The 56,685-nt window shown below is 53.0% G+C and carries 57 protein-coding genes, 1 other RNA gene and 1 pseudogene (2 of these 59 only partly in view); 24 read left to right on the top strand and 35 right to left on the bottom strand.

The features are described 5' to 3' along the window. The 3 genes in view from AC3RPL_RS25300 to uxaC are tightly spaced (at most 53 nt apart) and all read right to left on the bottom strand, a layout consistent with a single transcriptional unit that may run on beyond the window. On the bottom strand, positions 1-575 hold the start of the coding sequence (locus AC3RPL_RS25300) for a UxaA family hydrolase (protein ID WP_490741989.1). It extends 916 nt beyond the left edge of the window; only the first 575 of its 1,491 coding nucleotides appear in the window; it begins with the start codon at positions 573-575; its stop codon lies off the left edge, out of view. A gap of 10 nt (positions 576-585) precedes the next feature. Next, on the bottom strand, positions 586-2,034 hold the full coding sequence (locus AC3RPL_RS25295) for a tagaturonate reductase (RefSeq protein WP_490741988.1): 1,449 nt from the start codon (positions 2,032-2,034) through the stop codon (positions 586-588). Between the two features lie 53 nt (positions 2,035-2,087). Continuing rightward, positions 2,088-3,497: a glucuronate isomerase gene (gene uxaC / locus AC3RPL_RS25290; RefSeq protein WP_490741987.1), complete on the bottom strand. Its 1,410-nt coding sequence runs from the start codon at positions 3,495-3,497 to the stop codon at positions 2,088-2,090. A gap of 367 nt (positions 3,498-3,864) precedes the next feature. On the opposite strand from uxaC, the gene AC3RPL_RS25285 reads away from it, so the two are divergent. The 9 genes from AC3RPL_RS25285 (at position 3,865) to AC3RPL_RS25245 (ending at position 9,578) form a co-directional block, all read left to right on the top strand. Next, positions 3,865-5,169 (top strand): MFS transporter, encoded by a 1,305-nt coding sequence (locus AC3RPL_RS25285; protein ID WP_490741986.1) that lies wholly within the window; start codon positions 3,865-3,867, stop codon positions 5,167-5,169. Between the two features lie 70 nt (positions 5,170-5,239). After that, positions 5,240-6,013, top strand: a complete 774-nt coding sequence (gene exuR / locus AC3RPL_RS25280; RefSeq protein ID WP_490741985.1) for a transcriptional regulator ExuR — start codon at positions 5,240-5,242, stop codon at positions 6,011-6,013. 323 nt (positions 6,014-6,336) lie between these two features. Then, entirely contained in the window at positions 6,337-6,999 is a 663-nt protein-coding gene (locus tag AC3RPL_RS25275) for a DedA family protein (RefSeq protein ID WP_367168109.1), read from the top strand. A 2-nt stretch (positions 7,000-7,001) separates the two neighbouring features. Further along, on the top strand, positions 7,002-7,379 hold the full coding sequence (gene mzrA / locus AC3RPL_RS25270; protein ID WP_490741984.1) for an EnvZ/OmpR regulon moderator MzrA: 378 nt from the start codon (positions 7,002-7,004) through the stop codon (positions 7,377-7,379). A 172-nt stretch (positions 7,380-7,551) separates the two neighbouring features. Further along, on the top strand, positions 7,552-7,926 hold the full coding sequence (locus AC3RPL_RS25265) for a DUF1090 domain-containing protein (RefSeq protein ID WP_490741983.1): 375 nt from the start codon (positions 7,552-7,554) through the stop codon (positions 7,924-7,926). Positions 7,927-7,967: 41 nt separating this feature from the next. After that, positions 7,968-8,273: an ElaB/YgaM/YqjD family protein gene (locus AC3RPL_RS25260; protein ID WP_490741982.1), complete on the top strand. Its 306-nt coding sequence runs from the start codon at positions 7,968-7,970 to the stop codon at positions 8,271-8,273. A 2-nt stretch (positions 8,274-8,275) separates the two neighbouring features. Continuing rightward, entirely contained in the window at positions 8,276-8,668 is a 393-nt protein-coding gene (locus tag AC3RPL_RS25255; protein ID WP_034939790.1) for a phage holin family protein, read from the top strand. Then, a complete protein-coding gene (locus AC3RPL_RS25250) occupies positions 8,668-8,949 on the top strand; it encodes a YqjK-like family protein (RefSeq protein ID WP_034939792.1) in 282 nt (93 codons plus the stop codon). The genes AC3RPL_RS25255 and AC3RPL_RS25250 overlap by 1 nt, the downstream gene beginning before the upstream one ends. 236 nt (positions 8,950-9,185) lie before the next feature. Next, complete coding sequence (locus AC3RPL_RS25245) at positions 9,186-9,578, top strand: DoxX family protein (protein WP_490741981.1); 393 nt, start codon at positions 9,186-9,188, stop codon at positions 9,576-9,578. Positions 9,579-10,511: 933 nt separating this feature from the next. On the opposite strand, the gene AC3RPL_RS25240 is transcribed toward AC3RPL_RS25245, so the two are convergent. Further along, on the bottom strand, positions 10,512-10,781 hold the full coding sequence (locus AC3RPL_RS25240) for a hypothetical protein (RefSeq protein WP_490741980.1): 270 nt from the start codon (positions 10,779-10,781) through the stop codon (positions 10,512-10,514). Positions 10,782-11,100: 319 nt separating this feature from the next. On the opposite strand from AC3RPL_RS25240, the gene AC3RPL_RS25235 reads away from it, so the two are divergent. Beyond that, entirely contained in the window at positions 11,101-12,087 is a 987-nt protein-coding gene (locus AC3RPL_RS25235; RefSeq protein ID WP_490741979.1) for a glutathione S-transferase family protein, read from the top strand. A gap of 39 nt (positions 12,088-12,126) precedes the next feature. On the opposite strand, the gene AC3RPL_RS25230 is transcribed toward AC3RPL_RS25235, so the two are convergent. Beyond that, positions 12,127-13,029, bottom strand: coding sequence for a LysR family transcriptional regulator (locus tag AC3RPL_RS25230; RefSeq protein ID WP_034939798.1), 903 nt, complete (start codon positions 13,027-13,029; stop codon positions 12,127-12,129). Between the two features lie 123 nt (positions 13,030-13,152). On the opposite strand from AC3RPL_RS25230, the gene AC3RPL_RS25225 reads away from it, so the two are divergent. Continuing rightward, a complete protein-coding gene (locus AC3RPL_RS25225) occupies positions 13,153-13,857 on the top strand; it encodes a pirin family protein (RefSeq protein ID WP_490741978.1) in 705 nt (234 codons plus the stop codon). A gap of 53 nt (positions 13,858-13,910) precedes the next feature. Here AC3RPL_RS25225 and AC3RPL_RS25220 read toward each other — a convergent pair whose 3' ends face one another. Together AC3RPL_RS25220 and AC3RPL_RS25215 are read right to left on the bottom strand one after the other, a co-directional pair. Continuing rightward, positions 13,911-14,486: a UPF0149 family protein gene (locus tag AC3RPL_RS25220; protein WP_490741977.1), complete on the bottom strand. Its 576-nt coding sequence runs from the start codon at positions 14,484-14,486 to the stop codon at positions 13,911-13,913. 187 nt (positions 14,487-14,673) lie between these two features. Further along, positions 14,674-15,882: an aldose 1-epimerase family protein gene (locus AC3RPL_RS25215; RefSeq protein ID WP_034939803.1), complete on the bottom strand. Its 1,209-nt coding sequence runs from the start codon at positions 15,880-15,882 to the stop codon at positions 14,674-14,676. Between the two features lie 197 nt (positions 15,883-16,079). Here AC3RPL_RS25215 and AC3RPL_RS25210 point away from each other — a divergent pair, with 197 nt between their 5' ends. Next, a complete protein-coding gene (locus AC3RPL_RS25210; protein WP_490741976.1) occupies positions 16,080-16,334 on the top strand; it encodes a hypothetical protein in 255 nt (84 codons plus the stop codon). A 39-nt stretch (positions 16,335-16,373) separates the two neighbouring features. On the opposite strand, the gene rnpB is transcribed toward AC3RPL_RS25210, so the two are convergent. Beyond that, positions 16,374-16,751: RNase P RNA component class A (gene rnpB / locus AC3RPL_RS25205), an RNA gene on the bottom strand. A gap of 32 nt (positions 16,752-16,783) precedes the next feature. After that, positions 16,784-17,642: pseudogene (gene rsmI, locus AC3RPL_RS25200) on the bottom strand (16S rRNA (cytidine(1402)-2'-O)-methyltransferase). Positions 17,643-17,704: 62 nt separating this feature from the next. On the opposite strand from rsmI, the gene AC3RPL_RS25195 reads away from it, so the two are divergent. From AC3RPL_RS25195 to dolP, 4 genes are read left to right on the top strand one after another with little or no spacing between them, the layout of a single operon-like run. Continuing rightward, complete coding sequence (locus AC3RPL_RS25195; RefSeq protein ID WP_490741975.1) at positions 17,705-19,777, top strand: penicillin-binding protein activator; 2,073 nt, start codon at positions 17,705-17,707, stop codon at positions 19,775-19,777. Further along, a complete protein-coding gene (locus AC3RPL_RS25190; RefSeq protein WP_490741974.1) occupies positions 19,735-20,127 on the top strand; it encodes a YraN family protein in 393 nt (130 codons plus the stop codon). The genes AC3RPL_RS25195 and AC3RPL_RS25190 overlap by 43 nt, the downstream gene beginning before the upstream one ends. Before the next feature lie 32 nt (positions 20,128-20,159). Continuing rightward, positions 20,160-20,750: a DnaA initiator-associating protein DiaA gene (gene diaA, locus AC3RPL_RS25185; protein ID WP_490741973.1), complete on the top strand. Its 591-nt coding sequence runs from the start codon at positions 20,160-20,162 to the stop codon at positions 20,748-20,750. 9 nt (positions 20,751-20,759) lie between these two features. Next, positions 20,760-21,332 carry a division/outer membrane stress-associated lipid-binding lipoprotein gene (gene dolP / locus AC3RPL_RS25180; protein WP_379892972.1) on the top strand — a complete coding sequence of 191 codons (573 nt, stop codon included), beginning with the start codon at positions 20,760-20,762 and terminating at the stop codon, positions 21,330-21,332. A gap of 62 nt (positions 21,333-21,394) precedes the next feature. Here dolP and AC3RPL_RS25175 read toward each other — a convergent pair whose 3' ends face one another. The 12 genes from AC3RPL_RS25175 to pmbA form a co-directional block, all read right to left on the bottom strand. After that, the gene (locus AC3RPL_RS25175; protein ID WP_490741972.1) at positions 21,395-23,305 is read right to left on the bottom strand and encodes a BglG family transcription antiterminator; all 1,911 of its coding nucleotides are present in this window, start codon (positions 23,303-23,305) and stop codon (positions 21,395-21,397) included. 67 nt (positions 23,306-23,372) lie between these two features. After that, positions 23,373-24,518 carry a lactonase family protein gene (locus AC3RPL_RS25170; RefSeq protein ID WP_490741971.1) on the bottom strand — a complete coding sequence of 382 codons (1,146 nt, stop codon included), beginning with the start codon at positions 24,516-24,518 and terminating at the stop codon, positions 23,373-23,375. Between the two features lie 151 nt (positions 24,519-24,669). After that, positions 24,670-25,410, bottom strand: coding sequence for a 2-dehydro-3-deoxy-phosphogluconate aldolase (gene dagF / locus AC3RPL_RS25165; protein WP_490741970.1), 741 nt, complete (start codon positions 25,408-25,410; stop codon positions 24,670-24,672). Next, the gene (locus AC3RPL_RS25160) at positions 25,407-26,528 is read right to left on the bottom strand and encodes a DgaE family pyridoxal phosphate-dependent ammonia lyase (protein ID WP_490741969.1); all 1,122 of its coding nucleotides are present in this window, start codon (positions 26,526-26,528) and stop codon (positions 25,407-25,409) included. The genes dagF and AC3RPL_RS25160 overlap by 4 nt, the downstream gene beginning before the upstream one ends. Then, positions 26,512-27,645: an amidohydrolase/deacetylase family metallohydrolase gene (locus AC3RPL_RS25155; protein ID WP_490741968.1), complete on the bottom strand. Its 1,134-nt coding sequence runs from the start codon at positions 27,643-27,645 to the stop codon at positions 26,512-26,514. Before AC3RPL_RS25155 ends, AC3RPL_RS25160 begins: the two co-directional genes overlap by 17 nt. 59 nt (positions 27,646-27,704) lie before the next feature. Beyond that, positions 27,705-28,349 (bottom strand): DUF4310 family protein, encoded by a 645-nt coding sequence (locus tag AC3RPL_RS25150; RefSeq protein WP_490741967.1) that lies wholly within the window; start codon positions 28,347-28,349, stop codon positions 27,705-27,707. Positions 28,350-28,362: 13 nt separating this feature from the next. Continuing rightward, positions 28,363-29,139, bottom strand: coding sequence for a DUF4311 domain-containing protein (locus tag AC3RPL_RS25145; protein WP_490741966.1), 777 nt, complete (start codon positions 29,137-29,139; stop codon positions 28,363-28,365). Positions 29,140-29,208: 69 nt separating this feature from the next. Beyond that, the gene (locus AC3RPL_RS25140) at positions 29,209-29,505 is read right to left on the bottom strand and encodes a DUF4312 family protein (protein WP_490741965.1); all 297 of its coding nucleotides are present in this window, start codon (positions 29,503-29,505) and stop codon (positions 29,209-29,211) included. 3 nt (positions 29,506-29,508) lie between these two features. Beyond that, positions 29,509-29,871 carry an SFCGS family glycine-rich protein gene (locus tag AC3RPL_RS25135; RefSeq protein ID WP_034939835.1) on the bottom strand — a complete coding sequence of 121 codons (363 nt, stop codon included), beginning with the start codon at positions 29,869-29,871 and terminating at the stop codon, positions 29,509-29,511. A gap of 22 nt (positions 29,872-29,893) precedes the next feature. Continuing rightward, positions 29,894-30,241 carry a glycine dehydrogenase gene (locus tag AC3RPL_RS25130; RefSeq protein ID WP_490741964.1) on the bottom strand — a complete coding sequence of 116 codons (348 nt, stop codon included), beginning with the start codon at positions 30,239-30,241 and terminating at the stop codon, positions 29,894-29,896. A 393-nt stretch (positions 30,242-30,634) separates the two neighbouring features. Further along, a complete protein-coding gene (gene cybC, locus AC3RPL_RS25125; RefSeq protein WP_490741963.1) occupies positions 30,635-31,018 on the bottom strand; it encodes a cytochrome b562 in 384 nt (127 codons plus the stop codon). 89 nt (positions 31,019-31,107) lie between these two features. After that, the gene (gene pmbA / locus AC3RPL_RS25120) at positions 31,108-32,448 is read right to left on the bottom strand and encodes a metalloprotease PmbA (protein ID WP_261642452.1); all 1,341 of its coding nucleotides are present in this window, start codon (positions 32,446-32,448) and stop codon (positions 31,108-31,110) included. Positions 32,449-32,614: 166 nt separating this feature from the next. Here pmbA and yjgA point away from each other — a divergent pair, with 166 nt between their 5' ends. After that, complete coding sequence (yjgA, locus tag AC3RPL_RS25115) at positions 32,615-33,157, top strand: ribosome biogenesis factor YjgA (protein ID WP_034939842.1); 543 nt, start codon at positions 32,615-32,617, stop codon at positions 33,155-33,157. A 62-nt stretch (positions 33,158-33,219) separates the two neighbouring features. On the opposite strand, the gene mpl is transcribed toward yjgA, so the two are convergent. Further along, a complete protein-coding gene (gene mpl / locus AC3RPL_RS25110) occupies positions 33,220-34,575 on the bottom strand; it encodes a UDP-N-acetylmuramate:L-alanyl-gamma-D-glutamyl-meso-diaminopimelate ligase (protein WP_490741962.1) in 1,356 nt (451 codons plus the stop codon). A gap of 168 nt (positions 34,576-34,743) precedes the next feature. Here mpl and fbp point away from each other — a divergent pair, with 168 nt between their 5' ends. Beyond that, positions 34,744-35,742, top strand: a complete 999-nt coding sequence (gene fbp, locus AC3RPL_RS25105) for a class 1 fructose-bisphosphatase (protein ID WP_034939845.1) — start codon at positions 34,744-34,746, stop codon at positions 35,740-35,742. 98 nt (positions 35,743-35,840) lie between these two features. Here the strand turns inward: fbp and AC3RPL_RS25100 are convergent, their stop codons facing one another. Next, positions 35,841-37,403: a methyl-accepting chemotaxis protein gene (locus AC3RPL_RS25100; RefSeq protein WP_490741961.1), complete on the bottom strand. Its 1,563-nt coding sequence runs from the start codon at positions 37,401-37,403 to the stop codon at positions 35,841-35,843. A gap of 468 nt (positions 37,404-37,871) precedes the next feature. Here AC3RPL_RS25100 and ppa point away from each other — a divergent pair, with 468 nt between their 5' ends. Next, a complete protein-coding gene (ppa, locus tag AC3RPL_RS25095) occupies positions 37,872-38,402 on the top strand; it encodes an inorganic diphosphatase (protein WP_034939848.1) in 531 nt (176 codons plus the stop codon). A 68-nt stretch (positions 38,403-38,470) separates the two neighbouring features. Here the strand turns inward: ppa and AC3RPL_RS25090 are convergent, their stop codons facing one another. From AC3RPL_RS25090 to tamA, 3 genes are read right to left on the bottom strand one after another with little or no spacing between them, the layout of a single operon-like run. Further along, positions 38,471-38,815 (bottom strand): gamma-glutamylcyclotransferase family protein, encoded by a 345-nt coding sequence (locus tag AC3RPL_RS25090; protein ID WP_261642443.1) that lies wholly within the window; start codon positions 38,813-38,815, stop codon positions 38,471-38,473. A gap of 2 nt (positions 38,816-38,817) precedes the next feature. Further along, a complete protein-coding gene (gene tamB, locus AC3RPL_RS25085) occupies positions 38,818-42,591 on the bottom strand; it encodes an autotransporter assembly complex protein TamB (RefSeq protein ID WP_490741960.1) in 3,774 nt (1,257 codons plus the stop codon). Next, positions 42,588-44,327 (bottom strand): autotransporter assembly complex protein TamA, encoded by a 1,740-nt coding sequence (gene tamA, locus AC3RPL_RS25080; protein WP_490741959.1) that lies wholly within the window; start codon positions 44,325-44,327, stop codon positions 42,588-42,590. Before tamA ends, tamB begins: the two co-directional genes overlap by 4 nt. A 524-nt stretch (positions 44,328-44,851) precedes the next feature. Between tamA and paeA the strand changes: the two genes are divergently transcribed. Beyond that, the gene (gene paeA / locus AC3RPL_RS25075; protein WP_034939857.1) at positions 44,852-46,183 is read left to right on the top strand and encodes a polyamine export protein PaeA; all 1,332 of its coding nucleotides are present in this window, start codon (positions 44,852-44,854) and stop codon (positions 46,181-46,183) included. A gap of 104 nt (positions 46,184-46,287) precedes the next feature. On the opposite strand, the gene AC3RPL_RS25070 is transcribed toward paeA, so the two are convergent. Next, a complete protein-coding gene (locus AC3RPL_RS25070; RefSeq protein ID WP_034939858.1) occupies positions 46,288-46,494 on the bottom strand; it encodes a DUF1107 domain-containing protein in 207 nt (68 codons plus the stop codon). Between the two features lie 310 nt (positions 46,495-46,804). Between AC3RPL_RS25070 and AC3RPL_RS25065 the strand changes: the two genes are divergently transcribed. Continuing rightward, positions 46,805-47,359, top strand: a complete 555-nt coding sequence (locus AC3RPL_RS25065) for a YtfJ family protein (RefSeq protein WP_490741958.1) — start codon at positions 46,805-46,807, stop codon at positions 47,357-47,359. Positions 47,360-47,450: 91 nt separating this feature from the next. Here the strand turns inward: AC3RPL_RS25065 and cysQ are convergent, their stop codons facing one another. Beyond that, positions 47,451-48,191 (bottom strand): 3'(2'),5'-bisphosphate nucleotidase CysQ, encoded by a 741-nt coding sequence (gene cysQ, locus AC3RPL_RS25060; RefSeq protein ID WP_490741957.1) that lies wholly within the window; start codon positions 48,189-48,191, stop codon positions 47,451-47,453. Between the two features lie 248 nt (positions 48,192-48,439). On the opposite strand from cysQ, the gene AC3RPL_RS25055 reads away from it, so the two are divergent. After that, positions 48,440-50,380 (top strand): bifunctional 2',3'-cyclic-nucleotide 2'-phosphodiesterase/3'-nucleotidase, encoded by a 1,941-nt coding sequence (locus tag AC3RPL_RS25055; protein WP_490741956.1) that lies wholly within the window; start codon positions 48,440-48,442, stop codon positions 50,378-50,380. A gap of 159 nt (positions 50,381-50,539) precedes the next feature. Here AC3RPL_RS25055 and AC3RPL_RS25050 read toward each other — a convergent pair whose 3' ends face one another. Together AC3RPL_RS25050 and bamJ are read right to left on the bottom strand one after the other, a co-directional pair. Beyond that, positions 50,540-50,830: a hypothetical protein gene (locus AC3RPL_RS25050; protein ID WP_490741955.1), complete on the bottom strand. Its 291-nt coding sequence runs from the start codon at positions 50,828-50,830 to the stop codon at positions 50,540-50,542. A gap of 580 nt (positions 50,831-51,410) precedes the next feature. Beyond that, positions 51,411-52,031, bottom strand: a complete 621-nt coding sequence (gene bamJ / locus AC3RPL_RS25045) for a BamJ family beta-barrel-assembly machinery protein (protein ID WP_490741954.1) — start codon at positions 52,029-52,031, stop codon at positions 51,411-51,413. A gap of 363 nt (positions 52,032-52,394) precedes the next feature. Here bamJ and AC3RPL_RS25040 point away from each other — a divergent pair, with 363 nt between their 5' ends. Then, complete coding sequence (locus AC3RPL_RS25040) at positions 52,395-52,892, top strand: LysM-like peptidoglycan-binding domain-containing protein (protein ID WP_490742134.1); 498 nt, start codon at positions 52,395-52,397, stop codon at positions 52,890-52,892. A gap of 178 nt (positions 52,893-53,070) precedes the next feature. Here AC3RPL_RS25040 and rplI read toward each other — a convergent pair whose 3' ends face one another. From rplI to yjfP, 5 genes are all read right to left on the bottom strand, one after another. Then, a complete protein-coding gene (rplI, locus tag AC3RPL_RS25035) occupies positions 53,071-53,523 on the bottom strand; it encodes a 50S ribosomal protein L9 (RefSeq protein ID WP_034939869.1) in 453 nt (150 codons plus the stop codon). A 39-nt stretch (positions 53,524-53,562) separates the two neighbouring features. Beyond that, positions 53,563-53,790, bottom strand: a complete 228-nt coding sequence (rpsR, locus tag AC3RPL_RS25030; protein WP_000135199.1) for a 30S ribosomal protein S18 — start codon at positions 53,788-53,790, stop codon at positions 53,563-53,565. A 4-nt stretch (positions 53,791-53,794) separates the two neighbouring features. Beyond that, the gene (priB, locus tag AC3RPL_RS25025; RefSeq protein ID WP_490741953.1) at positions 53,795-54,112 is read right to left on the bottom strand and encodes a primosomal replication protein N; all 318 of its coding nucleotides are present in this window, start codon (positions 54,110-54,112) and stop codon (positions 53,795-53,797) included. 6 nt (positions 54,113-54,118) lie between these two features. Continuing rightward, positions 54,119-54,511 (bottom strand): 30S ribosomal protein S6, encoded by a 393-nt coding sequence (gene rpsF, locus AC3RPL_RS25020; RefSeq protein ID WP_034939877.1) that lies wholly within the window; start codon positions 54,509-54,511, stop codon positions 54,119-54,121. Positions 54,512-54,734: 223 nt separating this feature from the next. Then, positions 54,735-55,475, bottom strand: coding sequence for an esterase (gene yjfP / locus AC3RPL_RS25015; protein WP_490741952.1), 741 nt, complete (start codon positions 55,473-55,475; stop codon positions 54,735-54,737). 157 nt (positions 55,476-55,632) lie between these two features. On the opposite strand from yjfP, the gene AC3RPL_RS25010 reads away from it, so the two are divergent. Beyond that, positions 55,633-56,685, top strand: the 5' portion of a protein-coding gene (locus tag AC3RPL_RS25010; RefSeq protein ID WP_490741951.1) for a methyl-accepting chemotaxis protein. Its footprint extends 882 nt past the window's final position; the window shows 1,053 of its 1,935 coding nt (coding positions 1-1,053); the start codon lies at positions 55,633-55,635; its stop codon lies off the right edge, out of view.

The raw sequence follows: 56,685 nt of genomic DNA, 5'->3' as shown, positions 1-56,685 counted from the left end.
GCGCCGGCATTTGGGTGGTGGACCATATTTTGCAGCATGGTGCGGGTGTTAACGTGATCCTGCCCCAGCTGCGAGCAGCCAAACGGGTGGGTAAAGAGGTGAACGCCATCAATATCGGCGGCATCCTCACTCTCTTTCAGAAAGCGGCTGAGGATTTGTTTCGCGATGCCGTTCACGCAGCCGACGGTCGGCAGGATCCACAGCTCATTACGGATGCCCACATCCCCGTTGCGACGACGGTAAATCTCTATCTCACGGTCAGCCGCCTGCGCGGGTAGCCTGGCGAAATCGGGCTGATAACGATAGTCATCCACGTCATTCAGATTAGTGCGGGCGTTGTGTGAATGAATAACCTCACCGGCGATAACAGAGCGGGTGGCGTGAGCAATCGGCAGGCCGTATTTCACCACCCGTTCGCCATCGGCCAGTGGTCGGAGAGCGAATTTGTGCCCGCGATCCACCGGCTGTTGCAGGTGAACAGGCAGGCCATCCACCGTCAGCGTTTCACCTTCCTCCAGCGCGCTGAGCGCCACGGCAACGTTGTCTTCAGGATGAATTTTAATAAAACGCGACATAGCCTGCTCCTCAGTTAACGTGGGCCAGCGCCTCACGCATACCTTTATCAACAATTCGCTGCACATTTGCCGTCACGCTGGCGGCTAACTCAGGCACATCATTCAGATTCACTCCCCAGTGCGCCTCATCGCACAGCACCTGCTCCACCAGTTGCCGTGCGGTCAGCTGGTGCTGGTCGTACTGCTGCCACAAGGTACTGAAAAGCTGTAACCAGCGCGGATCGTCCTGAAGCGGATAGTCGCCGCTGTCGCGCTGACCGCGACAGAACACCAGCAGCGCCGCCAGCGCGAAAGTCAGTCTGGCCGGTAGTTTTTGTTGCTGTTGCTGGCTGACCAGCAATTGCGGCAGCAACCGTGTGCGAAATTTGGTCATGCCATTCAGGGCAATGGCCTGAAGTTGATGGTGAATAAACGGATTACGAAAGCGGTTGAGCACCGCATCGGCAAACAGATTAAGCTCAGGCGCGGGCAGGGACAGCGTCGGAATGATCTCCTGACGCAGCAGGGCTTCGACAAAATCCGCTATCTGCGCATCGGCCATTGCCTCACCCACCGTGTCCAGTCCCGCCAGAAAGGCCACCGGCACCAGCGCCGTGTGTGCGCCATTCAGAATCGCCACCTTCTGTTGTTTAAAGGGCCTGATATCGTCAACCAGCCTGACATTCAGCGGGTAATCATTCAGCCGCAATGCCTCAGCCAGCCAGTCCGGCCCCTGAATCACCAGCAGGTAGTAGACCTCTCCCGCGACCAGATACTCATCGCGATAGCCCAGCTGCTGCTCAATCTCTGCCGCATCCAGGGGATAGCCGGTGACAATACGGTCAACCAGCGTGGAACAGAACAGGTTATCCTGCGCCACCCACTGACTGAACGCCGCCGGAAGCTGCCATTCCGCAGCATACTGCAACACCAACGCTTTTAACGCCGCACCGTTATCATCAATCAGCTCAAAAGGCATAATCACCCAGCCTTTATCACTGGCCCCGGCAAAATGGTGCCAGCGCTCCAGCAGCAGACGGGTCAGTTTGGCCGGAAAAGAGGCGGGCGGCGTGTCGGTCACCTTTTCCCCTGCGGCATACTGAATCCCGGCTTCGGTGGTATTGGAGAAGACAAAGCGAATAGCCTCGTCACGCGCCAGTGCAAGAAAGGCGTCGAACTGTTGATAAGGATGTATTTCGCGGTTAACCGAACGGATTAACCGTGACTCACTGACCACATCACCCGCCGAATCAATGCCACGGATGAGCGTGGTGTACAGACCTTGCTGGCTGTTCAGCGTGCGCGATACCTCGCCGTTACGCGGACGCACTACCACCACACCGGCATCAAGGTGGGTGTGTTCGTTCAGCAGGTCTATTTGCCAGTCGATAAACGCGCGAAGGAAATTCCCTTCACCAAACTGAATAATACGATCGGGATGGTTCCGGCCTGGAAAGTGCTGGCGGTTCAGGCTGAGCATAACATCTTCCTGTAAGGTCTCGGGACAACAGGGCAGCACGCTGCCCATGCCGGTTAAATGCCAACGTCAAAGTAACGACGGGCATTGTTAAAACAGATGTTCTGTACCATTTTGCCCAACAGATTGATGTCGGCAGGGGCTTCGCCGTTATCCACCCAGCGGCCGATCATCTGGCACAGCAGACGGCGGAAATATTCATGGCGGGTATAGGAGAGGAAGCTGCGGCTGTCGGTGAGCATCCCGATAAAACGGCTGAGCAGCCCCATTTGCGCAAGCTGCGTCATCTGGCGGGTCATACCATCAAGCTGATCGTTAAACCACCAGGCGGAACCAAACTGGATTTTGCCCGGCTGCCCTTCTGCCTGGAAATTGCCCGCCAGCGTCGCCAGCACTTCGTTATCACGCGGATTGAGGCAGTAAAGAATGGTTTTAGGCAGTTGCTTATCGCGGTTTTGCGCATCCAGCAGTCGCGTCAGTGGCACCGCCACCGGACTGTCATTGATCGAATCATAGCCCACATCAGGCCCTGACAGCCTGAACTGGCGGCTGTTGGCGTTGCGCAATGCACCAATATGATACTGCTGAACCCAGCCGCGTCGGGCATATTCCCTGCCCAACCACAGCAGCACCGCCGTTCTGAACTGCGCAATTTCCAGCGCGTCAGGGGTGACTCCAGCCAGTCGCCGGGCGAGGATGCCGTCCAGCGTGGCATCTTCTGCCTCAGCAAACACCACCACATCCAGCGCATGATCCGCCACCTTACAGCCGTGAGCGGCGAAATGATCCAGGCGCAGGTTCAGCGCCCGCCGCAGATCGTCAAACCGGACAATATCAATATCCGCCACCGCAGCGAGTTTTTGCAGATAATCCGTAAAGCCCGCCGCCTCGATATTAAAGGCTTTATCCGGACGCCAGCTGGGCAGAACAGCAATATCAAAGCTGGGGTCTTCCGCCAGCTGACGGTGATAACGTAAATCGTCGATGGGATCGTCAGTAGTACCCACCATTCTGACGTTCATCTGTTGCATGATGCCACGCGCACTGAAACGTTCTTCTGCCAGCAGTTCGTTGCACTGCTGCCAGACAGCATCGGCTGTATGTTCAGACAATAAAGTGTGAGTGATGCCAAAAGGCCGACGAAGTTCCAGATGCGTCCAGTGATAAAGCGGGTTACCAATGGTGTCAGGCACCGTTCTGGCCCAGGCATCGTATTTTTCGCGGTCGCTGGCATCGCCGGTGATCAATGCTTCCGCTACGCCATTGGCGCGCATCGCTCGCCATTTGTAGTGGTCACCCTTCAGCCAGATGTCCCACAGATTAGTAAAACGATAATTTTCAGCAATTTGCTGCGGTGGCAGGTGGCAGTGGTAATCAAAAATGGGCTGGTCGGCAGCAAAATCATGGTACAACCGGCGGGCAAACTCGCCTGACAATAGAAAGTCTTCACTCAAAAAACCGGACATAACCTTCCCCTGTTTGGTCATCATGCAATAAAGTTATCATACCAATAAGCCTTTATGCTGGGGATTTTCTGCCACAGCGATCACAAAATCATCGATTTTTATCCCGACAAATCCATGCTATATAAAAAATATATTAAAAATCAGAATATTAAATTAAATACAAATTAACCATCCGAAAAATAGCAGTATTTGTGATGGTACTCACCTTTATAATTTGTATGACAGGTTATCGTCTCGACGTTCCGATACTGGCTGGATAAGTTTCCGAATAGTCATCGTGCGGGTGCCATTAGCGCTAAGCCGTCCCGCTCCGGACAGAACAGCCGCGAAAATATCGTGGTCTTAAAACAGAATCTGGAGAGTAACAATGCGTAAAATCAGGGGATTGCGTTGGTATATGATCGGGCTGGTGACCCTGGGAACCGTTTTAGGTTATCTGACGCGCAACACCATTGCCGTTGCCGCACCGGCGCTGGAATCACAGTTACATATCACCACCCAGCAGTACTCTTACATCGTTGCCGCCTACTCCGCCTGTTATACCATTATGCAACCCGTGGCAGGCTATATTCTGGATCTGCTGGGCACCCGCGCAGCCTATGCCATGTTCGCTATTTTGTGGGCGATATTTTGTGCTTCCACCGCGCTGGCTAACAGCTGGGGCGGGCTGGCCATTGCGCGTGCCGCCGTGGGTGCCGCAGAGGCCGCAATGATCCCTGCCGGGCTGAAAGCCAGTAGTGAGTGGTTTCCGGCCAGGGAACGCTCGGTTGCCGTAGGCTACTTCAATGTCGGCTCGTCCATTGGCGCAATGCTGGCACCGCCGTTGGTGGTCTGGGCAATTATGGCGCACAGCTGGGAGATGGCATTTATTGTCACCGGTATCCTCAGTGGCATCTGGGCATTGTGCTGGCTGTTCTTCTATAAGCATCCGAAAGACCACAAAAAATTACAGAATGATGAACGTGACTATATTCTCGCCGGTCAGGAAGCTCAGCATCAGTCCACCCATGCCAGAAAGATGTCAGCCTGGCAAATTATCCGCAACCGCCAGTTCTGGGGGATAGCGCTGCCGCGTTTTCTGGCTGAGCCAGCCTGGGGGACGTTTAATGCCTGGATCCCCCTGTTTATGTTCAAAGTTTACGGATTTAACCTGAAGGAAATTGCGCTCTTTGCCTGGTTACCGATGCTGTTCGCCGACCTGGGATGCATTCTGGGTGGCTATCTGCCGCCACTGTTTCAACGCTGGTTTGGCGTTAATCTGATTGTGTCACGTAAACTGGTGGTGACGATGGGGGCCGTGCTGATGATCGGTCCGGGAACCATCGGCCTGTTTACCAGCCCCTATGTTGCTATTGCTTTGCTCTGCCTGGGCGGATTTGCTCACCAGTCATTATCCGGCGCGTTAATTACTCTCTCCTCTGACGTTTTCGGTCGTAACGAGGTGGCCACGGCCAATGGTCTGACCGGGATGGCTGCATGGACCGCCAGCACGCTGTTCGCCCTGGTGGTTGGCGCGCTGGCGGATACGCTGGGTTTCAGCCCGCTGTTTGCCGTTCTGGCGCTGATGGATCTGCTGGGCGCAGCGGCGATCTGGACATTGCTCAGTAATCGTCCGGTGGTCAGTCAGGCAAAAATTGTGCCGGAGAACGGCGCGACGCTGACACAATCTTAGCAGCAGTTCCTCTCCTGGCATGAAAGTGGTATAACAAATCGTATTTTAGTCACACAGCCGGAGAGGAACTATGGTTCTGACTGAATCCAGACGTCTTTATCAACAGCTCGCCGCCGAGTTTAAACAGCGCCTGCAACAGGGCATCTATTCGGTTGGCGAAAAATTACCCGCAGAACGCTACATTGCGGAGGAGATGGGCGTCAGCCGGACGGTAGTCCGTGAAGCAATTATCATGCTGGAGGTGGAGGGCTTCGTCGAAGTACGCAAAGGCTCCGGCATTCATGTTATCTCGCAGCAACAAAATAAAACGGTAACCCCGGACAGTTCGCTTGAGTTCGCCAGCTTTGGTCCTTTTGAGCTGCTACAGGCACGTCAGCTGGTAGAGAGCAATATTGCGGAGTTTGCAGCCACTCAGGTTACCCGCCAGGATATTTTGCAACTGATGGAAATCCAGCAACAGGCGCGAAAAGAAGATCGCTTTCGCGATTCAGAATGGGATCTGAAATTTCATGTGCAGATCGCCCAGTCAACACAGAATGGCGCGCTGGCAGCAATTGTTGAAAAAATGTGGTTACACCGTTTGCATAATCCCTACTGGCTGAAACTGCACGAACACATCGATGATAAGTCGATTGAAAGCTGGTGTGATGACCATGACAGAATCCTTAATGCCTTGATCAAAAAGGATCCTTCGGCCAGTAAGCTGGCAATGTGGCAACATCTGGAAAACACGCGTCAGATGCTGTTTGATGCAACAACAGACGATTTTGAATGCAATATTGACCGCTATATGTTCTCAGAAAACCCGGTTGTAACCCTGCAATCACCTGTAGTAAGCAAATAATTAACCTTTTCCGCCGCTCAGGGCAGCGGAAAAGCCCCCCCAATCGGCGCTTATTGTGTCAGCCTGTGTAAAACTTCTTTGCCTCTGCCTTTCGCGCCTGTAAAACAGTCCTGCCGCTGAGCTGATCCCGTCATATTCTCCGTCATCGGGTAACTGGCGACGCTTTTCACGCCGCTGGTAATGGTTCAGAACTTCGGTTTTTTTACGTCCGTGATAATTTCGTTGATGTAAAGTCGTCAATCCGCACCCATACTAATGAACAATTCATCGTGTCGGATTTTGCCAATAACAGCGCTAATAATGCTTTTTCAGGAATCGCTTGTATGGATATTTTCAAACAACTGGTCCACGCACTCTGGCAGCAGGATTATGAAATGCTGGCCGACCCCACACTGGTGTGGGCGATCTACGGCATTTTGTTTATGATCCTGTTCCTTGAAAATGGCCTGCTGCCCGCTGCGTTTTTGCCTGGCGACAGTCTGCTGATTCTGGTGGGCGTACTGATTGCTAAAGGGACAATGACCTTTCCGCTCACGCTGTTGATCCTGACAACGGCAGCCAGCCTGGGATGCTGGGTGGGATATGTTCAGGGGAGATGGCTGGGTAACACCACCATCGTACAGAAATGGTTGTCGCACCTGCCGGTACAGTATCATGAGCGGGCGCATCGTCTGTTTCACCGCCACGGGCTGTCTGCCCTGCTGGTGGGCCGCTTTATCGCTTTTGTCAGGACGTTGCTGCCCACCATTGCCGGTTTGTCTGGCCTGAGTAATGCACGTTTTCAGTTCTTTAACTGGATGAGCGGTCTTCTCTGGGTGCTGATCCTGACAGTAATGGGCTTCGCACTTGGCAAAACGCCTGTTTTCCGCCGCTACGAAGACCAGTTAATGTTCTGCCTGATGCTACTCCCGTTGTTTTTGCTGGTGTTTGGGCTGGTGGGTTCGCTGTATGTCTTGTGGCGAAAAAAACGTAGTGCAGGTCAGTAAGAATGCTAAATACGACCAGATTACGCGGCCGACACCTGACTCTGTTTGCGGTTATCGCCGCTTTGATGCTGACGCTGTTTTTGCCGGTACTGCTGCGCAATGAATCAGCTCTGCACATCCGTGCATCACGTCAGGGAGTCGCCTTACCGGACGGCTTTTACGTCTATGAGCGGCTTAACGCAGAGGGGATTCAGATCAAAAGCATTACTCTGGATGACAATGCACTGGTCATCAGGTTCGATACCCCAACGCAAAGCGCCGCAGCAGAAAAAGTCCTACGCCAACTCCTGCCCTTCGACTTTAATATCGCCCGGCAGGAGCACTCCGCCTCTGCTGACTGGAGCCACCGCATCAGCCTCTACCAGCAGGCTGTCAGTTAACACTCCCTCCCAGCGCCCGGCCTGAACACCGGGCCGTGTGTTTCCTCCCTGAAATTTATCTCTTTTTGAGCTTTCCGTATTTTCTGACTATGCTTACTCCATTCACAGAACGATTTGTTAACAGGACCAACCGGGTATTGCAGCGCCCGAACAACGGAAGGTAGCAACCTACATGAAATTTCTCGCAATTCCTGCATTCACACTTCTTACCCTGACCAGTTTTGCCCAGGCAGCTGACTCACTCTGCCTGCAAAAAGAGCAGGACACTCAGCATGAGATCGATATTGCCCGCCAGCATAACAATCAGCGGCGGGTAAATGGCCTCGAACGCGCGCTAACCGAGGCCAGAGCCGGGTGTTCAGATGAAAAACTGAAAACACTCCACCAGCAGAAAATAAAGCAACATCAGCAGAAAGTTGCTGAACGCCAGCAAGAGCTGGAGAAGGAAAAAGCGGAGGGTGACGACAGCAAGAAAATTGCCAAACGTGAAGCGAAACTGGCAGAAGCTAAACATGAATTGCAGGAAGTAATCGCTGCACCTTATTGATAACCCTGTCCCTCACCTGTTGAATATTCAAGGAGTTTATAATGCCTAAAGATACCACCTCTGAACATCTGCGTGCTGACCTGAAAACGCTGGCTGACACGCTGGAAGAAGTGCTGAGTACCACCAGCGAAAAATCAAAATCTGAGCTGGATAAGCTGCGTAGCAAAGCACAAAGCGCGCTGAAAGAAACCCGCGCTCTTCTGGGCGATTCCGGCGAACGCATTGCTAAAACATCGCGGGAAGTTGCGGATCATGCGGATGTTTACGTGCGCGAAAATCCCTGGACCAGCGTGGGCATCGGTGCCGCCATTGGTGTGGTTCTCGGTGTCCTGCTGACGCGTCGCTAACAATGGCGGATTCACAACAAAGCCACGGCCCCGGCAAAGGGGTCATTAATATCGGCCAACGAATTGTCACCACTCTGGTGGGGATAGTTGAAACCCGCGTCCGACTGGTGGTGGTTGAACTTGAGGAAGAGAAAGCCAGGCTGATTCAGATGCTGATGATGGTTGGCCTGACAATGCTGTTCACCGCCTTTGGTCTGATGAGCCTGATGGTGTTGATTATCTGGGCGGTCGATGCTCAGTACCGGCTGATGGCAATTGGTATCACTACCGCAGTGTTGTTCGCTCTGGCGATTATCTTTGGCGTCTGGACTCTGGTGAAATCGCGGCGTTCAACGCTCCTCAGTGCCACACGTAAAGAGCTGAAGTCCGACCGTAAGCTGTTGGAGGACGACTGATGAGCCGCGAGCTGAACGAGCGCAAGGCTGAACTGCTGCGTCTGGTGCAGCAACAACGGCTTGACCTCAGTGCAGAAAAAAAATTATGGCTGGAAAGCACTGCACGTTACGACAGCGGCTGGCTGACGCTGGTCAGCCTGCGCCGCTATCTCGCGGTCGGCAGCAGCCTGATGGCCATCTGGTCTGTGCGTAATCCGCGCATCATCACCCGCTGGGCCAGACGTGGCCTTGGGCTCTGGAGTACCTGGCGTATGGTGCGAAACTACCTTCCACGCCGATGAACACCTTAATCCGCTTTTACCCGCCAACCTGACGACAGTATCCGGTACTTTCCGGGACTGTTGCCTGCTGTTCAGTTTTCCTGAATAACCTGGTCAGTTTATCTTGCTTACAATACTCATCTTTCACGAATAATATTCTCAGCAATGAACGGCATACGACGTCAACAAGGCGTCATGCCTGTTTTGAATGACTACACAACAATCTGTTGCTCAGCAAAAAACGTATGGGGTTGATGATGAAAAAATTAGAAAATGTGGGTTTCCTGATCGCACGTATTTTGATGCCAGTGCTGTTTATTGTCGCGGGCTGGGGCAAGCTCACCGGTTATGCCGCAACGCAGCAGTACATGGAACATATGGGCGTACCGGGCTTTCTGCTGCCGCTGACCATTCTGCTTGAATTTGGTGGCGGTCTGGCCATTCTGTTTGGGTTCCTTACGCGTTTCACCGCTATTTTTACTGCGGTCTTTACGCTGATTACCGCGTTTATTTTTCATATTGATTTCAGCGTGGCAGGTAACTCTATCAACTTCATGAAGAACTTCACCATCGCTGGCGGTTATCTGCTGCTGTTTATTACCGGTCCAGGCGCATACAGCATTGACCGTCTGTTAAACAAGAAGTGGTAATTTCAGCAAGCTACAGAAATGCTTCGGGCATGGTCGATAATCGTGCCCCTATCCCCCGAACACCGACCTGCGCGTAATCTCTGTTTTCAAAAGGTTCCGGACTAAGACACCACAAATTTTGTGGTGTCACCTCGCCTGTCATGCGCGGTGGCGTCTTCGGCCAGCGTCAACAACCTGCCAGCATCGCACGCTCACTGAAATGGCGGCTTAACGGTAAACGCACTGACTACATACGGAATCGCTCGTGGCATTGCGGCTTATATTGTTGAAAATGATTTCTGACGCAATGCGCTATCCCCAGTATTTTCATCGCCGCTTTATCCTTCTGGTCATTGTTAATATATTTACAAGGGATGTCATCCTGGGAGATAACTACCTGTTCCAGATGTTTTATTCATTCCTGGCGACTCATTTTTGACAGAGATGTTGTAACAAGTGGATAATCTCAGGCAGCATTCTGCCAGAAAAAATTCACCGTCTTCCGCCAGTGCAAAGTAGTTATTACGTCTGTCATCTCGCAATTTTTCTATTACGGGATCATTTATCGGATAGGATTTTAATCGTCGAGGTCGATATCGGACTAACTCTCAGCTCATTAGTATGACCCTGATATGCTTTTCTGCCTCGAAAGTTGGTTTTTCAATTTTCAGATCGTCTGCTATTTTGAGAAATCACGAAAATATTTTTTACTATCCAGCCGTGGATGATAATTAAATCGGCTGAATCAGGTAACGTTAACATTAAAAAAACAGATCGAAAACGATCTGTTTTAAATAATGATAAAATTTTTAGTTAAAAAAATATCTGACATTAACCAAGCGCAATAAAAACCATAATGAAGTTCTAAAATATTTAATTATCATTAGAATAAAAACATTAAGAAAAATGCCATTAAATATCAATATATCAACTAGTTAATAATCAACTCTCGTTTTACTGTGAAAAAATGCTGAGACCAAATTTTACGATACCAATTACGCCTGAGCCGATGTTTGTAATAGCAGAAACAATATCCAGTTCAAGTAAGCTACCAATACCAGAGCCTAAAGTTTTGGCAGCAGTTGTAGCATCAGTTACAAGGCCACCTAATGCAGTACCCTGATCAACAATATTGCCTATAGCTGAACCAATTGCAGCCCCAACATCAGCAAATATACCCGCACCTGAAACAGACTGAATTTCTGTAGAAATTAACTCACGCATTGCAACTTCTCCTTTAAAATTTTAATATCCCTGACGCTCACATTTCTGCGTCACGCTGATTTAATAAAAACATTCAGGAAAAGTCAAATAATCATCAGAATATTTCCCCATCCTGAAAGTCTCACAACAGAGTAAATGTTAAAAATTAAATACACATTAAGCACAAAATAAATTAATTATGAATATATTCAAATTTAACACCCCCAAACAATAAACAATCACAGATATTTAAAAAAAAGAAAACTTTCCAGTAATGCGTTATATTTACTGCTTAACGTCGTAAAAAAAATTTTCTGGCCTCTGATATTTGGAAACAATTATGGGACTGTTGATTAACGGAGTCTGGCACGACAGATGGTATGACACGAAAGCCAGCGGCGGACACTTCAAGCGTTCTGAGTCTGCCTTTCGCAACTGGGTGACGCCGAATGGTGAAGCGGGTCCAACTGGTGTGGCAGGCTTTGCTGCCGAAGCTGACCGCTACCATCTGTATGTTTCCCTCGCCTGCCCGTGGGCACATCGCACACTGATTATGCGCAAGCTGAAAGGCCTGGAAAGGCTGATTTCTGTCTCGGTGGTGCATCCATTGATGTTGGAAAATGGCTGGACCTTTGAGCAGGACTTTGCGGCAGCGACCGGTGATAAACTGATGCACAAGGACTTTCTCTACCAGGTCTATCTGGAGGCTGACAGTCAATACAGCGGCCGGGTCACCGTACCTGTTCTGTGGGATAAACGGCAAAATACCCTGGTCAGCAACGAGTCGGCCGATATTTTGCGGATGTTCAACAGTGTATTTGATGAAGTTGGTGCCCTGACGGGCGACTATTATCCGCCCGAATTGCGTGACGGTATCGATCAGGTTAATAGTTGGGTGTACGACACGGTGAACAACGGCGTATATAAAGCGGGTTTTGCCACCACCCAGCAGGCTTACGATGAGGCGGTTCATGCGCTGTTCAATTCGCTGGACCGGCTGGAAAAAATGTTGGGAGAACATCGCTACCTGACCGGCAACCGCCTGACCGAGGCTGACTTACGGCTGTGGACCACGCTGGTGCGCTTCGATCCGGTATATGTCACCCATTTTAAATGCGACAGGCAGCGTATCGGCGACTATCCAAACCTGAGTGGTTTCCTGCGGGAGATTTACCAGATGCCTGGCCTCGCTGAAACGGTTAATCTGGCCCATATTCGTCATCATTATTATCGCAGCCATAAAACCATTAATCCTTATGGCATAATTTCTGACGGACCAGCTTTCAACTGGGATCACCCCCACGGGCGCGAGCGACATGTTGACTGAGTGCAGGGGCGGTGCGTTCAGCGTCGCCCCGCTAATTCATCAACCTGCCCGTTTTGCCAGCAACTTTGGAATTTCCCGCAGGCACCAGGCTTTCGCCTCCCCCATACTGTCCCGCCGCCATGCCATGATAATGTCAACTTCACGCGTATATTCCGGGCTGACCACTCGCAACCGACCTTCGGCAATATCGTTTTCCACCATCGGATAAGGCATTGAAGCCACTCCCAGGCCAGCCAGCAGGGCACGATGTTTGTCTTCAATGGAGCTGACCGTGAGTCGCGGCTGCTTATCCAGCAGTTGTACGGTCAGAACCGGACGTTCGCGAGCCGTATCGGCCACCGCGATGCCGCGGTATTTTACCCTGGTCACTTCGGAGAGCGGCTCAGGTTCCTGATGAATGGGATGCTCCGGGCTGGCGACAAAAACACTTAACATACTGTAAAGCTTACGGCTGTTAATTTCTGACGAGGTGCGGAAATGCAAAGCCGGCGCGATAACGATATCCGCCCGCCCCTGTTCCAGCCGTTCCCACGCCCCTGCCAGCACCTCGGTAACCAGCGAAATCTGGGTATTGGCTTTATCTGCCAGTTTATCGATTAACGGAAAAAGCATTTCGCAAGGCACCAGTGCTTCGGTAACGATGGTGAGATGGGTCTCCCATCCGCGCGCCAGTGCTTCGGCATCGGTAGTCAGCTTGTCTGCGGCTTCTAATAACAGGCGACCCCGCTCCAGCAGCATCCGACCCACGTTAGTGAATTTAGTGCGATGTCCGGAACGGTCAAACAGCACCACATCCAGTTCTTCCTCCAGCTTTTGCATGGTGTAGCTAAGTGCGGAAGGAACCCGACCTAACTCCTCGGCAGCTGCGGCAAAACTGCCCCGCCGATCAATTGCATCCATCACCCGCAGTGCTTCCAGTGTCAGTGCACGGTCTTTAGCCATGGCCATTCTCTGTCAGGAATTTTGAATATAGCGAGCAGATTAACTGGCTAACAATCCAACGTCCAGAAACTTACCATAACGTTATGATAAAAGGTCGGGTTCAGACCAACAGGGGAGGCTCTGATGATTACCAGTCGCACCGCGCAGGCGTGTGGCAAAGCTGATTATGGCTGGCTACAGGCACGCTACACCTTTTCCTTTGGACACTATTTTGACCCCAGACTGCTGGGATACGCTTCCCTGCGCGTACTCAATCATGAAGTGCTGGCACCAGCAGCCTCTTTTCAGGCCCGCACCTATCCGGGAGTTGATGTCCTGAACCTGATTTTGCAGGGTGAAGCAGAATACCGCGACAGTAAAGGCAATCACGCCTGCGTCGGCACCGGAGAAGCATTGCTGCTGTCGGCTCAGTCGGGTATCAGCTACAGCGAATGCAATCTGAGCAGAACGCAGCCGCTGGTCAGAATGCAGCTGTGGCTGGATGCCTGTCCGCAGCGTGATAATGAAACCTTCCAGCTAATACAGCTGGCAAAAAAACAGACTCACACGCTGCTGGCTTCGCCGGACGGTGCAGAACATAGCCTGCAACTGCGCCAGCAGGTGTGGGTGCACCATCTGGTGTTAAAAAGCGGAGAAACACAGACCGTTGAGCTGCATGGTCCCCGCGCGTATTTACAGTCGATTCATGGCAACCTGCATGTTGCCAGCGCTTCGGACACAACCGAAGCACTGGCGTGCGGAGATGGGGCATTTATTCGCGAAGAACCGAGGGTGACCATAAAGGCCGGGACGTCTCTGCATGCGCTGATCATTGATCTGCCCGTGTGAACCTTAAACAGGGCGTGACCTGTTCGTCCGAACCGCAGCCGACTACAGCACGCTTAATGTAACGCTTTCTGACGTTTTGACAGCCAGTGCTGATGCAGTTGCAACGCAGCCGGGCCAATCGCATCCTGACTCTCTTCCCACTCCTCCGGCGTCATGTTGTCCAGCTGGGCGAAGTTCTCCTCTTTGCCATGCAGAGCAATGACCTCAAGCGCCGGTTGTAGCTCTGATGACAGCGTTGACCAGTCATCCAACGCCACACCACGCATGTAGCCGAAGCACCACTCTTCCACAACCCGGTACTCCTGCCCCTCTACCTCACGGAAACCAAACATCGGGTCAAATTGATCCGGCGCCTCATTAAGCCGATCGCGGATGTCGTTCATATGTTGTAAAACCAGATCAATAAAGCGCTTCATGGTCTCTTCAGAAAACTCGTCCATGAGATACTCTTTATCTCCCCATAATGCGGCCAGCCATCGCGAGGTGGGCAGCAGGTTGGGGCCTGAGAGGATGGCGGTCAACATACCGTCCAGTTCGGAAACATCCACGACAGAATCATCATTTCCGTGGTTCAGCAGGAGGTCATCAAGCCATTCCAGATCATCTTCGTCCAGTGGTCCGCTATTCATCCGGGTTCTCCTCAACAATTTATGATGGAGGGAGTTTACCCGTTAATCGCCATCAACCTGTATCCCGGATTTCAGATAATGGTGACATGGTGCAGGTTTTTGCCAACAACGCAAAAGTGTGACCAGTGAAATTTGTAGAGAGGGAGAGGAGGAACCGCGCCACCCGATGGCGCGGCATGAAGATGAATTACTCTTTTGCCATCGGCGTTTCAATGACCTTTGGTGCTTCTGATCCCTGAAGGGTGGAGACGCGTTTTTCCACCTCAGCAACCTGACTGGCGTTGTGCAACAGGGTATAGGTCAGGTCGAAATGGGTACTCTGACCTGCTTCAAGCTTCTTCACACGTTTTTGTTCACGCTCAATGGTCACCGGATAGGCATAGCTGGTACCGGGTTCAATACCGGTGACATAGCCCTGCTTAAGCGTGTCAGTATTTTTCCACATGGTCAGCACCGGCAGCTGAGTAGTATTGAAGCCGATCGCCGCCCCTTTATCTCCGGCCTTGTTGATCACTGCGGCAACGGTCTGCTTATCGGCACCAGAGAGGGGTTTAAAGTTAAACACCATTTCGTCAAAATCTTTGGTCGGTCCGGCATAGGTCTGCCAGTTTTTCAGGCCAGCTTTAGCGTAATCGTTGAACGGGCTGACGCTCTCAACGGGCGCGATAAAGCGGGCACCCTCTTCCAGAATGGGTGTGCCGAAGTTGCTGTGATAGATAATCTGATAATCGTGAGCGTAGTCGGCATGGTTGGTCAGCACGTCATGCAGGCTGAAGCTGTTGCTGCCGGGAATATAGCTCAGCTCGGTAGCGGTCTGGAGATCAACCTTTTTAAAGGTGCTCTCTTTTACCAGTCCCCGAATGCGGATTTCGTAAGGCGCTTTTTCACTGACCTCAACGGAAACCTCAGACGCCGGTGTGTTGCCGACTTTGCCATGCAGGGTGTAAATACGGCCATCAGCGGTGACCGGGTGGCCGGTCCATTCATAACCACAACGCACTACCATTTCGTTGAAACCATCCAGCCAGCCCAGACCATTACGGCTTTCCAGGTTGATAAAGGCCGGATTAACCACCTCTTTCACCGGCGAATCCCAACCCATGCGCACACCATACCCTTCCACATGCAGTAAATTCATACCACGTGTGGGGCTGAGGGTGATAGTCAGACCGTTTTTACTGGTGATGGTGATAATTTTACTGCCTTCCTGTTTACCCCCGTGGAGTACTTTTTGCTCAATGCTGAAAGTCTGATCTTTGATTTTCAGCTGCTGGCTGGTTACCTGCCAGTTTCCTTGTTCTGTGCCGCTTTCAGCGCTGGTCAGCAACCAGCTTTTAGCGCAAACCTGACCGGATACAAGCAAAGCAACAGTAGATAACAGCAACGTTTTTTTCATGAGTCCTTCCTTTTGGCTGAATCGATTATGTGCATAACCCCTGAAATCTAATGATTAATCAGCGAAAAAAATGTGATCGGATTCATTTAGCGCTACGAAAATGTAAAGAAAATCAAAAAGTATGATTTCAATCTCATTACAAGATGAAAACATGAGGGTGCAAAGCAAGGATATGTTAGCGGGAACACCAGCCAGCTTTGACGATTCAGCGTGACGGCCATAACCTGCTGCTGGTTGGCGTTATTCAGTTTGCTTATGCCAGCACAACGAGAACCCTGACCAAAGCGCAGCCGTTGACCGCTCTGACTCATGGCGCATACTTTATGCACAAAGTAAAACGCCCACAGAATGACTTCTGTGGGCGTCTACATAAAAAGTCGAAACTGACCGGTAAGCCGCGTTCTTTTACAGAGAGCGGAGTGGACAGTCATTCATCCCCATCCACAAAGTAAAACTCCCACAGAATGACTTCTGTGGGCGTCTACATAAAGAGTCGAAACTGACCGATAAGCCGGGTTCTGTCGTGGACAGTCATTCATCTAGGCCAGCAATCGCTCACTGGCTCAAGCAGCCTACCCGGGTTCAGTACGGGCCGTACCTTGTGAACCCCTATTTGGCCTTGCTCCGGGTGGAGTTTACCGTGCCGCGAACTGTTGCCAGACGCGCGGTGCGCTCTTACCGCACCCTTTCACCCTTACCTGATCCCACAAGTGGGCCATCGGCGGTTTGCTCTCTGTTGCACTGGTCGTAGGCTTGCGCCCCCCAGGCGTTACCTGGCACCCTGCCCTGTGGAGCCCGGACTTTCCTCCCCTTTGTCTGTCTCCCCCGAAGGAGGACGGCAACAAAGCGGCGACTGTCTGGTCAGCTTCGGCGCGGATAATAGGGTATTCGACGCGGTTTGTCACCCCTCTTGCTGCGCCAGCGCATACTTATACAGCGCATTCTTTTTCACCGCGTGAATTTCTGCGGTCAGCTGAGCTGCCTTTTTCAGCGGCAGCTCCTGCTGTAACAGTGCCAGCGTACGCAGCGCCTCAGGCGGTAGCGCATCGTCCACAGCATGAAATCCCTCAACAATCAGCACCATCTCACCCTTGCGGCGATTTTCATCTTCCTGCACCCAGGCCAGCAATTCCCCCACCGGCGCGCCCTGAATCGACTCCCAGGTTTTGGTGATTTCCCGCGCCAGTACCACGTAGCGCGCAGCCCCACACACCGCGACCATATCCTGTAAACTCTCCAGCAGTCGGTGGGTGGACTCATAAAAAATCAGCGTGCGCGGCTCCTGCTCCAGTGCCCGCAGCACATCGCAGCGACTCTTACTTTTAGCGGGCAGAAACCCTTCGTAACAGAATCGATCAGACGGAAGCCCGGCCGCGCATAATGCTGTAATCGCCGCGCAGGCACCCGGTAAGGGCACGACCCTGATGCTCGCTTCACGACAGAGGCGCACCAGATGGTAACCCGGATCGTTAATTAACGGGGTTCCGGCATCAGAAACCAATGCAATGCTCTGCCCGTCGCGCAGCTTCGCCAGCAAGCTTTCCGCTTTCTGCTGTTCGTTATGATCGTGCAATGCGAACAGGCGCGCATTGATGGAGAAATGTTGTAGCAACAGCCCGGTATGACGTGTATCTTCCGCTGCGATCAGATCGACGTTAGCCAGCACGTCCAGAGCACGCTGGGTGATATCGCCCAGGTTACCCAATCGGTGTGGGAACGATGTAAAGCGTGCTGGCGGAAATCTCTTCGCGTTGTTTCATTGTTTGATCCGGTTTACCGATTTAATATTGAGCATCTTGAAAAAAACATCACTGGATACAGTATGCTTCCTTCGAAAGTCATTCATAACAAAGCAGGACGCTGCATGCCTGTTCTGCTGGCCGCCCTGTTTTTTGCCGGGTGTACCAGCCAAAGCCCACAGACACCTGCGGTGAATGTTCAGGGCGCGGCGTCCGGTACTTCCGACTATTATCTGCAACAGATGCAGCAAAGTTCAGATAATAACAAGGTTGACTGGCAATTACTTGCTATCAGGGCGCTGTTAAAAGAAGGGAAGTTCCCGGATGCCAACAACCAGATGGCCCAACTACCTCAGCAACTGAGCGATACCCAACGCCAGGAAGCGCTGCTGCTTCAGGCCGAGCTGAAAATTTCCCAGCGTGATTTCCCCGGTGCAGCTCAGCTGCTCCAACAGACGGACAAGAGCCAGCTGTCGAAAGAACAACTGGCCCGCTACTATGCATTGCAGATAGCAGCAAGTGAGGGACGCCCCTCGCTGGAAGTGCTTCGCGCCTGGATCGCCCAGGAACCGCTGTTACAAAATCCGGCTGACCGGCAAAAAAATATTGATGCCACCTGGCAGGTTCTGACGCAGATGCCGGCGGAACAGACCAACAACCTGGTGATTAATGCCGATGAAAACACCCTTCAGGGCTGGCTGGATCTGCTGAATGTTTATCGCGCTAACAGCAGCGATGCAGAGATGCTGAAAGCAGGGATCAGCGACTGGCAGACACGCTATCCCTATAATCCGGCGGCAAAAATGCTGCCAACGGCGCTAAGCCAGGCGCATAACTTCCAGCCTTCCTCAACCGGTAAAATTGCTCTGCTGCTGCCGCTGAGCGGCCAGGCGCAGGTGTTTGCGAACGCTATCCAGAAAGGTTTCAACGACGCCAAAAATGGCGCGCTGACCCAGGCAACGGCTCAGCCTGTGGACGCGAACGCTACGCCAGCAAGCGCCGCCGTTAACACCGCCGCTACAGCCGCACCGGCAGCGGGCAGCGAAGCGAATCCGGTGACTGCGCCCTCATCTGCGCCTGCCACATCACCTGCCGCAGCCGCGCCAGATGCCACCGTATCGGGTCAACCGGCAACGCCAGCCAGCAATGCCGTTGCAACAGCCGCCCCCTCCAGCGCCACTCAGGTGCAGGTCTATGACACCAGCACTCAGCCCATTGATCAGGTGTTAGCCCAGGCGCAAAAAGATGGCGCCACGCTGGTGGTCGGTCCACTGCTTAAAAACCATGTTGAGCAACTTGCTACGGTGCAGACACCGCTGAATATCCTTGCGCTGAATGAGCCTGGCACGGTACAGAACCATCCGAATCTTTGCTATTTTGCGCTTTCTCCTGAAGACGAAGCGCGTGATGCAGCCCATCATATGTGGGAGCAGAACAGACGCGCACCGCTGCTGATGGTGCCACGCAGTTCACTGGGCGATCGTGTCAGCAAAGCGTTCGCCAGCGAGTGGCAGAAACTGGGTGGCGGTACGGTGCTGCAACAGCAGTTTGGTTCTACTTCAGAACTGAAGCAGGGGATCAACAGCGGAGCCGGTCTGCGCCTGAGCGGTACGCCGATCACCGCGCAGGCTGAACAGCCTCAGGGCGTGACGGTTGCGGGACTGACCATTCCGGCACCGGTCAGCAGTCCGCAGCCTGCGGCCTCCGGCAGCGATGGCAATGTGGATTCGGTCTATATCGTGGCAACCCAGGATGAGATGGCACTCATTAAACCGATGATTTCAATGCGCGTCAGCAGCCGCAGCATGGTACAACTCTATGCCAGTTCACGCAGTTTCCAGGCGGGGGCCGGTCCGGACTACCGTCTGGAGATGGAAGGCCTGCAATTCAGTGATATGCCACTGCTGACCGGTAGCCAGCCAACCCTGTTACAGCAGGCAGCGAAGAGTTTTAACAACGATTATTCGCTGGTCAGGCTGTATGCGATGGGGGTGGATGCCTGGACGCTGGCTAACCACTTTAACGATATCCGCCAGATGTCAGGTTTCCAGATTAAAGGCGAAACCGGCAACCTGAGCGCCAACACGGATTGCGTCATCAACAGGAAGTTGACATGGAGCCAGTATCGTCAGGGACAAATCGTTCCGGCCTCCTGAACAGGCTGAAAACAGGGGCGGCCTGCGAACGGCAGGCCCGCCAGTTACTCGAACAGTCAGGTCTTGGCTTTGTCGCCGCCAATGTTCGTTTTCGCGGTGGAGAAATCGACCTGATTATGCGTGATAAAGCATGTTGGGTTTTTGTTGAGGTACGCTACCGTCGTAACGCCCTGTTTGGCGGTGCCGCGGCCAGCGTTACCCGCAGCAAACAGCAAAAGCTGTTAACCGCCGCCGCCCTGTGGCTTAATCGCCGTGGCGAGAGTCTGGAAACGGCAGACTGTCGTTTTGATGTGGTTGCCATAACCGGTGCGAATGCCGACTGGCTGCCCAATGCTTTTTCGGCGGAGTAACCGCTCTGTCATTGACTGACCAGGTGAAAGAAGTGCTGGAAAGAATTAAAGTCTGTTTTACCGAAAGTATTCAAACGCAGATCGCCGCTGCAGAAGCGTTACCGGATGCCATTTCCCGTGCGGCGATTACCATGGTGCAATCTCTGCTGAACGGTAACAAAATTCTGAGCTGTGGTAATGGTACCTCCAGCGCCAACGCCCAGCATTTTGCAGCAACGATGATTAACCGCTTTGAGACTGAACGTCCGAGTCTGCCTGCCATTGCCATGAGTGCGGATAATGTCCTGCTGACAGCAATTGGGAACGACCGCCTGCACGAAGAAGTCTATGCCAAGCAGGTACGTGCGTTAGGGAATGCAGGGGATATTCTGTTGGCTATCTCAACACGCGGCAACAGCCGCGATATTGTAAAAGCCCTGGAGGCAGCGGTAACGCGCGATATGACCATCATAGCGCTTACCGGCCACGACGGCGGCGAACTGGCCGGCCTGCTGGGCCCACAGGATGTGGAAATTCGCATCCCCTCACACCGCAGCGCAAGAATTCAGGAAATGCATATGTTAACTGTGAACTGCCTGTGCGATTTGATCGATAACACCTTGTTTCCCCACCAGGACGTTTAAGGAGCCGAAATGAAGGCATTACCCGCTATTGCCGTGGTGTTTACCGCGTTGATGTTACAGGGCTGCGTGGCCGCAGTGATTGGCAGCGCAGCCGTTGCCACTAAAACCGCCTCCGATCCCCGGACGGTGGGCACTCAGGTGGATGATGGTACGCTGGAGCTGCGCGTCAGCAATGCGTTGTCCAAAGACCAGCAGATCAAAACCGATGCCCACATTGTTGCTACCGCCTATCAGGGGAAAGTACTGCTGACCGGTCAGGCCCCTGACGCCACCATCGCCAGCCGCGCCAAACAAATCACCATGGGCGTGGACGGCGCAACCGAGGTCTACAACGAAATTCGTACCAGCGATAAAGCCAGTTTTGGCACGGCATCTTCCGATACCTGGATCACCACCAAGGTCCGCTCACAGCTGTTAGCCAGCGACCAGGTGAAATCGTCTAATGTGAAGGTGACGACAGAAAATGGCGAAGTGTTCCTGTTAGGCCTGGTAACCGACGCGGAAGGAAAAGCGGCGGCCGACATTGCCAGCCGTGTGAGCGGCGTGAAACATGTCACCACCGCCTTTACTATCCTGAAATAGTCCCACTCATGACATCCGTAACCGGCACAGCCCGGTTACGGATTTTTCATCCCCGACCTGCTTTATATCCGGCTAAGGCAATCCAGCGCCACCGCCCTGAAGCTGTCAAAATCCACACTGTCCCGCAGCCGCGTCATTGCCCTTTCACGCATGAAAGTGACAAAAAGATCGTAGATCGCCATCGCTTCTTCATATTCACTTTTACTGATAGCCAGCAGGAAAATTACACTGGCGGTTTCATCTCCCCAGCGGATACCCTGTGGTGCCAGTACGGTATAGACCACGGTTTTCTTCGCCAGCAGCCCCAGTGAGTGTGGCAACGCAATACCCTCTCCCAGCATGGTACTGACAATCGCCTCGCGCTCCTCAACGGAAGGATAAAAATCACAGTCCACCACCCCTTCCGCCTCCAGCTGGTCGCAGAGCATCCGGAAAAGCGTGCTGCGGGCCATTGGGCGATCGACGATACAAAAGTGTCTGGCGTCAAAGAACTTTTCCAGCATTCCGACACGGGTTCGGTCCACCAGCACCTGTTTACCGATCTGCTCCAGCTGATAGCCGGTCGGAAACGGTGACATCACCACCACAGGTTTATTTTTCTCAGTCAACCTCACAGTGGAAATGACAAAATCCTCCTCAATACTTTCCTGCCGCTCATACTCGCGCAGCGAAATAATATGACGGATGACAATCTGCGGATATTTGCGCATCAGCATGGTCTGGATCATACGAACGGTTGAGGTGCCGGTGTCGCACACCAGCAGGATCTGTGGATGGTGCTGATAGCTGACGTTGTAATGACGCTCCAGTCCGACACCGATATGCAGAACCAGGAAACCCATTTCATTCTCACTGATCGCATACGGGGTGTATTTACCCCAACTTGAAACGGCAGCCAGCGTCACATCCCAGGCCATCGGATAGTGCTGTTTAATATTCGCCAGCAGCGGATTGGGGATGTTTATCTGATAGCGCACGCGGGTAATCATCGTTTTAATATGCGTCAGCAAATCTGCCCGCAATTGCATATCGCTCTGAAGATCGAAACGGTAATGGCTGTTGATGTAGCTGAGGATATAGTTTACCAGCGACTCGCCGTCATCCGGCCCTATTGCGCTGGGGGCGATCTCCTCAACCCTTCTTGCCGCGATATTGACCCGCAGCCAGGCTTCTTCCGCAGGTGAAATTACCTTGCCGGTTAGCGGTCGCATCAGATGAATAATCTGTCGGGCAGCGTCGTGCACATCCTGATCGACATCATCGGCACTGAAATCAGACAGCGGATAGCCCTCGCTGATACGCCGCACCGCCACCGCACAGTAAATCCGCAGGTAAAGTTCACTGTCATCATTCAGACGAATATTGCAGCGGCTGAAGCACTGATTAAGCAGCGGGTGCAACCTCTCCAGCATCCCACTGTTCAGCGCTTCCAGCCGGAGTAGCGGATCGTCGGAATCCTCCTGAGCAATCTGGTACAACAGTTCGGTCAGACAGGTTCGCACTGCCACTTCACGGCCAAACAGTTTCATACCGTAGCGCGGCCGGGTTTCAATCACCAGTTGATAACGCGCCAGCCTCTCACGTACCTCCGCCATATCGCCCTGCAATGTCGCACGACTGACAAACCACTCTTCCGCCAGATCTTCCAGCTTCAGCGAAAAAGCGGCGGTCAGGAAACGGATCAACAAATAATGCACGCGAGCGCCGGAGGTGCGCGGTATCCGCAAATGTGAAGGTGACTGCTGCTGCAACTGACCGTAGCGGGTAGCATCGGTAATGTTAATTTGATAACCCGCGCCACGACTGAGCACAAAGCAGACCCCGTGCTCAGCCAGCAGGGCATTCAGCGAGGTGATATCCGTGCGCACAGTACGGGTCGATACCGCCAGACGCCGCGCCAGCTCGTCAGGAGGCAGCGTTTCGTTTTGCAGCAGACTAAACAGCTGGGAGAGGCGTTGATTTGGGAATCTCAAGGCTGTTCCTGTGGTGAAAAGGCAAGAAAAGGTGGTGCGACGTGGCGCTTATCCACCCGGAACTAGATTACGGCGTGAATACCAGCTGGGAAGGTGCGCCGACCGCCGTGTAATCACCACTGAACGACAGCACACCGCTGGCCGGGTCCACGCGAAAACGCGTGATGTTATCGCTGCGCTGATTGACCGCGTAGAGCGTCCTGCCATCGGCTGACAGGCTCAGCGTGCGTGTGTAGTCACCCCGAGTCCAGACATCGTCTTTATGGCTCAGCGACCCGTCAGGCGCAATGGCAAAGTGCGCAATGCTGTTGTGCAGGCGATTAGCCACCCACAGATTCCTGCCAGCCTTATCCATCACCAGGCCAGCGGCGAAACTGGTGCCCTTATACCCTGCCGGTAAGGCTGAAACGGTCGCCCCCTCGCTCAGGGTGCCGGTATCGCTATTTAACAGATAATGCGTCAGGGTCGACGCTTCTTCATTAATCAGGTAGAGCGATTTACCGTCGGGATGAAAGACAAAATGACGAGGTCCGGCTCCGGCAGAAGAAGCGGCGATCCACGCAGGCTGGCTGGCCTGCAATTTGCCATTGTGGCTCAGACGATACTGCCAGATACGATCCAGCCCGAGATCGGTTGAGAAAACAAATCTGCCGGAGGGATCGCTGGCGATCATGTGCGCATGAGGACCGTTATGATCGCTGATGGCAAAGCTGCCCTCAACCGCCGCCGCCGGTTTCGTCGCGCCTGCCGGTCCCTGATGCTGCCGGGCGTCACTGGCTTCAGAAAGTCGGCCATCCGCCTGCACCGGCAGAACCGCGATGCTGCCACTGTTGTAGTTGGCTACCAGCAAAAATTTACCGTCCGGCGTCAGCGACAGATACACCGGCCCCGCCCCCTGTGAGCTGACCTGATTGCGCATTTTCAGACTGCCGTCACGCGCAATGGCATACGCCACCACCACACCTTTTTCGCTTTCACTGGCGACGTACAGGGTTTTGCCCTGTGCATCGATGGTCATCTGCGCCGGGCTGAGCTGGCTGCTGACCAGCGTTTTGTCACTCAGCGCCCCATCAGCCGGGTTGACCTGAAAACGGTAAATGCCTTCTGCGTTCGGCGGATAGGTGCCCACCCAGGCATACTGTGCGCTCACCGCACAGGACGTGGTCGCCATCAGAGCCAGAGACGCCGCGAAGATTACCGAACCATAACGCATAGTGTTCCTCTCAGTATCAGTGAAAGCCGCTGAGGTGACGCTGCCGGAACACCTGGGGATTGTCGCGGCAGCATACCTGCCTCATCCGGGCGGGTTGCATTCAGAAACCGTTGGTCGCAGCCAACAACATACGGAGCTCGCCGGCGGGGTTTCAATCCAGCAAGCTTCTGGTCATCGCCAGCAATCTGCTGACATCGCAGGGCCGGGTATTGCCTGTCTCTTTATCGATTATCGAACTGTAGATATGCGGGATGATTTTACTGACCCCCGCGTCAAGGGCGATCTGCAAAATCTGCTGATAGTTAGCCAGATCAATACCGCCGGTTGGCTCCAGCCAGAAACCCTGCTCCGCGCAGGCTTTTGCCACCGCGCTGAACTCATCAATCGCCCGCAGGCCGCCCATGGGGAAATATTTTACCGAGCTGCCGCCAAAGTCTTTCAGCATGGCGATGGCCGTTGCCACTGGCACAATGCCATCGGGCGCTTTGGCACTGCGTGGCCCGGTGGAGATTTTAACCATTCCCACACTACCGGTGGGGGAGATAAGACCGTTAACCACCGTCTGCTCCTGTCCCAGCAGCGCCCGGCTGGTTGCCACACCGGTAAACACCTGGTTGACATGCTGCGGCTGTAGCTGCGCTGAAATGGCGCTGACCATCGCAGACTGGTTTGGATCGCCAGCTCCCAGCCCCACCGACAGCGCATTATCAATCAGCCGGGCATACTCACGCATATCCGTCACCGCACTCGTCACGTCGGGGTAGTTTTTCGACAGCACGCCCACCAGCACGTAGCCCTCTGCGGCCTGCCACACCTCGCGCGCGTTCTCTTTCGAACCGGCCAGCACGTTCAGACAGACGCGATCCCGGTAAAATTTGGGGGTCAGCGTCATGAGGTTGTTGCTCCTGACAGCAGTGTACTGATGCAGCTGAACAGCGTATGCAGCTGTTCCGCCGATACGCTACGGACATCGACTTCCACCATCCCTTCGTTCGCCTTATAGCCACGAAAGTAAATGGCAATATCGCCGGTTTTCAGCGCCTGTACCACTTCAGAGGTGGCACGGCCAATGATCGCTTCATCAAAATGAATTTCCGTGCGGGCGATATCACGTCCGGCAGCATCCCAGATCACCCTGGCGCGGATACCGTGCAGGGTGTTCAGCTGGTTGATAAATGGCGTCATTTTTTCCACCATCTGTGCACCAGAGACCCTCTCCTGCACCCTGTAATTTTCAATCGCCTGGGTCAGACCAAGAATGCTCTCCTTGCCGACCTTCATCGCCCGGCCAATGCCCATCGCCTGACGTTTTACCCAGCTGACGTACTGCCGACGTCCGACGACCAGCCCGCTGGTTGGGCCTTCGATCGCTTTAGCGCCGCTGTAAATCACCAGATCGGCTCCTGCCTGGTAATAGCACTGTAAATCCTCTTCCGCTGCCGCATCGACAATCAGCGGCACACCGTGTTGCCGCGCCACCCGCGCGGCGTCAGCCACGCTGAGATGACTTTTTTGTACGCAGTGATGAGACTTGACGTAGAGGACGGCGGCAGTCTGCGGGCCCATCGCCGCACTGAGTTGCTCAGCCGAACATTCGTTGGCATAACCGGCCTCCACCAGCCGTCCTCCACCCATGGTCACCATAGTGCCAACCGGTGCGCCATAGTTGACGTTGTGGCCTTTTGGCAACACGATGTCGTGTGGCACCGTCAGCGGTGCAGCGTGCAGATTCTCCAGCAGCCAGTCGTTATCCTGCACAATCACTGCGGCCACCGACTGGGCGATACCCGCAGAAGCGCAGGAGACCACCACCGCGTCCTCACACCCAAGCAGCCCCGCAATATAAGCCCCGGTTTTATCCACCAGATCTTTCATTTCAAAATAGTGATTAAGGCCGTACTGCACGGTTTCAACCACGTCCTCCGCCGGAGTGGAGACACCAAGAATGGTCATACGGCCGGAGGCATTGATCACCTGTTTCAGGCCATATTTTTCATAAATCGAAGACATGCTGTTTTTTCCCTTCATCGGTAATAAACCACCTGCCGCCCACCATCGCGGCCAGCGGTATCAGCTGTTGTTCACCCGCGACAGATTCGCCCTCAGAATCAATGAACAGGCAATTTTCCGCCTGCAAATCAAACAGAGTCAGATCGGCGTCGCCGCCTACCCGTAACCGCCCTTTTTGATGCAGACGCAGCCCTTCTGCCGCATTGATCGTCACGCAATCAATGATTTGCGGCAGCGTCATCCCGACACTGAAAAATTTGGACATCACATGGGCAAGGCTGTGCACCGGGCCACTGAGGCGGTTACGGCAGTAAATGTCAGAACTGATGGTGTGCGGCAGAATACCCTGCGCGATAGCGGCCCCTGCCACCGCAAAGCTGAAGCTGGCGCTACCGTGACCGACGTCCAGACGCACACCGCGCTGTAAGGCCTGTGCGATCGAGGCACGCAAGGTGCCAGTTGGGGTGAGGATACGGTTGGGCTTGCCGTGATAGCAGTGGGTGATGATATCCCCCTGACTGAGCAAATCAGCTATCTCATCCAGGTCCGGCGGGGTGTTGCCAATGTGTACCATCAGCGGCAGATCGCCGTTCTCCCGCTGGATCGCTTTGGCGCGAATCAGTGGCTTAATACCGTTATCACCTGTCACGCTGCTGCTCATGCGGGCTTTGAAACCCACAATAAACTCCGGCAGGCGTACCAGCGCATCGCGCACGACAGCAGCGTCAATCTGGCGCATATCCGCCAGCTCGTTCTGGGTGACAATCCCGCTGCGGGCAATATTCAGCAGCGCATAAACCTGAGTACGGGCGCTGCGGGTGAGCTGATAAAATTGCTCCACCTCGTCAGCCCCGGTGCTGCCTGCATCCACCACCGTGGTCACGCCGCTTTCCACCCCAACACGGTCGGGCGTGTCATGGTAAAGCGGCGACTGCGAATAGCAGTGGACGTGAGAGTCAATCCAGCCCGCGCTTAACCAGAACCGCCCCTGAAGATCGCACTGCTGTAATGCGCTGCCGTTCACCTCGCCCAGCGCGGCAATTTTACCCTTGAGGATGGCAATATCCGTCAGGCCGCCATCCGTCAGTCGCGCCCGCCGGATGATAAGATCAAACATGGCAAACTCCTGTATTCATCCATTGAGAATGGTTTATTCCGTGCCACACCGTCTTTAGCTCAAAGCGTGACCGGAAAAACGGCACCCAGCAGCATCGCGCCAAGAATGGCACCGCCGGTGATCGGTTTATCCCACAGATAGAACAGCAGCGCGCCGAGCAGCGCACCCACACCAATCGGGATGGAGGCCGCCATGGCAGAGAGGATAATCAGTGGTCCCAGAAAGCGACCAGAGGCGTTACCCGCGCCCATCATTACATCTGCGCCGTAGGTCGAGTCACTGTTGTTAATGGTAAATTTCCGGGCCAGCACAATCAGATAGCCCGTTGCCATCCCCAGCAGCAGGCCGGTGAGCAGTGAGGCGGCAAAGTTGGCAACCGGATAGACAATTCCCGCGCCCAGCAGCATTGCCGGTACCCCCAGACCAATGCCGGTCTGCACCGCACCGCCAATATCCAGAATGCCCACCAGCGACCCTTCAATGATGCGGGCAAACAGGAAGCTGGCCCCAAAGGCGGCCACCGCCCCATAGACACCGGTTTCCATGCCGGAACGCAGCATCGAAACAAAAGCCACCTCGTTGAAAGCCCCCAGCCCATAGACGTAGTACATGTGCGTCCCGGCAAACACCCCGGCAGAGAGCAGTCCGACAAAAATCGGGAAAGACCAGTCGGCATACCAGAAACCGCGCGTTGACTCTTCCATTTACATCGCCCTCTTATTTTCCGCTCAGGGTGTTATGAATCATCTCCAGCCAGCCCGGGATCCCCAGCTGGAAGGACTGCAATACTTTCATATCAAAGCCACGGAAAAATCCGCTGAGCACAAACAGCAGCACGATGGCCGACATCATTACCCCGGTAACTTTGTTCCAGCCGCTCTCTTCCACGCCTTTGCCAATCAGAATGCCCAGCACCAGGCCCGGCACCGCGTTGCCCATAATCAACTGCGCCAGCCCGCCAAACAGGGTGGCCCAGGCACCGGACTTTTTCCCGGCATCAATGGCCGCCAGCCAGAAGATCACCGGAATCACGGTGTTAACCAACAGGTTGGCGGCAGGCACCAGCACTTTAACCGCCGTCACCTGAAGCGCAGCCGGCACTGCGGAAGCAGTGGAGTTAAGAAAGGCAACCACAATCATGCCGATCAGCCCACAGGCCAGGGCCATCTTTTTGGGATTGTGCAGGGTTTCAGCGACGCGGCGATTTTTCACCATCAGCGCGGCGGCTCCCCAGTGGGGAATAATGCGGTGATCGACGTCCTGGGTGAAGGAACCGGCCGCCACCGAAGACGCCCAGGCATTGAAGAAGAACCCCAGACCAAAGGAGAAGTGAGAAGCCGGATCGCCCTCGCAGGAGTTGAGCTCGCCCAGGGTACGAAATGCCCCCATCCCCTGAGTGGCGGGCGCATGAAACATGCGGGCTGCGCCTGCGCCCACGCCAACCCCCACCAGGCCACCGATGATCAGCGACTTTAAAAGAATAATTAAAAACATCAGTCTTTCCTTTCAGGCTTACGCCAACGTTTTTAAGTCATGATTATTGCTGCCCTGGCGGGCAGATTTTTATTCCGTAATGAAGTCCACTTTATCCACCTCGATGACGCTGACGTTGACGATAATCTCCAGCTCAATGCGGTAACGCCGTCGCTCCCGTGCCAGAAAAAAGAACAGAAACTTCTCCTGCCTGATGCTTTCCCGCGCCTGAACCACCTTTACATCCTGCGGTTCAATACGCAGCAGCACCTGGTCTGAGGATTTCAGCAGCGTCTGTTGTACCCGGCTCAGCGCATCAGCGAAGGCTTTACGCCTGCTGTCGCCCGAACCGCTGACGTTCACCGTGGTGGTGAATTGCCTTTTCATTACTCAGCTACCGTGTTTCTTGTGCCACGCCTGAACCAGACGTTCACCCAGTTCCTCTTTGTCCATAAAACCAAAACCCAGCACCGTGGCACCTTCATTAATGGCCGTCACCCCTTCTTCAATGGCCCGCATCCCGTGCTTTGCTTTATAGCCATATTTGTTCTGCGCGGTGATCGCCCCTGCGCCGCCGCTGCCGCAAAACGAAATGCCAAAAGAAGCGTTTTCTGCTTTCATCACGTCGCCCAGCTTCATATCTGCCGCCACCCCCGGTACAACGACGGCTCTGCCCCCCGCACGCTCCACGCCTGCGGCAACTTTCTGACCTTTACCCAGGCGATCGCCAATCACGACAATGATTTGTGACATCTTTTGTTCCTTCCTTTTTCGTTCAACAGGATTTTTCGTTGGTTTTTGCCACTTCAAAATGGACTGACAGTAGCCAGGCTTCCTCCACCGGCAGATTAGTGAACAGATCGACAACCTGCTGTGCCAGCGCCATTGATTCGGCAGAGATATCCTCAAACAGCTCAGCCTCCACTTCCGGCAGCGGCTCGCCGGTCAGCGAGCGCATGGCCATTGCCCACACATGCGAAGCCAGCATCTGCTGCTGAATGTCGTTGGGGTAAATCTCTCTGCTGGCGAATAATCCGGCAATCTGGCTCATTACCCGATCGGCGAGTGCCTGAATGGCCTGGTCAGCCGCTGCTGTCCCCTCCGACACCGTCCCTTCTTTCACTAGCTGCCCCTTATTTTTCGTTCAGGCTCAGGCACGAAACCGAGTTTATTGCTGATAAAAATAAGTTAACGCCAGGCCGTGGCTGTGTGGAGCGCCACTTTTTCCACTTCAAAGCGGAAATAGCGGCGTAGCGGACGATCTCTGCCACAAAAACGGCGTCTCGTGCATGAAGAGGGCATAAGTCACAGGAAAATCATATCAACCCGGCTGATAATGCAAATTCAATGCATCAGCGGCATCGATCACCTGCGGAAACAGGCTCGATGTCGGTCAGAGACAGGAAAAACTTATTTAGTGTGGCAGGACGCGTGAAAAACTCTTTCGTCTCTGCCAGCGGGAAATATCGGCGGGCCGCGCAGTCAGAAAATACGGGCTCAGCTGAGCCCGTGACCATTAACGAAACTTTTTATGTCCTTCTTTACGGGTATCGTCGAATTTCTTCGCTTCTTCCTTCGCACCAGTCAGATTACCGGCCTCCGCCAGCTTCATACTGACATCAATCTGCGCAATCAGTTTGTCCATCTGCGCGCGGTATGCTTTCATTTCCGCACCGTCCGCTGGCTGGCCTTGCAGTTTGTCCGGCGTCTGGTTTTTGGCATCTTCCGCCGCTTTGCGCATATCGCCCAGCGCCTTTTTAAACTCCGTCGCATCGTCCGTTTTCATTACGGTGCGATAGGCCCCTTTCAGCATCCCCATATCATCTTCCAGACCGGCCAGCGCGGAGACACTCGAGCACAGCAGGCACGCCGCTAATACGGCTGATAACGTTTTACGCATTGCTCACTTCCTTTATTTTTATTAAGAAAAATACAACAAAAAAGGGTGACCTGAAGTCACCCTGATAATACTACGCGAGTATGAAGAAATTACTGTCCGGCGATTCTCATTTCCGGCAGAAGAACAGATCCGCACTGAATATTGCTGCGGGTTTCAATATCATCACCGACGGTGACGATGTCTCGCCACATCTGTTGCAGATTGCCTGCAATGGTGATTTCACTGACCGGATACTGGATCTCGCCGTTTTCCACCCAAAAACCGGCTGCGCCACGGGAGTAGTCGCCCGTAATCCCGCTGACGCCCTGACCCATCAGTTCGGTGACCACCAGGCCGGTGCCCATTTTCTTCAGCAGTTGCGTAAAGCTGTCGCCCTGTCCGGCAATCCGCCAGTTATGGATGCCGCCCGCATGACCGGTACTTTGTAAGCCCAGCTTGCGGGCTGAATAGCTGCTTAATAACCAGCTTTGCAGCACGCCGTTTTTAATGATGTCTCGCTGTTGGGTGCGAATCCCTTCACTGTCGAAGGGAGTGGAAGCCAGCCCTTTCAGCAGATGCGGCTGCTCCTGAATGGTCAGCCACGCCGGTAAAATCTGTTTGCCCAGTGAATCCAGCAGGAAGGTAGACTTACGATACACACTTCCGCCGCTGATCGCCCCAACCAGGTGGCCGAACAGGCCAGTGGCGACTTCGGCTGCAAAGATAACCGGCGCTTTCATGGTGGCAAGTTTACGCGGCGACAGGCGGGACAAGACCCGGCGGGCAGATTCTTCACCAACCCATTCTGGTGACGCCAGATCATTCAGAGCGCGGCCAATGGTGTAAGCGTAATCACGCTCCATATCACCACTCGCTTCTGCAATCACGCTGCTGGAAAGGGAATGACGGCTGGAGCAGTAGCCCTGGAGCATACCGTGGCTGTTGCCAAAGACTTTAATGCCGACATGGCTGTTAAAACTGCCGCCCTCGGTGTTGGTGATGCGCGGATCCGCTTTCAGCGCGGCCTGTTCGGCGCGGGCCGCCAGTTCGATCGCCTGCTCCGGCTCAAGATCGGCAGGATGAAAAAGATCCAGATCCGGCGCATCAAATGCCAGCAGTTCCCGATCGGCAACCCCGGCATAAGGATCGGGCGAAGTGTAACGGGCAATATCCACGGCAGCCTGGACGGTTCGTTTGATCGCCTCCGGGCTGAGATCGGTAGACGAGGCGCTCCCTTTACGGTTCTGGTGATAAACGGTGATACCCAGTGCACCATCGCTGTTGAATTCGACGTTTTCCACTTCACCATATCGGGTACTGACGCTGATACCGGTCGTTCTGGTTACGGCGACTTCCGCTCCGTCGGTACTGACTTTGGCCAGTTCGAGTGCCTGAGCTACCGCCTGTTCCAGGGTTTTACGCTGTTCTGCAACTTGGGAGAGTAATTTCATCGACCTACCATATAATTAACAGAGGGTTTCTCTGGCCGGCATAAATATGCCAGATTCCCCGGCTCTTTAGTGATTGAGGTTTATTTGAGTCTAACAGAGTCGGAGAACAATTTCGCAGTAGCCGCCGTTTCCTGATAGCATTAGCCTCTTTTTTAGGGAGCCTTCCATGACTAAACAGCCCGATGACTGGCTCGATGATGTACCAGATAATGAAGAAGAAGAAGACGATGAGATTATCTGGGTCAGTAAAAGTGAAATTAAACGCGACGCCGAGGAACTGAAACGCCTCGGCGCTGAACTGGTGGATCTCAGTAAAAACGCCCTGGATAAGATCCCTCTGGACGATGAACTGCGCGATGCCATTGAACTGGCGCAAAAGATCAAAAAAGAGGCACGTCGTCGCCAGTTACAGCTGATCGGCAAATTGCTCCGCTCACGCGAAGAAGATCCGATTCGTCAGGCGCTGGACAAGCTGAAAAATCGCCACAACCAGCAGGTTGCGCTGTTTCATAAGCTGGAGATGCTGCGCGATCGCCTGGTAGCCGAAGGCGACGACGCGATGAGCGAGGTGCTGAACCTCTATCCGGATGCCGACCGCCAGCAGTTGCGCCAGATGATCCGCAACGCCCAGAAAGAAAAAGCGGCCAGCAAACCGTCAAAAGCTTACCGGCAGATCTTCCAGTATCTGCGCGAACTGGCAGAAGCCTGATCAAAAAGGGACGCTTTGTTGCGTCCCATCATTTTGTTGCGGTGATGCCACACCGCGCCTCTTTATTTCGCCAGCCTGTCCAGCAGTTTCTGATGAATGCCGCCAAAGCCACCGTTGCTCATCACCAGAATGGTGTCGCCAGGCTGAACCGCTTTGGCGACCATTTCAACCAGTGCATCCACATCGGCGCTCCAGTGGGCAGGCTGCACACAGGCATCGGCCACTTCTGAAACCTGCCAGGGGATATGGTGCGGCTGAAACAGAAACACCTGGTCAGCACGGGCCAACGCAGGCGCAAGATCGTCCTTACTGATCCCCATTTTCATGGTATTGGAGCGGGGTTCCAGTACCGCCAGAATACGTGCGGTGCCGCCGACTTTACTGCGCAGCGCGGTCAGGGTCGCCAGGATGGCCGTGGGATGATGGGCAAAATCATCGTAAACCTTGATGCCGTTGACTTCGCCACGCAGTTCCAGACGACGACGGGCATTAATAAAGTCGTTAAGCGCCTTTCCGGCATCCTCTGGTTTGACACCAACGTGGCGGGCAGCCGCAATTGCCATCAGGCCATTGTGCATATTATGTTCGCCCACCAGCGCCCAGTTAACCTCTGCCACTTTTTCGCCATCCAGCCAGACCTGCCAGTGCGAGGCATCCTGGGTCAGCTTCTTCGCCTGCCAGCGCCCTTCTTCACCCACACTCTCCTGTTCGCTCCAGCAGCCCATCGCCAGCACCTGTTTCAGGTTGGCGTCATGCTCCGGCACCAGCAATCGGCCGCTGCCCGGCACAATACGCACCAGGTGATGAAACTGCCGTTGGATAGCACGCAGATCGTCAAAAATATCGGCGTGGTCAAACTCCAGATTGTTAAGAATTAATGTGCGGGGACAGTAATGGACAAATTTAGAACGCTTGTCAAAAAAAGCGCTGTCGTACTCATCGGCTTCAATAACGAAGAAGGGGCTGTTGCCTGGCGTGGCCGAAACCGAGAAATTCCCTGGTACACCACCGATGATAAAGCCGGGTTCCAGACCACAGGCCTGAAGGATCCACGCCACCATTCCCGCCGTGGTGGTTTTACCGTGGGTGCCCGCCACCGCCACGACCCAACGATCTTTCAGCACAAAATCATGCAGCCACTGCGGCCCGGAAAGGTAAGGAATATTGCGCTCAAGCACCGCCTCAACACAGGGATTACCCCGGCTCATCGCATTGCCGATGATCACCAGGTCAGGGGCCGGATCCAGCTGCGATGCATCATAACCCTGGATTAAATCAATGCCCTGTTGCTCTAAAAGCGTGCTCATTGGCGGATAGACGTTAGCATCAGCACCGGTTACCTCATGCCCTAACGCACGGGCCAGCATTGCCAGCCCGCCCATGAAAGTACCGCAGATACCGAGGATATGAATACGCATAAAAAGTCCGTTAACTGGAAAGTTCGGGGCACAGTGTACCGTCACCATCGAGAGGAAGAAACGGATTTGCCCTATGTTCTTCAGCATCCATTCGGCTAAACTGCTTGAGCATACATGGGCAGTTTATTAATCGAACTGCTGTTCAACCGCAGATTCAGGGATTGTGTTATGAAAACGTTAGGCGAATTCATCGTCGAGAAGCAACACGACTTTCCTCACGCCACAGGTGAACTGACGGCACTGATTTCCGCCATCAAGCTGGGCGCAAAGATTATCCATCGCGACATTAACAAGGCAGGACTGGTGGATATTCTGGGGGCCAGCGGCGCTGAGAATATTCAGGGCGAACAGCAGATGAAACTCGATCTGTTTGCTAATGAAAAACTGAAGGCCGCGCTGAAAGCCCGTGGCATTGTGGCCGGTATTGCCTCGGAAGAAGAAGATGAAATTGTCATCTTTGAAGGCGTTGAAAACGGTAAATACGTGGTGCTGATGGACCCGCTGGATGGTTCTTCCAACATTGACGTTAACGTGTCGGTTGGCACTATCTTCTCTATTTATCGCCGTATCACCCCACCAGGTACGCCGGTAACTGAAGAAGATTTCCTGCAACCCGGCAGTCAGCAGGTCGCGGCAGGCTATGTGGTTTACGGTTCATCGACCATGCTGGTTTATACCACCGGCTGCGGCGTCCACGCCTTCACCTACGATCCCTCTCTTGGCGTATTCTGCCTCAGCGCCGAGAAGATGGCGTTTCCTGAAAAGGGTTACACCTATTCCATTAACGAAGGAAACTACATCCGTTTCCCGCAGGGCGTGAAAAAGTATCTGAAATTCTGCCAGGAAGAAGATACCTCTTCCCACCGGCCTTACACTTCCCGTTATATCGGTTCGCTGGTTGCTGACTTCCATCGTAATCTGCTGAAAGGCGGCATTTATCTCTACCCCAGCACCGCCAGCCACCCTAAAGGTAAGCTGCGTCTGCTTTATGAGTGCAACCCGATGGCATTTCTGGCGGAACAGGCGGGCGGCAAAGCCAGCGATGGCGCAAGACGTATTCTGGACCTCGTGCCGGAAACGCTGCATCAGCGCTCACCGTTCTTTGTCGGCAATACTGAAATGGTGGACGATCAGGAACGCTTCCTGCGCGAATTCCCGGACGCCTGACAGGACTGCCGACACCATTAATGGCGTCGGCAGGCATCATCCGGGGCCGGGCTTTACGCTGTCAGTCAGTACACGGGCGATCGCTGGATCGCCTTTTTTTATGCCAGACTGATTTTGAACACTGCCATTGACTGAACCAGCTGCTGCGACTGTTCCTCCAGTGACTGGGTCGCCGCTGCCGCCTGTTCAACCAGCGCGGCATTTTGCTGCGCCACTTCGTCCATCTGGGTAACGGCAAGATTTACCTGCTCAATGCCCTTGCTTTGCTCCTGCGAAGCACTGGAAATCTCTTTCATCAGCGTTGTCACCCGCGTCACCTCACTGGCGATTTCATCCATGGTTTCTCCGGCTTTGGTCGCCATCTGCGATCCTTCCGTCACACGCACCTCTGATTCACCGATCAATTCTCGGATCTCTTTTGCCGCCGTTGCACTCCGCTGTGCCAGATTACGGACTTCGCTGGCCACCACCGCAAAGCCACGGCCCTGCTCGCCAGCGCGGGCGGCTTCAACGGAAGCATTCAGCGCCAGAATGTTGGTCTGGAAGGCAATGCCGTCTATCACACCGAGAATGTCGCCGATACGTCGCGAGCTGCGGGTGATTTCCTGCATTTTTTCCATTACGTAACTGACCACTTCGCTGCCCCGATCGGCACTCTGCGAGACGGATTGCGCCAGCTGATGCGCCTGGCTGGCGTTATCCGCATTGAGTTTAACGGTAGCGGTAAGCTGTTCCATACTGGCTGCGGTCTGCTCCAGCGAAGCGGCCGACTCTTCCGTGCGCTGCGAGAGGTTAAGGTTACCGGAAGAGAGTTCGCGACTGCCGGTATCAATTTGCAGACTGGCATCACGAACCCGGCTGACTGACTGTTGCAGGGATGTCTGCATTTCAGCCAGTGCATGATTGAGGCGGCCCAGCTCATTGTTGCCACTTTCGGGCAGCGTCTGGGTTAAATCACCCGCCGCCACAAACTCCAGATGTTCAATCGCTGAATCCAGCGGCTTGAGCAGGATAACTTTCAGCAGAACCCAGGAAACACACAACAGGATTATCGTCAGAATACCGCAGCAGACAATCAGCCAGGTCAGGATTTGCTGATTTCTGTCAGCTTCTTCCAGCCGGGCGGTGGTGACCTGATCGGCAAACAGCTTGAATTCATTTACCGCTTTGGATAACGCAATGTTCAGCGGTGCGAGATTTCCCTCCAGTAAGGCGTAATAGCCGTCCGGATTCTGTTTTTGCACCGCGACCATCATCGGGTTGATGCCCTCCGCCATATATTTGTTGTAGGCAGCAACAATGGCATCGGCCAGCATTTTACCGTGCGCGGTGACAGTGCCCGCATCTACAAATTTTTTCAGCTCCGCCTGAGAAGCCGCAATGTAAGTGCCAGCCTGTCCGGCGACAGCAGTAGCTTCATCGGGCAGGCCGATTTCCATTTTACGTACCGACAATGCTGATGCCGCACGGGCGTATAGCAAATTGTTATTCGCAAGAAACAGGCTGTTCAGTTCAACGCCCTGAATCCGGTTAACCACATCCAGTGAACGGTTGCCTTTGTTGATGGCAATAATGCCCATCACACTGACCACCAACAGCATCAGCGTCATCGACGCTAATAAAACTAACAGACCGGTTCGTACTGAGACTTTTTTAAGCATGATCTGACACCCCAAGGAATCCCGTAACCCATAACTTCCAAAAGAGAAAGAATTATCGGCAGAAGCGACCGGAACATTTAGCGTCATTAATGAGAATTGTCTGCCGAAGGTCGGTCAGAAGGTGAAGGAAGTGGTGTTTTATAGCAGATAATGACTACAAATGCAGAACATTCTCCATACTGAGATTCACAATGATAGTTAATATCACTTACTTAGTCTGTCAGTACATTAATTCTTAACAGTGAGTAATAATGCAAATTACTGGAATTTTTTGGTTACATACTACCCTAATGAGCAAATCGCGACCGTGAGCGGGGTCCGTTTTTTCACTTAAGGGCGGCAGTCAGGGATACAGAATACCCGGGCGATCTGGAGCATTCCGAAACGCCAAAAAGGGGGGATACTTTCATAATCAGTCAGCTATAATAAGCGCCACTCGATCGAAGACTGATATGTAAGGAATTGACCATGAGTTTGAACCAGGTTCCAGCGGGTAAAGATCTGCCAGAAGATATCTACGTTGTCATTGAAATCCCGGCTAATGCTTCGCCAATCAAATATGAAGTGGATAAAGAGTCTGGTGCTCTGTTCGTTGACCGCTTTATGGCTACCGCAATGTTCTATCCGTGCAACTACGGTTATATCAACCATACCCTGTCACTGGATGGTGACCCGGTTGACGTGCTGGTCCCCACGCCGTATCCGTTACAGCCAGGTTCGGTGATCCGTTGCCGTCCGGTTGGCGTACTGAAAATGACCGACGAGTCTGGCGAAGATGCCAAGCTGGTGGCGGTTCCACACAGCAAGCTGTCTAAAGAATACGATCACATTAAAGATGTGAACGACCTGCCAGAACTGCTGCGCGGACAGATCACGCACTTTTTCGAGCAGTATAAAGCGCTGGAAAAAGGCAAATGGGTGAAAGTGGAAGGCTGGGATAACGCTGAAGCCGCGAAAGCCGAAATCGTCAGCTCTTTTGAGCGCGCCGCGAAGAAATAATTGCTTTACCCTGTATAACAGAAACACCGCTCAGTGAGCGGTGTTTTTTTTTTGCATAACTCGTCAGGTTATTGCGCATCACGCAGCAACCAGTCACCACTTTCAATACGCTGCTTTCCTGTGACCGAACGCTGATACACATACAGCCACGCACTTCCGAATGGGGTTTGTAGCAGCTCACGCTTGTACTCCCCCCCTTTGGTGCGCAGCGCGTCAAGTTCGCCCAGCGTGGATGCATCAATCCGGTAAACTTCACAGTAAACCTGACCGTTTCCTGCCACCACGCCGGGATAATGCCCCAGACTGTACAGCTCATAGCCGTCGATCTGATGATCGCCGAGCCACTGACCGTTAGTCATCCAGTGGCTGTTGCCTTGCTTACGCCTCAGGCTACCGTAGACAATTATTCGCATTGCTAAAACTCAAACTGATAGAGCACATCAAGGGCCTGGTCTACGCCAGACACCGCTTCCAAATAAAGTTTAGGCATCAGGCGATAACGCAGCGTTAAGGTCGCCAGTGAATCAAATATGCCAACACCGTATTTAACCTGCAGACCCGGCAGAACGTAACCACTAACCTGAACCTGCTGGCTGTCACCAACGCCAGTGGTATCCAGTGCGAGATTACTGACGCCGAAAGTCTCACCGATTTTACCCACAACCTGACCACTTTGCGCAAGCCCCAATCCAACCAGCGCTGAAGTTAATGCAGCGCTGTCACTCCCGGAAGCGTCCAGTCCCTGTCCACGAAGCAGATAAGACAGGGCTTCCTGCTGAGACATGGTCGGGTCGGAGAACACCTCCGCCTTTGGCTCATCGGCCAGGCCAGTCACCCGAACACCCGCCGTCACATTATCTTCCGTCGCTTCAGGGTTACGGATCGCCTCAATATTCAGCCAGGGCTGATCCGCCGGCCCGGCAAACTGCAACTCGCCTTTACGCACAATCAGATCCTGCCCGTAAGCATGGAAACGACCTGAAGGGATGTTGATCTGTCCGTTCAGGCCCAATCCACGGCGGTCCTGCGCCAGCTTCAGATCGCCATTCAGTTTTGCTTTCAGACCAAAGGCATCAAGCCGGACATCGTTACCCACATGGATGACCAGATTACTGTTGATCGGAATTGAAGCACTTTTCGGCGCTACAGGTTGCAGGTTTTTATCCAGCAGGACTTCGTCAGCAGAGACGCCTACCGCGCTCTCCGGCACTTCCTGCACGGTAATTCGCGCCCACGGGATGTCCACGCGGCCACTCAGATTAAACACTTGTGGCGTGGCTTCGAATACCAAATCGGGGGACACATCCATCCTGACCATCGGCGGGACCGTTACACGTATGCGACTTCCTTTAGCCGCGATACGCGCACGCCAGGCATCCAGCTGACTCCAGTCAGCATCCCCGTTCAGCGCAATTTGTCCACGAGAGGTTTGCACCATCCCCTCCAGGGTCGAACTCATGCCGTTAAACAGCATATTCACACTGGCTGTGGTCAGATCAACCGGCATAAAACTGCCCTGTACATCGACACTTTTCAGCCCCAACTGCCCGAACACCTGCGGTTTTTGCAGGTTGCCCGCCAGTCGCAGATTGCTGTTGAGTATCCCGGCAATTTTCTCACCCTGCATCAGAGCCGGATTGAGCATCGCCAGATCGATACGGGTAATATTGACGTTGCCAGAGAGCGTGCGTTTATTTTGCGGATCCGCTATCTGTACATTGCCGTCCAGCTGACCGTTCTTCGCAATGCGGATCAGCCAGTCGAGCTGCGCTTTACCATCATGCAATGCGGCGTTCAGATTCAGCGTATCAAAGGCGATGGGCAGCGTGTTCCCCTGTACATTCTGCGCCACTTTCACTCCGTTCCCCTTCAGGGAGACGCGTCCCTGCGGCAAGGCACCGTCCGCCTTCCAGCTCACGTCGGCATCGCCGGTAAACACCCCGCTGAGCCTGGTTTCGTCGCTGAGGAACGGCTTCGCCATTGCCAGATCGAAGCGATTAAGCACCACTTTTGCATGACCTGATGGCCCTGCCTCGATGGTTTGTGGCACGCAGAGCTGAGCATTGGGGTTTTGCCAGCAGTGTGCGCCGATGGAGACCGTCTGCCTGCTGTTCTGGTAATCAAGGGCAATATCCCGCGTCAGACGCCAGACACCAACCGGCGTGTCGAAACGGGTGTGATTCAGGCTGCCCTGCCAACGCTGAGCCTGGCGATCAAAACCGCCGTTAAGCTGCAACTGCCCGGATACCGGTTTGCCATTAACCGACAGCGTTAGCTGATGCTGCTTCTCGTTACCGCTGGCATCCAGGTTCAGTCGGGATATCTCCAGCGCATCCTGCTTCACACGCTCCATCCGCAGCGCCAGCTTGCCCGCAATTTGCTCACCCGAACTGACATCACCCTTCAGCGCAACGCGGCCCACACTCAGTGCCTGCCAGCGCAGGCCGGTTGCGGTCAGATCGGCCAGCAGCTGTGGCGTTTTCAAATCGCCGCGCGCCTGAATGGTCCCCACCGCCACGCCACCCAGCCCCGGCAGCGCGTTGTCCAGATGACGGGCATCAATATGGGTATCCAGATTGAGCTTATCGCCCAACGAACCTTTCAGATCAACGTTGTTACGTCCCAGCACCAGTTTAATGCCCGGTATATCCCACTGATTGTAACTGTTACCGTACAGAGAACCATCAGCCGTCACCGCATTCTGTTTGACGTTACCGCGCAGTTGCAGCTCCGGCACCCGCACCTGCCAACTCCCGCCATACAGGCTGCCGCGCGTGGTAATTTTACCATTCAGCTTTGCAGGCCAGTCAGGGTATTGCCTCGCAGTGTTAATACCGGAAAGCGTCAGTTCACTGTGCCAGCTGATGGCTTTGCTCCAGTCCACCAGTGCGGTAAGGTCGGTATTGCCTTCTAACGCCGCCAGTCGCAGTTTATCCAGCGAGAACTGCTCTGCGTTACCTTTGCCGTCCAGCGTCAGCGTCGCCGGAGGGATGGCCTGCCCTTTCAGCGCCGCCTTCAGCGACATCGCATAGTCGGTCATTTTGCCGCTGAAACTGAAATGAAGATCATCCGCCTGATATGCAGTTTCGCCGCTCAACGGCCAGCGTAACTGAGGGCTTTGTAAGGTCACTGACAGCGGCAGGCCAGCCTCAGCCAGCCGGGTTTGCGCATCCATCTGCACCCGCACAGGACCGGACAGATTCAGCGCCATCGTCAGTTGCTCACGCAGCCCACCCGCCATCGTCAGTTTTATTTTTTCACCCTTCAGCGGCTCAAGGTTTAGCGCGCTGTTGAGGGTAAAATTCACCGGCCAGTTGTCGGCCAGGGTCGCCTGCCCCTGAGCGTTTAACTGCCCCTGCGGCGAATCCACATCCAGCGTTTCCAGATGCAGCAAGCGATCTTCAGTTCGGGCTTTTATCAGCAGACGGTTAACCGCAATGTCGCTGTCACCGGTAATGCGCAGCTGCTCACCAAGGATTTGCTGGATATCAACATCCAGCGGCATTTTGAAATCTGGCAGCTCAGGCAGCAGCGGTTTGGCGAACATCGCTTTCAGCGTCTCGCCCAGCGGCTCTTCCTCTGGGCGGGGCTGCTGTACTTTTGCCTGCACCACCTGTTGATCGGCAACTTTTGCCGCTTTCGGCAGCGAAATTAACAATCCCTGAATGTGAGTCGGGTTCAGCGTCAACGCCCGCTGCTGCCAGTGAATACCGGAAGTGAAATCCGCCAGCGATATCGCCGTGTCATCCACCGTGACATTGATATTGTGCAGAGCCAGATGACGCAGCGTGATGGGATAAGGCGTGCTCAGTTCCGCAGAGGCGCTGTTGTCTTGCTCTGGTACGGTTGCCGCAGGGGCCATTTTCTTACTGTCCACCGCAACATGCACATCTTTCAACGCAAGGTCATTGACACAGAACGCACTGTGGCGGAGGCAACCCAACTGAACCGCGAGGTGAAACTCCCCGACATTCACCGTGATGCCCGGCATGGCATACTGCACGCCGGTCAGCCGAAGATCGCGCCAGCCTCCCTTAACCTGTTTGATAGCCAGCCCCGGCACCCAACGTGTTGCGCCATTCAGCAGCAGATGCAGACCCGGCGTAGTGGCAATCAAAAATGTTACGCCGCCCAACAGCAACAGCAGAAAAATCAGGATACCAATCAGAACCTTCTTCCAACGACTCATAGTTCAGGCCCCAATCCGATGTAAAACTGTATATCCCGGTTTTCGTCATCACCAATCGGACGGGCGATGTCCAGCTTGATCGGACCAACCGGTGACTGCCAGCGCACGCCAAAACCCGCACCGGTTTTGAAATTACTCTGTTTGATGTCGTTCACCGCTTCCCCGGAATCAACAAACACCGCTCCCCACCATTTGCCGGTGACGTTGTACTGATATTCCAGCGAACCGGTCGCCAGTTTGGAGGCCCCGGTCAGCTTGCCGTCATCGTCACGCGGCGAGATACCTTTATATTTGTACCCACGAATGCTGCGATCGCCGCCGGCAAAGAAACGCAGATCCGGTGGCACCCGATCAAAGTCATTGGTTTCGATCCAGCCGAGATTGCCGCGCATCACAAAACGGTGTTTCTCTGCCAGGGTGCGGATCCAGACGTTTTGCGCCTGCACCACGGCAAAATCAATATCCGATCCCCAGCTGGTGTCAGACACATCCAGCGAGTAGCGCTGTGAATCCCCCCAGTCTGGCATCAGCCCGCCGCGTGAACGGGTGCGGTTGATACTGACACCGGGATAAATAAGCATGGTGGTATTGGTGACGTTGGCCTGGGTAAAGTGATCCAGACTCCAGCGCAGGTTAACCGCGCGTTGCCAGCCAGAGGTGGACTCCCAGTAGCGGGAAGCCGCCAGCGTGGATGAGTCGGCTTTGGTGTCGTTAAGATCGGTTCTTTTCAGCCCGCCCTGCAACAGGTAATACTGTTCGATTGGTGCCTTAAGTAACGGAATTTTATAGCTGAAGTCGAGCTGTTGCTCAGGCGCTGATATGTTGGCGCTGGTGGTGAAGCTGTGACCATATGAGTTAACCCAGGGCCTTTTCCATGTGGCTTTGACCCTTGGGCCGACATCGGTGGAGTAGCCTACCCCGGTTTCAATGGTGTTTTCCGTGCGGGGGCTGACCACCCCATGCAGCGGCAGGATTTTGCTTTTTCGTCCCTGATCAAACTGCGGGGCCACCACCACAGAGTTGAACCAGCCGCTGGCTGACAGCCGTCGGTTCAGTTCAGCCAGGTCCCGCGAGCTGTAGTAGTCGCCTTTTTTGAACGGCACCAGATTTTGCAGGTATTCCTCACGGATCTGAGAGCCTTCAAAGGTGACATCGCCAAAACGATAACGATCGCCACTGTTGTAGTCGATATCCCAGAATCCCTGCCGCCGCTCAACTGAAACGCCCAGCTGGCTTTTGCTGTAATCGGCATCGAAATAACCTTTACGCAGCGCCATATTGCTCAGCGAACTTTTAAAACTGTCGTAATCACCGTGGTTCAATACTTTACCAATTTTCGACCGCCCGGTGCTGCGCAGCGCCAGGTAGTCCGGATCTTTACTGGCACCACCACGGAAAATAACCGTTTCATCGGCCAGAATAACGGGTTCTCCCGGCTTAACGCTGGCCAGCAGCACCGGACGCTTGCCGCCTGCCGGCGGTGGCTGAAGCTGGAATGCAATCTCAGGTTCGTAATAGCCGAGCGCTTTAAGTCCCTCTTTTATTGCTTCACTGACGCGGGCACGAAAGCGACCATCGGACGACACTTCATCGCTGGAAATGGTGGAAAGTCGCGCACGGACATTCTTTTGTAACTCTCCGGATAACCCTGTCACCTGCAAGCGCACATTCGCCGCCTGAGCGAGAGGTGCAACGGCGATCAGGCAAAACAGGCAATACAAATGAATTCGTGACACGCTTACTCCTGATTTATGGCAGGCCCGAATCCTGATGGGCGCATACTCTGCTGTCATTCATTAATCTGAGTGGGATTCTGCGTCTGGCAACAACGGTCAGAAAAGACTCACATTTCACCCATAGCGGATAATTTTTTGACTTATTGTGTGCAAAGAAACGACACGATACAACACAGGATCGTGATCGAATGTAACGCCATGTTCTCAGCCACTTCATTGTCGGATAAATCTTAGGCAGGATTTTGCCGCAGGCAGGGAAATCTGGCGGCTTTGCCAGCGGCAATTGTATGCCATCATTCGCGCAGCTATAATCACCAGCGCAGGTCATCCGTGGCCTGTGTTTCTTCTGCCTGGTGGTGATACCCGCCTGTCGCAGACATTTTTGGCACGGATAGCCCAAACAAACCTGACGGCACCATCCCACCGGGATGCTGACACGCTGCCCAGGCCAAAAATGACAAGTCATTAACTCAGGGCCTGTTTCTGTCTCAACCCGACTGAATCAGCCATCTTATGGATGCTTTATGTTAGACAGCCTGCTTGTCATCTTACTACTGATTGCCATCAGTTCATTTTTCTCCCTGTCGGAAATCTCGCTGGCCGCCGCGCGCAAAATTAAGCTTAAGCTGCTGGCAGATGAAGGAAACATTAATGCGCAACGGGTATTGAAAATGCAGGAATCCCCCGGCATGTTCTTTACCGTCGTGCAGATTGGCCTGAATGCGGTGGCCATCCTGGGAGGTATTGTGGGAGATTCCGCTTTTTCTCCGGCGTTCAGCCAGCTGTTTAATCGTTTTGTTAATCCGCAACTGGCAGAGCAACTCAGCTTTATCTGCTCCTTTACCCTGGTCACCAGCCTGTTTATCCTCTTCGCAGACCTTTTTCCAAAACGGCTGGGAATGATCGCTCCGGAAATCATCGCGCTGAAGATCATTAACCCGATGCGCTTCTGTCTGCTGATTTTTCGTCCTCTGGTGTGGTTTTTTAACGGCGGCGCAAACATCATTTTTCGCCTGTTCAAAATCCCCCTGGTGCGCAAAGACGATATAACTTCCGATGATATTTATGCCGTTGTTGAAGCGGGCGCCCTGGCAGGCGTGCTGCGCAAACAGGAGCATGAGCTGATTGAAAACGTATTCGAGCTTGAATCGCGCACGGTCCCCTCTTCCATGACCTCACGAGAAAATGTGGTGTGGTTTGATATGCATGAAGATGAGGCCAGTCTGAAAGAGAAGATAGCCAATCATCCGCACTCCAAGTTTCTGGTTTGCAACGAAGATATTGACCATATTATTGGCTATGTCGATTCCAAAGAGCTGTTGCTGCGGGTACTGGGTAATCAAAGTATGGCGCTGAGTAGCGGTGTCCAAATCCGTTCTGCTCTGATTGTTCCCGATACGCTGACGCTGTCAGAAGCGCTGGAGAGTTTCAAAACCGCCGGAGAAGATTTTGCGGTGATCATGAATGAGTACGCGCTGGTGGTCGGAATTATTACCCTGAATGATGTGATGACCACCCTGATGGGCGATCTGGTCGGTCAGGGTATGGAAGAGCAGATTGTCGCGCGTGATGAAAACTCATGGCTGGTTGAGGGAGGAACCCCGATTGATGACGTGATGCGCGTACTGCATATTGATGAGTTTCCGCAGTCCGGCAACTATGAAACCATCGGCGGCTTTATGATGTATATGCTGCGCAAAATCCCCAAACGCACCGACTTTGTTAAATTCCACGGCTACAAGTTTGAGGTGGTCGATATCGACAGTTATCGTATCGATCAGCTGCTGGTTACGCGTATTGATGCCCGACCGGCGTCGCTGCTGAGCAAGCAGGAAGAAGAAAAAGTCGAAAGCTGATGGCGACCAGCAGTAACAAGAATCGGGCTGCAAAAGAGAAATGCGGAGAGGAGATGTACTGCGGGCAAATCCTGAAGGCAGAAGATATATTCTGCCCTCTGCAATCAGTTTAATTCAGTTTGTAAACGCAATACCTGGCGGTTCACTTCTGACATCACACTGTAATGCTGTTTATCTTTGATTCGTGGGATCAGTATTTTCCCTTTATCAAATTCAAACGCGCCAACGTTTTTTATATAAAATCTGCCACGAAACAGTGTCTTAACGTATTTGGCGACCTGTAGCGGATTATATCGCTGAAAAATCTTCATTCTGATACGACTCCTGAGTAACCACGCGCGATTATCGGTGCAAACCTGGCACAACACCCTCAGCGCAAAGTGCATCAACTATAGCCTGGTTGTCGCGTTAAAAAGCGAAAAATTGAATTTTTTTACTGCATTTACACATCATGACAGTGTGCTCTTTTATCTTATGAGCCTGAAGCAGTATAAACCTTCAAATGTCAATAATTTGTGCGTCATGTTGCATATGTGTTTCTCAGATACGACATCCTTATCATCTGTGTTTATTATTTCAGACGCATGATCAACGAGTCCGTCAACGATACCAGGAGCTGTGATGACCTTCTTTCGCCCGGTTTTTTTACTTTTGACGACACTGCTGCCGCTGATGGCCAGTGCCCATAATTTTACGATTGGGCAGCGGGTGCCCCCCGTGGGTATCAGTGATAAAGGCGAACTTGTATGGCAACAGGACAAATTCAGTTATCAGAGCTGGAACAGTGCGAAGCTGCCGGGGAAAGTCAGAGTGATACAACACATCGCTGGCCGCGCTTCTGCTAAGGAAAAAAACGCCGCGTTAGTCGAAGCAATTAAGTCAGCGCGATTTCCCCATGATCGCTACCAGACCACCACGCTGGTAAATACCGATGATGCCATTCCCGGTACGGGGATGTTCGTGCGCAGCAGCATCGAAAATAACAAGAAGCAGTTCCCGTGGTCACAGTTTATCGTCGACAGTAATGGTCTGGCGAAGAAAAGCTGGCAGCTGGAAAATGAAGGTTCAGCGATAGTGGTGCTGGATAAGGCAGGACGGGTACGTTTCGCCAAAGACGGTGCGCTGACCGCCGTTGAGATTCAGCAGGTGATCCGGCTGGTACAGCAACTGTTATAGCGGAATAACGCCTGACAAAAGTGCCGCGCGCAGCAATTAATCCCCTCAGTCTGGGGCAGGCACCACCTGCCCTTATGCCACATCAGCAGGACTAAAAGATAGAAACGCGAAAGCCGGGATTGAGAAATGATTCTCGTGGCGTGTAGTCCAGCGTTTTTCCCTGCCAGTCATGTACATGTGCCCCGGCGGCAATGGCGACGGCATGTCCTGCACCAGTATCCCAAATGTTGGTTGGTCCAAAGCGTGGATAGAGCTGTGCCTTACCCTCTGCCACCAGACAAAACTTCAGGGACGAACCAATTGCCGTGGTCTGATGCTCACCCAACTGACTGAGATAATCCTCCAGTTCACTGTCTGCATGCGAGCGGCTCACCACCACCAGCGGTGGTCGGGCTTCCCGCACCTGGATCTGCGTTTTGTAGCCCCCCTCTTCTTTCCACGCTTTACCATCGGCAGCGGAATACATGATGTCCAGCACCGGCGCGTAAACCACACCCAGTACCGGGCGCCCCTTCTCTATTAAAGCAATATTGACGGTAAACTCGCCATTACGCTTGATAAACTCTTTGGTGCCGTCCAGCGGATCAACCAGCCAGTAACGCTGCCAGTGCTGACGCACTTCCCAGGCAACCGGGTCCTCTTCTGAAAGCAGCGGAATATCGGGAGAGAGTGCCGTCAGCCCCTGCACAATCACCTTGTGTGCAGCGATATCTGCGGCAGTTACCGGTGAATGGTCCGACTTTTGCGAAACATCAAGCGGTGCCTCACCGTCATACACCTGCATAATCGCAACGCCTGCGTCTCGTGCCAGCTGGCAAATTTTATTGAGCATCTTTTCACCTCGTATTGCATACGCATACCGGCTGTGAACTTCTGGTGCAGCCTTCAGCACAGCGTGCGCGAATCTGACATACCTTTGTCTATCGTAGCATGGCTTAACGACTGTCGTGAGCTACCGCAAAATGTCCATCAGCAGTAAATACTGGTAACAGATCACATATATGTGAGACACGACGTAATAATTTCATCTTTTTTTGAGATGGTGAGGCTGACCGGACAACAAATTTTATGGAGAAAATGATGCTCAAGCCTTCTTTAGCTTTACTCAGCGTGCTGATAAGCAGCACGTTACAGGCCGCAACCGTAGACTTCCGTCTGCTGGAAACCACCGACCTGCACAGCAATATGATGGACTTTGACTACTACAAAGATACGCCCAGTGAAAAATTTGGCCTGGTGCGTACCGCCACCCTGATTACTCAGGCGCGGAATGAGGTCAAAAACAGCGTGCTGGTGGACAATGGCGATATCATTCAGGGCAGCCCACTGGGCGATTATATGGCCGCGAAAGGACTGCAATCCGGTGAAGTACATCCGGTATACAAGGCGATGAACACGCTGGATTACACCGTTGGCAACCTGGGTAATCACGAATTTAACTACGGGCTGGAGTATCTGCATAAAGCTCTCAGCGGTGCACGTTTCCCCTATATCAACGCCAATATTATCGACAGTAAAACCGGCCAGCCCATGTTCACGCCTTATCTGATTAAACCGGTGCAGGTAACCGATCGCGCCGGGAAACCTCATCAGCTCAGGGTAGGATTCATCGGCTTTGTGCCACCGCAGATTATGGTGTGGGACAAAAAAAATCTTAGCGGCAAAATAACCGTTAACGATATCACGCAAACCGCCCGCAAATGGGTGCCGGAGATGCGTAAGCAGGGAGCGGATCTGGTGGTCGCTATTCCCCATTCGGGCCTGTCGGGTGAGCCTTACCGCGCCATGGCAGAAAACTCCGTTTATTACCTCAGCCAGGTTCCTGGTATTGATGCCATTCTCTTCGGTCATGCCCATGCGGTATTCCCCGGCAAGGATTTTGCCAGTATTAAAGGAGCTGATATCACCAGAGGGACATTAAATGGTGTTGCTGCGGTGATGCCCGGCATGTGGGGCGATCATCTCGGTGTGGTTGACCTGGTGCTCAATAATGATAATGGGCACTGGCAGGTTAACAGTGCAAAGACAGAAGCACGTCCGATTTATGATACCGCAAACAAAAAGTCACTTGCGCCGGAGGATGCGGCCCTGGTGGATCTGCTGAAATCAGACCATCAGGCCACCCGCAAATTTGTCAGCCAGCCCATCGGCAAATCTGCCGATGTGATGTACAGCTATCTCTCCCTGATTCAGGACGATCCTACAGTGCAAATCGTGAACAATGCTCAGCGAGACTACGTAGAGCATTTTATCCAGGGCGACCCGGACCTGGCCGGTTTGCCGGTGCTCTCAGCAGCGGCACCGTTTAAAGCAGGGGGGCGTAAGAATGATCCCGCCAGCTATGTTGAAGTAGAAAAAGGCCAGCTCACTTTCCGTAACGCGGCGGATTTATATCTTTACCCTAATACTCTGGCGGTAGTGAAAGTTTCAGGTCGGGAAGTAAAAGAGTGGCTGGAGTGCTCTGCTGGCCAGTTTAATCAAATCGACGTTGCCAGTGAGAAACCTCAGTCGCTGATTAACTGGAACTTCCGCACCTATAATTTTGATGTAATCGATGGCGTTAATTATCGTATTGATATCACTCAGCCCGCACGCTACAACGAAGAGTGCCAGTTAATTAATGATAAGGCGTCACGGATACGCAATCTGACATTTAACGGTAAACCGATTGATCCTACTGCCACCTTTCTGATTGCAACCAATAATTATCGGGCGTATGGCGGAAAATTTGCCGGGACCGGAGATAATCATATTGCTTTCGTCTCGCCGGATGAAAACAGGTCAGTGGTCGCAGCATATATCAGGGCACAGACTCAGGCACACGGCGAAGTAAAACCACAGGCCGATAATAACTGGCAGCTGGCTCTCTTCAACAGTGACGCTCCGTTGGATATCAGATTTGAAACATCACCGTCTGAAAAAGCCGCAGCTTTTATCCAACACTACGCACGCTATCCACTGAAAAAAGTGGGTGATGATGAAACCGGTTTTGCTGTCTATCGGATCACATTAAATAACTAATTTTATCCATAACCCGCTACACAATAAGATTTTTCAAGCCAGGTTTACAGTAAAAATCCGGACCTGAAATCAGGTCCGGATTTATTTTTTCATGATCGATGCATATCAGAAATTAATGCACAGTTCATGGGTACATCTTTGTCTCAGTCAGCCAGAATCTCAGCCGCTGCTGCTGTCGGTAGTCGTGCTGAAAATACTGGTGACAGCGGCAATAAGTCCGGATATCCCGCTGGAGATATTGGATTTACCTTCCGTGAAGTTAAGTTCAATCACCTGACCAATGCCATTTCCCAGAGTTTGAGCCGCTGAAGAAAATGTTGTGGTCAGACCAAATATCGATGCAACAGAGTCAGCCAGGCCACCGAGTGTGCTGCCAATACCAGAGGTGATAGTGGCAATAACTCCCGCACCAGAAACCTCAGCTATTTCCATAGAGTTTAATTCACGCATATTTCATTTTCCTGTATAAATTAATATTGACTGTGTGTTCATGACAGCGAGTGCCACGGCTCACGAACTTATAATAGAAATAAAAACAAATCAATTAATAAAACAGCCACATAAAATAAATAAAATAATATCCGAACCTATCAGGAAATTATTGATTAAATTAAAAAATAAAATCATGAAAGAAAGGTTTAAAATAAAACAAAAAACAGGAAAGTATAACGCCAGATGTATTAAATATAATTGATAGCATGTGCTGTCAAAAAATAATCAGCACAACAATAACTTTCATATAGCCATAAAAAATAATATTCAAACCTTTCCTCTTTTTATCAGGCAGCGATGCGATAACACACTTCCCTGAATGCCTCTCAGCGAATAAAAAACCATCAATTTAATCCTGATATTTTATCTGCAATACAGAGTTAATTAAGAAAATATCAGAAAAAATCCAGGAATTTCACCGCACAGGCGAAGAAAATATTCAGGGGGTAACGTTTATCATCTGACAACGTAATATCGATTTATCTGCAACGTTATTATCAGCCGGTAAATGGTTTTCAGCATTTACCGGCAGTCTGTATTAAAGAATTTCCAGCAGCTCAACTTCAAAAATCAGCGCACTGAACGGAGGGATGGAAGCGCCCGCGCCACGTTCACCGTAAGCCAGATTTTGAGGAATAGCCAGTTCCCATTTGGAACCAACCGGCATCAGTGTCAGGGCCTCAATCCAGCCGGGAATCACACCGCTGACCGGGAATTCGGCCGGTTCACCACGCTGTACGGAACTGTCAAAAACGGAACCATCGATTAACTTACCGGTGTAATGCACCCGAACGCGATCCTGGCGGGAGGGGATTGCACCATCACCTTGAGAAATCACGCTGAATTGCAGACCAGATTCAGTAGTGCTGACGCCGTCACGTTTGCTGTTCTCTTCCAGATATTTCTGTCCCTCAACGGCCATTGCCTGTTGCTGCTCGCGACGCACCGCATCGGCACGCTCATGAACTTCACGCAGTGCACGATGCACCACATCAACAGGTACTGCCGGGGAATTCCCTTCCAGTGCATCACGCAGGCCCGCTAACAGCGCTTCCGGTTGTAGCCCCTGAAGTCCCGACTCCAGCAACTGCTGACCAACCTGTAAACCAATACCGTAACTTGCTTGCGCTTCCACACTGTCAAAAGAAGGGGTAGACATGGATTTTCCTTTCATCATTGATAAAACCGAGAACGAAGCATAACAGCGCTGGCACCAGGCGTAAAATGCCATCTTCTTCAGGTGACTTTTGGCTGATAAAAAGAAACAATACCCGCATCCCCGTGGCGAGATAAACACCGCACGGACAATGCGTTATCAGCTATATTTTAATCGAGGTCAACATGGGCCATCTTGCCCGCAGGCTACGGAAAAGCCAGCCGCTTTCGCTAAAGGTTATTTTGCACCGCTTAGCCAAAAGCTCACTATTTGCGCGAGACCCGCGCCAGGAGGATGACGCCATGCCAGGTGCGCCTGTAGCAGAACGAATAGCGCAGTGGTTCCGCAGAATCTGGTTACTGCCAGATTCGGTACGCTGGATGGACCCGCTCCCTTCCTTTCATCGTCGTGGCATCATTCTCGCCGTTGTGGTGGTTTTACTGGCCTTTCTCTGGCCCTCTCCAGGCCCCGGAGCCACGACAGACTTCCCTGACCGGCGATAATCATGCAGCGACCGCCCCTACAATGCAGGCGGAACTCAGCAATCAGCAGGACACCTCCGCTCAACAGACAGCACAGCCATCAGAGAGCGCCGATGCGCAGGGCCAGTGGCACAGCTATCAGATAGCATCCGGGCAGACTCTGGCGCAGCTGTTTCGCGATCATAACTTACCGGTCAATGATGTGTTCGCCATGGCGCAGGTGGAAGGAAATGATAAACCCCTCAGTAATCTGCAAACCGGCCAGACAGTAAAAATCCGCCAGAATGCTCAGGGCATCGTTACCGGGCTGACCGTGGACAGCGCGAACGGGCAAATTCTCTTTACTCGTCAGCAGGACGGAACCTTTCTCCGCGCTCAGTAGTTGGGGCTGACAGTAACAATAAGAATGTGGAGTGTGCTGGCTGGGGGCCTTAAAAACTCATCACCAGGTCTGTGATTCATGCTGCCATAGCCTCAGCAAAGATGGCTCCCGGGGCTAAGGATTTTGCAAACAAAAACGCCGGCACAAGGCCGGCGTTTTGCTACGTAACTAAAGCCGATTAAGCTTCAGCAACGATGTTCACGATCACTTTCGCGAAGACTTCGCTGTGAACCTGGAAGTCCACTTCGTGCTCACCGGTAGTGCGCAGAACGCCGTTCGGCAGACGAACTTCGCTCTTGGCAACGTCAACGCCAGCAGCTGTTACAGCATCAGCGATGTCGCGAGTACCGATAGAACCGAACAGTTTACCTTCGTCGCCTGCTTTAGACGTGATGGTCACACTGCCCAGTGCATTGATTTTCTCAGCACGTGCGTTAGACGCTGCCAGAACGTCAGCCAGTTTGGCTTCCAGTTCGGCACGACGTGCTTCGAAAAACTCAACGTTTTTCTTGGTAGCGGGAACCGCTTTACCCTGTGGCACCAGGAAGTTGCGAGCGAAGCCCGCTTTCACGTTAACCTGGTCACCCAGGCTGCCCAGGTTTGCTACTTTATCAAGCAGAATAACTTGCATTACCTTATCCTCTTAAAGTCGTTAATGGACAGTTGCCGGTTACTGATGACGATCAGTGTACGGCAGCAGGGACAGGTAACGCGCGCGCTTGATAGCACGAGCCAGCTGACGCTGGTATTTTGCGCGAGTACCAGTGATACGGCTTGGTACAATCTTACCGCTTTCAGTGATGTAGTTTTTCAGCGTTGCGATATCTTTGTAATCGATCTCTTGAACGCCTTCCGCGGTGAAACGGCAGAACTTGCGACGACGGAAATAACGTGCCATTTGGCTAGTCTCCAGAATCTATCAATTCAATCTGCTCGGCATGCAACACGATTTTATTCAGTCCATTGCGCCCCTGATGGCTGCTAATGAATCCTGAAATAGTCAGATGCGTGCCGACCGTTATACTTTGAGTAATGGCCTGATGTGCATTGCCGCTGATCACCACCGGCATCCTGCACCAGGCTTGTCGGGTAAAACCGACTTCCACCTGCTCTGAACGGTGCTCAAGCACGAACTGGCAGTGTGGGATCCCTGACGGACTGACTTTACGCACTGGCATTTTACAGACATTGCCAGTCAGCGTCAGTCGGTTGACCGTCACGAGAAATTACTCTTCAGAATCCCCAGCATCATCATCAGAGGTTTCGTTAGCAAAATCTTCACGACGCTCACGGCGCTCATCTTTTGCTTTAACCATTGGCGATGCTTCAGTTACCGCGTGCTTAACGCGCATAACCATGCTGCGGATAACGGCGTCGTTGAAGCGGAAGTTTGTTTCCAGCTCATCGATCGCTTCCTGCGGCGCTTCAACGTTCAGCAGAACGTAATGCGCTTTGTGCAGTTTGTTGATCGGGTAAGCCAGCTGACGACGGCCCCAGTCTTCCAGGCGGTGGATCGTACCTTCAGCACCAGTGATGGTGGCTGTGTAACGCTCGATCATGCCAGGAACCTGTTCGCTTTGGTCAGGGTGAACCATAAATACGATTTCGTAATGACGCATCGAATTTGCTCCTTACGGATTATTCAGCCTCCTGTCAGGGTCAGCCGTGGCCCATGGAAGCAAGGAACGTGTATATTTGTACGGCTGAAAAATTGACGCGTAATCTTACTGATGGTGTCGGGATAACTCAAGGTAAAGTTAATGCTGAGGGAAAATTATTCGGCCATGCGACTTTTACCGCACCTGACAGGTTTTAAATCTGTCCCCTGCCGCCATGACACATCTACAGATGCTGCTGAAAGAATGCCACCAGCGCTTCAAGTGCGCCGGGGGTGATGCGGTGTCCCACCCCCGTTTCGATGAGGCAGGTAAGATTGTCGTCAAGCTGCGCCTCGCTTAAGGCATTTTGCAGCCGGAGACTCTCAGCAACCGGCACCAGTTCATCCGCCTCACCGTGCCAAATCAGTAAGGGGCGCCTGGCGATGTTTTCCAGACGGTCAGTAATATCATAATCTGCCAGCAGTGCGGTTTGTCTGGCTAACGCCCCGGCCAGTTCCGCCTCCCGTGGCGGGAACAGCGTATGACAAAGTGAGGAAAAGTATCCCGACCCCATCAGGCAGGCGCCACTGACAAAATGCGGATAACGTGCCATCGCGCCCAGCGCCGTCATTCCGCCCATGGAGCCGCCCGCCAGGGCAATCCGCTGTTGCGCAACCAGCCCTCGTTGCCGCAGCGCAGCCTCCAGAAGCGGCACCTCATCAATATTACTCCGCAGAATGTCCCAAAAATGACCGAGCCGATGCTCGTTATCGCCGTTATAACGTGCGCCATGCTGCTGAGCATCCGGTAATATCACCCGAAACCCCGCCAGTGCCAGCGCAACAGCAGCCCAGGACCAGACCTCTTTTGATGAGGTGAAACCATGAAAAAAAAGAATGGTCGGCAGAGGATGGTGACGTTGCCCGACCGGTGATGCGTGCAGGCACTCAATACCGGCAAAAGTTTCCGTTGCGATTTCGATCATATGCTCCCCTCAAAAAAGTACGTGACGTCAGACAGAATCGCCACCGGCTGACCAAAGGCCATATTTATAACCGCGCTCACAAAATTGAGTTCTAAATATTTTGACAGAATTGCCGTTAACCGTTACGTCCCCCTTTTCAGGTTGAGCAGGCCAGAATATGAAACTTTTCGCTTTTCGTCGCTGGAGTCTCGGCGTCAAACTGTCGGTCATTACCTCAGTTACCGTTGCGCTTTTGTTCCTGATATTAACCCTGGCCCTGACACAGAATTCAGCCAGACAGTTGCAGATACTGACACTGCAAAATATGGAAAACCAGGTGGATGGTATCAGTGATATGGCCTCGATGTTTAACAGCACACTGATTGAAGAGGTGACCAACTATACGGCACTTTTTCAGAGCTTTTTGCCAAAGCGTTTTTCTGTCGACGAAACACAAATCATTCCCGTGGGCAGTGAACAGACCCCGACCCTGCGGGCAGGTTTAAAAACCCTCAACCTGGACCAGGTGCTGGTGGATGATTTCCAGCAAAGAACCGGGGCAATCTCGACGATATTTGTGCGCATGGGTGATGATTTTATTCGCGTTTCCACCTCGTTACGCAAAGAGGATGGTGAGCGCGCTGTAGGTACTCGCATGGACCACAGCAGTCCGGCCTGGGATAAGATGCTTAACGGCGAGGTCTGGCGGGGTGTGACCATGCTGTTTGGCAAACGCTATATCAGTCAGTATCAGCCTGTTAAAGACGGTGAAGGTAAGGTGATTGCAGTGCTGTTTGTCGGGCTGGAAATTACCAAACAATTTGCCCTGCTGCGTGACAAAGTGATTGCCAAGAAACTGGGTGACAGCGGGCAATTCACCGTGATCAGTAATGCAGAAGGAAAAAACCGTGGACAGTTCGTGTTTCATCCAACCCAGGAAGGCAAACGGCCTGCCTGGTCTGACTCTCTGCAACAACAGCTGTTAAATCAGGCTCAGGGCACCATCGAAACCGCCGATGAAAAAGGCAAAACGCAGATTATCGCCTGGCAGCATCAGCCGGATATGCGCTGGGTGATCCTGGCTGAGATAGACAAGGCCAGCCTGCTGGCACCCATTCAGCATATTCGTAATCTGTTTTTATTAATCGGTGCCGGGCTGGTTGCGCTGTTTGCGCTCTGTTTTGTGGTTGCCACCCGCCGCTGGCTGAGTAAACCCCTGCAACAGGTGATT

Source organism: Erwinia papayae (assembly GCF_058241465.1).
Note: the sequence above shows the minus strand (reverse complement) of the source record. Positions and strands in the feature narration are given on the sequence as shown.

Coding starts and splice junctions, on each gene's coding strand:
- pmbA (WP_261642452.1), bottom strand. CDS start 32,448: ATGAAATTACTCTCCCAAGTTGCAGAACAGCGTAAAACCCTGGAACAG.
- AC3RPL_RS25295 (WP_490741988.1), bottom strand. CDS start 2,034: ATGCTCAGCCTGAACCGCCAGCACTTTCCAGGCCGGAACCATCCCGAT.
- dagF (WP_490741970.1), bottom strand. CDS start 25,410: ATGACGCTGACCCCCAAATTTTACCGGGATCGCGTCTGTCTGAACGTG.
- AC3RPL_RS25145 (WP_490741966.1), bottom strand. CDS start 29,139: ATGTTTTTAATTATTCTTTTAAAGTCGCTGATCATCGGTGGCCTGGTG.
- exuR (WP_490741985.1), top strand. CDS start 5,240: ATGGTTCTGACTGAATCCAGACGTCTTTATCAACAGCTCGCCGCCGAG.
- AC3RPL_RS25260 (WP_490741982.1), top strand. CDS start 7,968: ATGCCTAAAGATACCACCTCTGAACATCTGCGTGCTGACCTGAAAACG.
- bamJ (WP_490741954.1), bottom strand. CDS start 52,031: ATGTCTACCCCTTCTTTTGACAGTGTGGAAGCGCAAGCAAGTTACGGT.
- cysQ (WP_490741957.1), bottom strand. CDS start 48,191: ATGCTCAATAAAATTTGCCAGCTGGCACGAGACGCAGGCGTTGCGATT.
- mpl (WP_490741962.1), bottom strand. CDS start 34,575: ATGCGTATTCATATCCTCGGTATCTGCGGTACTTTCATGGGCGGGCTG.
- paeA (WP_034939857.1), top strand. CDS start 44,852: ATGTTAGACAGCCTGCTTGTCATCTTACTACTGATTGCCATCAGTTCA.
- AC3RPL_RS25255 (WP_034939790.1), top strand. CDS start 8,276: ATGGCGGATTCACAACAAAGCCACGGCCCCGGCAAAGGGGTCATTAAT.
- AC3RPL_RS25140 (WP_490741965.1), bottom strand. CDS start 29,505: ATGAAAAGGCAATTCACCACCACGGTGAACGTCAGCGGTTCGGGCGAC.
- AC3RPL_RS25225 (WP_490741978.1), top strand. CDS start 13,153: ATGATTACCAGTCGCACCGCGCAGGCGTGTGGCAAAGCTGATTATGGC.
- AC3RPL_RS25235 (WP_490741979.1), top strand. CDS start 11,101: ATGGGACTGTTGATTAACGGAGTCTGGCACGACAGATGGTATGACACG.
- AC3RPL_RS25135 (WP_034939835.1), bottom strand. CDS start 29,871: ATGTCACAAATCATTGTCGTGATTGGCGATCGCCTGGGTAAAGGTCAG.
- yjfP (WP_490741952.1), bottom strand. CDS start 55,475: ATGATCGAAATCGCAACGGAAACTTTTGCCGGTATTGAGTGCCTGCAC.
- AC3RPL_RS25055 (WP_490741956.1), top strand. CDS start 48,440: ATGCTCAAGCCTTCTTTAGCTTTACTCAGCGTGCTGATAAGCAGCACG.
- AC3RPL_RS25285 (WP_490741986.1), top strand. CDS start 3,865: ATGCGTAAAATCAGGGGATTGCGTTGGTATATGATCGGGCTGGTGACC.
- AC3RPL_RS25195 (WP_490741975.1), top strand. CDS start 17,705: ATGCTTCCTTCGAAAGTCATTCATAACAAAGCAGGACGCTGCATGCCT.
- AC3RPL_RS25275 (WP_367168109.1), top strand. CDS start 6,337: ATGGATATTTTCAAACAACTGGTCCACGCACTCTGGCAGCAGGATTAT.
- AC3RPL_RS25265 (WP_490741983.1), top strand. CDS start 7,552: ATGAAATTTCTCGCAATTCCTGCATTCACACTTCTTACCCTGACCAGT.
- yjgA (WP_034939842.1), top strand. CDS start 32,615: ATGACTAAACAGCCCGATGACTGGCTCGATGATGTACCAGATAATGAA.
- mzrA (WP_490741984.1), top strand. CDS start 7,002: ATGCTAAATACGACCAGATTACGCGGCCGACACCTGACTCTGTTTGCG.
- AC3RPL_RS25245 (WP_490741981.1), top strand. CDS start 9,186: ATGAAAAAATTAGAAAATGTGGGTTTCCTGATCGCACGTATTTTGATG.
- AC3RPL_RS25090 (WP_261642443.1), bottom strand. CDS start 38,815: ATGCGAATAATTGTCTACGGTAGCCTGAGGCGTAAGCAAGGCAACAGC.
- cybC (WP_490741963.1), bottom strand. CDS start 31,018: ATGCGTAAAACGTTATCAGCCGTATTAGCGGCGTGCCTGCTGTGCTCG.
- AC3RPL_RS25240 (WP_490741980.1), bottom strand. CDS start 10,781: ATGCGTGAGTTAATTTCTACAGAAATTCAGTCTGTTTCAGGTGCGGGT.
- uxaC (WP_490741987.1), bottom strand. CDS start 3,497: ATGTCCGGTTTTTTGAGTGAAGACTTTCTATTGTCAGGCGAGTTTGCC.
- AC3RPL_RS25160 (WP_490741969.1), bottom strand. CDS start 26,528: ATGTCTTCGATTTATGAAAAATATGGCCTGAAACAGGTGATCAATGCC.
- rpsF (WP_034939877.1), bottom strand. CDS start 54,511: ATGCGTCATTACGAAATCGTATTTATGGTTCACCCTGACCAAAGCGAA.
- AC3RPL_RS25250 (WP_034939792.1), top strand. CDS start 8,668: ATGAGCCGCGAGCTGAACGAGCGCAAGGCTGAACTGCTGCGTCTGGTG.
- AC3RPL_RS25150 (WP_490741967.1), bottom strand. CDS start 28,349: ATGGAAGAGTCAACGCGCGGTTTCTGGTATGCCGACTGGTCTTTCCCG.
- dolP (WP_379892972.1), top strand. CDS start 20,760: ATGAAGGCATTACCCGCTATTGCCGTGGTGTTTACCGCGTTGATGTTA.
- AC3RPL_RS25215 (WP_034939803.1), bottom strand. CDS start 15,882: ATGAAAAAAACGTTGCTGTTATCTACTGTTGCTTTGCTTGTATCCGGT.
- AC3RPL_RS25190 (WP_490741974.1), top strand. CDS start 19,735: ATGGAGCCAGTATCGTCAGGGACAAATCGTTCCGGCCTCCTGAACAGG.
- AC3RPL_RS25070 (WP_034939858.1), bottom strand. CDS start 46,494: ATGAAGATTTTTCAGCGATATAATCCGCTACAGGTCGCCAAATACGTT.
- AC3RPL_RS25230 (WP_034939798.1), bottom strand. CDS start 13,029: ATGGCTAAAGACCGTGCACTGACACTGGAAGCACTGCGGGTGATGGAT.
- tamB (WP_490741960.1), bottom strand. CDS start 42,591: ATGAGTCGTTGGAAGAAGGTTCTGATTGGTATCCTGATTTTTCTGCTG.
- rpsR (WP_000135199.1), bottom strand. CDS start 53,790: ATGGCACGTTATTTCCGTCGTCGCAAGTTCTGCCGTTTCACCGCGGAA.
- AC3RPL_RS25220 (WP_490741977.1), bottom strand. CDS start 14,486: ATGAATAGCGGACCACTGGACGAAGATGATCTGGAATGGCTTGATGAC.
- AC3RPL_RS25065 (WP_490741958.1), top strand. CDS start 46,805: ATGACCTTCTTTCGCCCGGTTTTTTTACTTTTGACGACACTGCTGCCG.
- AC3RPL_RS25155 (WP_490741968.1), bottom strand. CDS start 27,645: ATGTTTGATCTTATCATCCGGCGGGCGCGACTGACGGATGGCGGCCTG.
- AC3RPL_RS25100 (WP_490741961.1), bottom strand. CDS start 37,403: ATGCTTAAAAAAGTCTCAGTACGAACCGGTCTGTTAGTTTTATTAGCG.
- rplI (WP_034939869.1), bottom strand. CDS start 53,523: ATGCAAGTTATTCTGCTTGATAAAGTAGCAAACCTGGGCAGCCTGGGT.
- AC3RPL_RS25050 (WP_490741955.1), bottom strand. CDS start 50,830: ATGCGTGAATTAAACTCTATGGAAATAGCTGAGGTTTCTGGTGCGGGA.
- fbp (WP_034939845.1), top strand. CDS start 34,744: ATGAAAACGTTAGGCGAATTCATCGTCGAGAAGCAACACGACTTTCCT.
- AC3RPL_RS25170 (WP_490741971.1), bottom strand. CDS start 24,518: ATGCGTTATGGTTCGGTAATCTTCGCGGCGTCTCTGGCTCTGATGGCG.
- ppa (WP_034939848.1), top strand. CDS start 37,872: ATGAGTTTGAACCAGGTTCCAGCGGGTAAAGATCTGCCAGAAGATATC.